Origin of the sequence: uncultured Campylobacter sp., from assembly GCF_937980635.1 — a bacterium.
In the GTDB taxonomy this organism is placed as follows: Bacteria; Campylobacterota; Campylobacteria; order Campylobacterales; family Campylobacteraceae; genus Campylobacter_B.
The window spans coordinates 1-50,585 of the sequence record NZ_CALJPG010000025.1; the positions used below are offsets into that span (position 1 = coordinate 1).

Here is a 50,585-nt window from a genome sequence, read left to right on the forward strand (position 1 = left end):
GGAGCATCCCCCAGCGAAGAAAGGCCTCTCTCTCCATATCTCCCGAGAGCTCGGGGAGAGAAGGAGACGCGATCTCCGGAAAATGCTCTGAGACATAGGGGGCGAGTCCGGTCTGAAACACAAGCTCCATCTGCTCCGGACTGTCCGAGAGGAGGAGCTTTGTGAGCTCCTCCCGGATCCGCTCCTTCGATACTCTGGAAAGTCCCCGTGCGAGGCTTCGAACCGCCTCCAGCGTCCCCGGAGCGATACGGAAGCGAAGCTGCGCCGAGAAGCGGAGCGCCCGGAGCATCCGAAGCGCGTCCTCCCGGAAGCGAAGCTCCGCCTCTCCCACTGCACGGATCTCTCCTCTCTCAAGATCCTCCATGCCCTGAAAGAGATCCACGATCCCGCTTTTCTCATTGTAGGCCATCGCATTGATCGTAAAATCGCGCCGCCTGCTAGCCTCATGTTCGTCCGTAGCCAAAGCGACACTAAAGCCCTTGTGTCCGATGCCTATCTTACTCTCGGTGCGCGGCAGCGAGATGTCAAAGCTTTTGTATTTATAGACGAAGTAGCTTTTGCCGACGCCCTGTGCACCGAAGTCTTGCATAATTTGCTCGAAGCGGCGCGGATCCACATCGTAAAGCTCCACATCCACATCAGCGCTCGCCCACCCCAAAAAATGATCGCGCACGCAGCCGCCTACCAGATATATGCGTGAGCTAAATTTTCTAAGATAATCTAAAAGCACGATGAAATCGTCATTTTGATAGATTTTCAAGTCGGTTTTCGATACTTGCAAGCAAAAATTCCATAAATTTTAAATTTAGCTCCATGCGCGCGTTCAAATCACCCTGATCAAAAGCGTTCAGCCCCTCGAAAAGCACTAAAATTCGCTCTTTTATCGCGCTCAAAAACTCTGCTTCGCTTGAAATTTTAAAATCTGTATTTGCGAGATATTTTGATTTGTCACCCGCTTGAGGTTGTCTCGCGGCCCCAAGATGTCGCGCTTCCTCTGGCTGGCGCACAGCGGAATTTAGAGCACCAGAAGAGGCAAAACTTCCAGCTTGCATATCCTGCGCGGCAGAATTGTGAAGCTGCGGCATGGCGAACTCATCGTCTCGCACCCCAGGCATAGTAAAATTCTGCGGCTGTGAAACGAAATTTTGCTGCTGCACGGCAGCATTGCGGATATTTAGCGCGACGGAATTTTGCGCTTGAAGCGACGCTAAATCCTGCTTTTTAGAATGCGCCGCACTGAAATAATCGTCAACTTCGTTTTTTTTGAAATCAGAGCCAGACCCCAAATCGTCATTGCTTAGCTCCTTAAAATGCGCACCTAAAATACGAGGCGTCAAATCTTGCTCGCTTTGGGAGTCATCATCCGTAGAATTTAGCGCTAATTCAAAATCTTTACTTTTGGCAGAGCTTTGCGCCATACTTGCGTTCCTGCTTTGCGGCGAAATAAACCCATTCATATCGCTGCCTAAACTATCGTAAATTTCGCCTGCAATGCCCGATAAATCACGAAAGCTTTCGTCAAATTTCGCAGCGGAGCTTTTTAAAATTTCATCGCTTGCAAAGGTTGAATTTGTGGAATTTTTGCCACTTGTGGAAGTGGAATTTATAAAATTTTCTCCATTTAAAGAGACGGAGGCCACGGAATTTTCACTGCTTGTAAGATCAGAGTTTTTAAAATTCTCCTCGCTGGAAAAAGTAAAATTTTCATCTTTTGCAGCAGATTTTTTTAAAGTAGCGTCCGCCGTAAATTCCGCGCTGCTAGGCGCAGAGCTCTTGCGTGCAAGGGCATTTGAACGATCTAGGGCGGAATTTAAAGCGTCCGATGAAACAAAGCGTGAAGTGGAATTTTTAGTATCTAAGGAAGTAAAATTTTGCGCATTTGATGAAGCGATATCCGGCGCAGATGCGGAATTTAAGGCATCAGGTGCAATTGGATCTGGCGCAAAAGAAGCGGGGCTTAAAGCATCCTGCGAAGCCTGCGCTCCTGTTTCAGTGCTGTTTGCATTCACAGCCCCCTCTTGCTGCGCCACCAAATCTTGTGCGCGCTTTTGCGCTTTCATCTCATTTACTGCTTCGATGATATCTTCTAGTTCATTTTCATACATCAATTAGCCACCTCTTAAATTCTGCTTGTTTGCTCGCATCGACGCTTAAAAAGCGCTCTAACATCGCCATATTAACGCCAGAGCTTACTCGATAATTTAAATTTAGCCGCGCAAAAAGCACCGCCGCATCGCCATCTTGCGGATTATCGCGTAAAATACCGCGGCAAATCCGCATCGCGCCGTAGATATCGCCTTTTTTCTCAAGCTCCATAGCGTATGCTAGCGCACCATTCAAAGCTGGCTCCTAAGCCTTAGCCGCGTAATCTGCGATGATCGAGCCGATCTCTGCAGTCGAGCAAATTTCTTTGGCGTCGTACTGCGCGATGTCCTTGGTGCGGTATCCGTCGCGAAGCACGGCGCGCACGGCAAGCTCGATAGCCGCTGCCGCTTCATTTTCGCCGAATGCGTATTTTAGCATCATCGCAGCGCTTAAAATCGTAGCGATCGGGTTTGCGATGCCTTGTCCCGCGATGTCGGGCGCACTGCCGTGGATCGGCTCATAGATGCCTACCTTACCGCCGATACTTGCACTCGGAAGCAGCCCGATCGAGCCGCAGATCATGCTCGCCTCGTCGCTTAAAATATCGCCGAATAAATTCTCCGTCAAGATCACGTCGAACTGTGCGGGCGCCCGCACGAGCTGCATCGCGGCATTATCTACGTACATAAACTCCAAATTTATCCCCGCATAATTTTTGGCTAGCTCGCTTACGACCTCGCGCCACAGCTGGCTTGTTTCAAGCACGTTGGCCTTATCCACGAGCGTTATCTTTTTATTTCGCAAAAGCGCAGCCTCAAACGCGACCTTAGCCACGCGCTCAATCTCGGCGGCGTTGTAGCACATCGTATTTAGCGCATCCTTTTCGTTTTTAACGCGCGGCTGTCCGAAATAAATCCCGCCCGTAAGCTCGCGCACCACCATTATATCGACGCCTTTGATGATCTCCGGCTTTAGCGTCGAAGCGTTTATCAGCTCATCAAAAATCATCGCAGGGCGCAGGTTTGCAAACGCTCCAAGCTCTTTGCGGATTTTTAGCAGTCCGCTTTCTGGGCGCAGTTCGCGCGGCAAGCCGTCCCATTTAGCGCCGCCGATCGCACCGAAAAGCACCGCGTCGCTTGATTTAGCGGCATTTAGCGTTTCATCTGGAAGCGGAACGCCCATAATGTCGATCGCAGAGCCGCCCATTAAGCGGTAGTCAAAATTTAGCTCGAAATTAAATTTATGGCTTACGGCATCGAGCACCTTGATCGCCTCTTCGATGATCTCGGGGCCGATTCCGTCGCCTTTTATCACGCATACGTCGTATTTTTTCATCCAAATTCCTTACAAGTTTATCTTTGTTTTTGCGTAATTTATCGCTCCGCCCGCGTCGAGTAGCTTTTGCATAAACTCCGGTATCGCGCCGAATTTATACTCAGTTTTTTGAGTCAAATTTTTAATTACGCCGCCCTTTAGATCGATGCTAAGCTCGTCGCCCTGCGCGATCTTATCCGTTTCGTCGCATTCAAGGATCAAAAAGCCGGTGTTGAAGCTGTTTCGATAAAAAATCCTAGCAAAGTTTTTTGCGATCACGCATGAAATCCCGGCGGCCTTAAGCGCCATCGGAGCGTGCTCGCGCGAGCTGCCGCAGCCGAAATTTTTCCCCGCTACGATGATGTCGCCGCGAGCGATTTTGGACGAAAAATCCTTGTCCGCATCCTCCATGATATGCGTCGCAAGCACTGCTGCGTCGGAGGTATTTAGGTAGCGCGCCGCGATAATAATGTCGGTGTCGATATCATCGCCGAATTTCCATACTTTTGCCATATTTCCGCCTTAAATTTTAAAATAGATGCGCGATTTTACCGACAAATTTATTAAAATCCGCTCAATCGCTCCGATATGAGGGCGGAATTCCTCGCTTGAAATTTAGGGCTAAATTTAAACACAAGAGCACAGAGATAGAAAGTACGTAGGCGTTAAATTTTAAATCGGCGGCGTAAAGGAAGCGGAATTTCGGCGCACCAATTTTCGTCTTGCAAGCACGGAATTTTAGAGAGTAATCTTAAATTTAGCTAAAAATATAACCTAAATTTTAAAATTTAGCCTAATTTCTAGAATTTGAAAAATCATTAAATTTAGATAGTTCGCGCCGTATATAAGCAAAAATAAAGAGCGTTTCGGTATAATCCGATTTTCCAAAACCAAATACACAACGACACAAGGAGATTTTATGGCGAGCCCAAAAGACGCCTTAAGCCCCATCGAGCAGTTCTTCGACGAAAATCAGAAAAGCTACATCACCTACGAAAGACTGATAAAATTTTTCGACAAGGCTCCCACCGCGACGGCCGTTAAGAAAGTCGAAGCGCTTACGAAAAAATTCGACGTCGAGCTGATCTCCGCCGCAGAAATCTCCAAAATCAAAAATTTAGAGGACGCGAAACTCAAAGAAGCCACGCAAAAAAAGCTGCTGGACGAGGGCTGGGACGAGGAGTTTGATCTATCCAGCGACGTCGAGCTTTTGGAGTGGAGCCGCTCGGACAGCCCCGTGCGGATGTATCTGCGCGAAATGGGACAGATCCCGCTGCTAACCAAAGAAGAGGAGATCGAGATCAGCAAAAAAATCGAGCTCGGCGAGGATATCATCATCGACGCGTTTTGCTCGGTGCCGTATCTGATCGATTTTATATTGGATTATAAGGAGCCGCTAATCAACCGCGAACGCCGCGTCAAGGAACTTTTCAAGAGCTTTGACGACAGCGACGAAGAGGGTGAAGAGGAGGACGAAGAGGAACTATCGGAGGAGGATTACGACGACGAGGAGGATGAGGAGAGCGCGGACGAGGCGAAGCAAAGGCGATCCAAAAAGAACGATAAGCGCGCTCTAAAGGTCATCGAAAGCTTCAAGGCTCTCGAAAAAGCCAAAAAGGACTGGATGAAATTTGCCGAGAAAAACGCCGAGGCGATTAAGGAGAGCAAGGGAATTTTATCGAAGCTAAACTTGGCGTTTAAAAAGAAAATTTTAAAAGAAAAGCTCATGGATCTGGGGCCTACGAGCAAGCTCATCACCGAGATCGTAAAATCGATGGAGACCGCGCTAAAAAGCGACGAGGGCTTCGAAAAGGAGCTAAAGCGCTTAGAGTACAAGCTGCCGATGTTTAGCGCCGAACTGCGCGAAAATCACAAAAAAATTCTAAAAGAGATCACGAGGCTTAGCAAGGACGACATCATCGCGCGCGTGCCGGAAGCTACGATGGTCTCGACCTACGTCGATATAAAAAAGCTCTTTTTGACAAAAGAAGCTAGCAAAAAAAGCTTCAACCTCGAGCCCGAGCGGCTGAAAGAAATTTTAGAGCAAATTAAGCGCGGCAAGCGCATCAGCGACAATGCAAAGGCGCGCATGGCGAAGTCCAACCTGCGCCTGGTCGTCTCCATCGCTAAGCGCTACACCAACCGCGGGCTGCCGTTTTTAGACCTCATCCAGGAGGGCAACATCGGGCTCATGAAGGCGGTGGATAAATTTGAATACAAGCGCGGCTATAAATTTTCGACATACGCGACGTGGTGGATCCGCCAGGCGATCAGCCGCGCCATCGCCGATCAAGCGCGCACGATCCGCATCCCGATCCATATGATCGAGACGATAAATCGAATTAATAAAATCACGCGCAAATATATGCAAGAAGGCGGCAAGGAGCCCGATATCAACGTCATCGCGCAAGAGGTAGGCCTTAGCGTCGATAAGGTAAAGCAGGTCATCAAAATCACAAAGGAGCCGATTAGTCTAGAAGCGCCGATCGGAAACGAGGACGACGGTAAATTCGGCGATTTCGTCGAGGACAAAAGCTCGGTTTCGCCGATCGAGCAAATTTTAAAATCCGACCTAAAAGAGCAGATCGACGATATCTTAGAGCAGCTCAACGACCGCGAGCGCACGGTCATTCGCATGCGATTCGGACTACTTGACGACGAGAGCGACCGCACGCTTGAAGAGATCGGCAAGGAGCTCAATATCACCCGCGAGCGCGTCCGCCAGATCGAAAGCTCGGCGATCAAAAAGCTAAAGCACCCAAAGATCGGACGCAAACTCAAAACCTATATCGAGAGTTAGGGCAAAACGCAGATATAGCGATCTAGCGACACGCCGAGGTGGCGGGGCTTTTTAAAGCGATGTTATCGCGCGTACCTGAAAAATCATAGAATTCCGTTCTAAATCCAAAGCGGAATTCTAAAAAATTTTATAAATTCTACGATTTTGCTTAGTTTGATAAGCGAACCGAACTGAGTAGTGTAGGTTATTCAAGGAGACTTTATGAAAACTTTAGTAATCGTTATTTTAGACGGCTTTGCCGACTGGGAGGCTTCGCTACTGGCTCCCGCACTACGATATTTCACGGACTATAGCATCCTTTATGCCTCAACCGATAAAAACGAGAAAGTATCGTTTGGAGCTTTACGCGCAAAACCTGATTTAACAATAGATGAAATTTCGCCAGATGCCGCGGCAATCGTGTTAATCGGCGCTAGAAATTCATGGCGCGAACTGCCTAGCGAAAACGCCTCAAAAATTGCTAATTTAATAGAGGAATTTAAACAACAAGGCAAGGTGGTAGGCGGTATTTGCGACGGGGCGTATTTCTTAGCGGCGGCAGGAGCGCTAAATGACTGCCATCACACCGCAAATAGTCTAGCAGACATCGTTAATTTGCCAAAATACAAAAATAAGCATGCCTTTATACAAACAAGTCGCGAAGCCGTAGTAGACGGTAAAATGATCACCGCAAACGGAAACGCATTTATTGATTTTACTATTGGGGTGCTGCGCGCCTTAGGAGATATAGACGAAGCAATAATTGCCCAGTGCGAACAAATGTGGCGATAAGTAGGCAGTGCGCGTTTAGCAAATAAAATTTTGCCAAAGCAACACTCGAGCATATAAGCACAAATGAGATACAAAAAATACTGAAAATGAAATTTTGCCGAAGCGGTACGACATCGATGCTCGCTAGGTCTAACACAATACCTTAGTTTGCGTGCTTCCGTGCAAATACAGCATGGAATTTTACGCTCATTTTGCCACTAAAATTATATACGGCGCGAGCCTAAGCCAACAGACGCTATGAAATTTAAAACAAAGTGTGCCGCCAAAGCGGTACTTCAGCACGCGCCCATCGTCGTAAGCAAAAACGATGTCTTTCCCGTTTCGCCTTTAAATTTAGTGGAGCTCACCATGCCTCAAATAACCCTCGCACGGCGAAATTAAATAGGTCTCAAAAAGCAAAAGCCACAAAGCTTGCTTTGTACATCTTATTTGCCACTTTATACCGAGTCCCGTTATCTCCCGCCGCCTCATTATTGCGCGCCGACATACAATGCAATACCTGTAGCTTTTATGGCCCGTTTATCACATCCCACCGCCATGATGCCTTGCCCATAATGGAACGCTTTAAAAATAATGGTAGAGCCGTCTCTCTTTACTTACACTTGTCGTACTCGTAATCGCAGTACCCAAATTTTGCCGCATTGCTGCGCTGGCAACCGCAATACTATATTAAATTTACTGCTCCGCCGTGCCGTCCCGCTCTTAAAATTTACCTTCCGTAGCCAAGGGTGTGCTGGATAACACGACGTCGGTATTTTTGTCTCGCTCTAAATTTACCTTCCGTCGCACCGCTAAATTTAACCGCGTCGCAAGCTGCGCTTTCTAAGGTAGCTATAAATCCAAGCTCCGAGCAACAAAACCGCCGCGAGGCAATACATATAAAAAGCCGCACCGTTTTCATACTCCACGTCCTGCGCGGTAAAGACCTGCTGCGACATTTCGGGGTTTCGCGCCGCCTCGTCCGCGACCTGCGCCATCACCTCATCGTCATGCACATCCAGCATGATCTTTCGCAGCTCGATGAAATTCGTCCGCTTATCCAGATGCCTGCCGCTGCGACCCGTGACGTAAACGCTATGCGAGTAGAAATTTAGATAGTAAAATCCAGCGTCGTCCCTAAAAAGCTTCTCCGAGATCTGCCGTACGGCGCCTTTAAACGGATTATCGCCCGCCCTTTTTAACGCGCTTAGCCGGCTGGCGTCTGCGCCAAATTTATAATAAACGTACCAAAATGCGTCTTTTATCCAACCCTCGGCGCCGCTGCCGCGCGGTCGATTTAAAATTTTATCCTTGCTTAGATAAAATATGCCGTTTTTGCTCGCAAACAGCATGTATTCCTGATGCCCGCTCTGAAAATTTAGCGGCGTATAGGGCTCGTTTGCGGCATCAAATCTCTCGCCGTCCATAAACACTGCGCCCGTAGCGGGATCAAAAAGAAACTCTATGCCGGCGTTTGGCTCCACGAGATACATCCGCTCGCTAGGCGTGAAATTTAGCCTCTCGCCGTCCACATAGACGCTGCGTCCGTCGCTTAGCCACCGATCGACCTGGCGAAAGTGCGCGGGCGAGTCAGGACTGTCTTCGTGTATGATTTTTAGCCTTATCTGTTTTAGATTTTTTGCATCCGCACCCGCTAAAATTTTACCCTCGTAAAATACCCGCTCGCCGTCGGTGGCGACGTAAGGGCTCTCGGTCAGCGGCGATATAGGCGCGCTAGTATCAAGTCTAGCGTATGGATAGTTGTACTCCTGCGGCCATTTTGAGAGCCCAAACGCATGGAAAAATACTTTATAAATGTAGCTTATCGCGCCGCCCGTGCGCTGCGTGACGTCCGAGCAGAAATAGCTCACGCGTCCGTCGCTGTAGTAGCGAGAGCCGATCTTTTGCGTGCGCGCGGGATCCAGTCCTGACATCTTGCGAGCGCCGCAAAATACGCTACTAGCGTCCATACCGACGTTTGTGTAGGAGTATCTGCCGGTATCAAGCGCGCGAAAACTCGCCGCGTCCGCGCCGCCCTCTAACTCGTAGGGAGCGAGATTCCAAGAGCGTAGGTAAATTTTGCCGCCGATGTTGTAGTAATCACTGTGACCGATCTTTTGCGCGTCTGCGGGCAGCTCGCGCGAGCGGTCATACACCGATAGCTCATAGATGAAAACGAGCGAGACGAAGAGCGGCACGAAAAGTACCGCAAAAAGCAACATTAGCGCCTTTTTATCAAATTTGCTTAAATTATTCGCCTTTTTCATAAGGCAATTATATATCTTGCTAGTTTAAAACGTTAGAAATTTAAAAGCGTTTGCGGAGGAAATTTTAAAATTTAGAGTTCGGAAAGCTGCGGGCAAATTTGACGCCGAAATTTTAGCTCAAATTTACCCGTAACCGCGCGAAACCACGCAAGCTCCGCGCAAATTTAACTTAGTAGCCGTCAAAATGCTTGGTCTTTGGCAGCACCAAATTTAACGTGATGCCGATGAGCGCGCCAAGTCCCACTCCGCTAAAGCTCATCGCGCCAAAATCCAGCACCATGCCGCCGATCGCGCATACGAAGATGAGCGCGACGATGATCATATTGCGCGGCTCGGCTAGATCCATATTGTTTTTGATCAGAGTCTCCATGCCCACGCTAGCGATGATACCAAAAAGCAGCAGCATGATGCCGCCGATGACGGGAGCGGGGATCGTGGAGAGCGCGGCGCCGAGCTTACCCACAAAAGCTAGCAGTATCGCCGTAAGCGCAGCAAAGGTCATGATGGCGGGATTGTAGGCCTTCGTGATGCTAACCGCGCCCGTGACCTCCGAGTAGGTGGTGTTTGGAGGCCCGCCGAAGCACCCTGCCAGCGACGTCGCGAGTCCGTCGCCAAGCAGCGTGCTTTTAAGCCCCGGATTTTTTAGGAAATTTTCCTTCGTGACGTTGCTGATCGCAAGCATGTCGCCGATGTGTTCGATCGCGGGCGCGATAGCGATAGGCACCATGTAGATCACGGCTTCGAGTTTGAAAACCGGCGCGGTGAAATGCGGCACCGCAAACCACGGCGCGTTTAGAATCGGCGTAAAATCCACGATGCCGATAAATAGCGACGCGCAGTATCCCGCCGCGATGCCGCAAAGTATCGGCACGAGGCGCAGCATACCGCGGCCAAACATCATCACGACGATAACCGCCGAGAGCGAGATGAGCGCGATGGTAAGCGACTGCCCCTGCGTATAGAGCGCCTCCTTACCCTTGCCCATTACCATATTTACGGCTGCGGGCGAGAGGATGAGACCGATCGTCATGATAACGGGCCCCACGACTACGGGCGGCAAAATTTTATGCAAAAAGCCCTCGCCTTTGAGCCTAATAAGCAGGCTCAGGACCACGTAAAAAAGCCCTGCCGCGATCACTCCGCTCATAGTCGCGGCGATACCCCACTCTTTCACGCCAAAGCTTAGCGGCGCGATAAACGCAAAACTAGACGCGAGAAAGATCGGCGGGACGTTTTTGCGCGTGATGAGCTGAAACAGCAGCGTGCCGATGCCCGCCGTAAACAGCGCTACGGACGTATCAAGCCCCGTTAATATCGGCACCAGTACGAGCGCACCAAACGCCACGAATAAAAATTGCACGCCGACGAGAGCGTCGCGTAGCCTGAGATTGTAGCCTTCGTATTTTTCCATCTTCTCCTCTTTTATCTTTGCGGCTTGCCTCGCGAGCGTCTTTAACGGAGCTAGTAAATTTAGCTTGATAGGCCGTATGCCTTATCTTCGCTAAATTTTTACGTCGCAACCCTTAAATCCATCTCGCAATCCTTCACCTTGGCTCCTGTATTAAAATTTATAATACACCGACATTCTGTAAAATTTAACTCACCGCAGTCACGGACGAACAAGTCCGCTCCTTTGCAAGCACTAAAAATTTATCGAAACTACACATCATCTGTCTTGAATATTTTCAAAATTTATGCCTTTCCGCCTCGTCTAAAGAAAAAATACTACGCCTTAATTTTTAAATCTGACACATCAAAAATTTTGACCTACCCGGTCGCAGACAAGCAATATGCTCCACTCTCCACTGCCGACCATCGGCGGCTGCAAGCAAAACGAAGCAATAGCGCTTCTAAACTACCTGCGATCCATCTTAAATGTTTTAAAATTTTACGACCTCATTTTAAAATTTCGCACTCAAGCTTAAAGCTAAATTTTAAGTCAAAGCCGCTACGCCACATCGTATACAAGCGCCATTTTGCTGCGATTTTGCGTCGTATCAGATGCGCGAAGCCGCAAGGCGAAAATCAAGCCCATAAAATTATCAGGCAAAGCCGCGTAGACATATCCAAACAAACAACGACCAAAATCCGCAAACCAGCAACTAAATTTCACAAACATAGCGGCTAAATCAAAACCTATGCAAGCCGAATCCGCCACTAAAATTTAGCGAGAGAATTCCATCGTACGGCTATTTTTTGCGCAGCAGGTCTTTTAGGCTCGCCCTTACATCCTTGCCACGCAGAATTTGCGCGACCTCGGTAGCGATCGGAGCGTAGATCTTATGCTTTGTCGCGATATTTACGACCGCTTCGGTTGTAGCCACGCCCTCGGCGACCTCGCCCAACTCGCGCAGAATTTCCTCGAGCCCTTTGCCGCGCGCAAGTCCTAATCCCACGCGGTAGTTTCGCGATAGCGCACTCGAGGCGGTCAAAAACAGATCGCCCACGCCACTTAAGCCCAAAAAGGTCTCGTCTCGCGCGCCGAAAAACTTGCCGAAGCGCGCGATCTCTACGATGCCGCGCGCGATCAAGCTCGCTCTAGCATTATTGCCGAGCTCGAGCCCATCGCAAACGCCGCTAGCTATGGCGATGACATTTTTATACGCGCCGCACACCTCTGCGCCGATGATATCGCCACTCGTGTAAGTCTTGATGTAGGCAGGGAAGGCGCTTGCGAAAAGCTCGGCTAGATTTTCATTGCACGAGCTTACGACGAGCGCGCAAGGCAGCTTCTGCATGACTTCGGTGGCAAACGACGGACCCGATAGATAAGCAAGATTGCCGCGTGCGACGTGAGATTCAAAAATTTCGTTTAAAAACCTGCCGCTAGCCGCGTCGATGCCCTTGGAAGCGACTAGAATTTTTTGATTTTTGTAGGTGAAATTTTGATCCAGCCACTGCGCGGTTTGTTGTGCCGCGAGCGCGAAAACGAGCGCTTCGCACTCCAGCGCTTCGCTCACGCTTACAAAATGCGGAATTTGCCTTGGCGTGCGCGAAGTGATGACGCATTCGTTTTTCGCGCTAAGCGCGTCAAAAAGCGCGCTACCCCATTTGCCAGCGCCGATAACCGCGATTTTCATTATGTTCCTTTTTAAAAATTTATTCGCAAATTTGCGGTTTTTCAAATTTCATTCTCTTGAAATTCCCGCTCTTTGAAAAATTAGCCCAAAAGCGCCGACATGAGCCTGCGCAAATGCTAGCCGAAGCCACGCTTTAAAATTCGCTTTTTGAAATTTCATCTCGTTAAAATTTTGCGCTTTTGAAATTTACTCAGCCAAAACTTCGCTTTTTTTAAAATTTACCTTACTAAAATTTCATACTTTTAAGGTTTTGCTCTTCCGCCAAAAAACACTTTCACAAAAGGCGCAGCAGTGAACGAATGAGAATTTTGAAACTACATTATACGTTTTAAATTTCACTCGTGCATCGCCGAAGCAAATCAAATTTTTAAAAATTTTAATCAAACGCCCGATCGCAAATCGCGCTTTTAAATCCGCTTAAATCTATCAAGGCGTGCCTTGGACCTAGATAATCTTGCGGTCGCTCGCAACGTTATCGTTTGGCGCGGTTTGGGGCACGCGTATCCGACGCGGCGATTGATTAAATTTAGCCTGCACATGGACTCGCCACTCAAATTCGCCCCTGCGTATTCGATCCTACCTGCCGCACCCCGAGCTTCCGTTTTTGCTTCCTCAAGCAGAGTAATCTTACGCATTCCCTGCGAGCTTTACCGCGCTTTGACGGTAGCCGTAAGTAAAATTTTTTAACGGGTGCCTTCTTAAACCCCTCCGTCGCAGACCGATACTTGATACAAACGGCCCGCATGAGAAAAAACGAACTCAAAAGAACAAAACGTGCGCGAGACAGAGCGGGTAGCCGCCGAGATCGCGCCGAATGAAATTATAATATAACACACAAAAACCCTCGTCATTGGCGCCTGAAAGCTTTAGCTCGAAGCAAAACGCTGCGAGCAGATTTAAAATTTTATCCCTAAGGGCTTCATCTATCGCATGCGTCGCGCCGCATTTAATTCGCCGTTTGCGCCGCAGAAGCTGCGAAATTAGCCCAGCTTCTGTTTCAGAAGCTCGTTCACCTTCGCAGGATTAAACGCGCCCTTGCCCTCTTTCATCACTTGGCCTACGAAGAAGCCGAATAGCTTGTCCTTGCCGCCGCGATAGTCCGCGACCTTCTCCTCGTTCGCGCTCATCACGCGCGCTATGATCTCCAAAATAGCGCCGTCGTCGCTTACTTGCCTCAAGCCCAGCTTATCGATGACCGAGCTTACAGCCTCGTCGTGCTCCATTAAATAATCAAGCACCTCTTTGGCGGCCTTTTGAGACACTGCGCCGCCTTCGATCGCGCTTAAAAGCTCGCTCATCTTCGCGCTACCTACGGGCGAATCCTCGATCGTAACGCCATTTTTGAGCCTGCCTGCAAGCTCGACGGTAAGCCAACTCACGCAGAGTTTTGGCTCGTGCCCCGCAGCAATCAGTTCCTCGAAAAATCGCGCATTTTCGTAGGTCGAGATTATGATCTCGGCGTCCTTCTCTTTAACGCCCAGCTCACGGACGTAGCGTGCCTTTTTCTGATCGGGTAGCTCGGGGATCTGCTGCGCAGCAGCTAGCATCTCGTCATCCACGATCACGGTTAGCAGGTCGGGATCGGGGAAGTAGCGATACTCGGCGCTGTCCTCCTTGCTGCGCATCGGCTTAGTGATGAGCTTAGCGGTATCAAAAAGGCGGGTTTCTTGCACGACCTCTTGCTCATATCTGCCGTCCTGCCACGCTTCGATCTGACGCTCAATCTCAAATTCGATCGCCTTTTGGATAAATTTAAAGGAGTTTAAATTTTTAATCTCCACGCGCGTGTAGAGCTTTTGCTCGCCTTGCGGACGGATGCTGACGTTTACATCGCAGCGAAACGAGCCTTCTTGCATATTCGCGTCGCTGATATTTAAAAAGCGCAAAATGCTGTGGAGTTTTTTTAGATACGCGACCGCCTCGTCCGCAGAGCGCATATCAGGCTCGCTTACGATTTCCAAAAGCGGCGTACCGGCGCGGTTTAGATCGACTAGGCTGCGCGAGCTTTCGTGGTTATTTTTGCCCGCGTCCTCCTCTAGGTGCGCGCGCGTGATGCCGATGCGCTTGCTCTGTCCGTCCGCGGCTATGAAAAGCTCGCCGTGCTCAACGATCGGGATCGTCCACTGCGAAATTTGATACGCCTTGGGAAGGTCGGGATAGAAGTAGTTTTTGCGGTCGAATACCGACTTGCGATTGATCGTCGCATTAACGGCGGTGCCGAAACTGATAGCCTTTTTAACCGCTTCCTCGTTTAGCACGGGAAGAGCGCCGGGAAGCGCTAGGCAGGTCGGGCAGACGTGCGAATTCGCCTCATCGCCGAAGCTCGTGGGGCAGGAGCAGAAAATTTTGGTTTTGGTATTTAGCTGGCAGTGTACCTCCAGGCCGATCACGGTTTCAAACATAAACTTAACCTTTTAGAATAAAAATTTCGCGTAATTTTACAATTTTTTGCTTTAATACTCGCTTGTAGCGGCGCACGGCGCGGCTAAATTTTAAAATTTAATCGGATAGATTCTACTCGCCGCCACTAAGGAGCTTTTCTTTAAGGTCGAAAACATCGACCATCAAGCAGGTGATGATGACGCATATCACGCCGGGAGCGGTGCAGATAAAGAGGAATTTTAACCCCAAAAAATAAAATGACGGGTAGGCGAAAAAGACGAATGCGCCGACGAATATCAATCCGAACGACGCACCCACGAGGAAGTATAAGAAATTTCGCTTAAAATTAATGCTCATCGACGATCACGGCGCCCGCTAGATAAACGTAGCTTAAAACCATGAAAATGAAAGTCTGCAAAATCGCCATAAAAGTAAGCAGCGCAAATGGTACCATCGGCACTAGCGCAGGAGCGAGAGTAAGCATGACTAGCAAAAACGTATCGTCGCCTTTGATGTTTCCAAAAAGTCGGAACGAAAGCGATACGACGCGCGAAAAATGCGAGACGATCTCTATAACGAACATAAACGGAGCTAGGATTTTCACAGGCCCCATAAAGTGCTTTAGATAGTTGATCACGCCGTGCTCGCGAACGCCCTCAAAATGGTAGTACAACCAAACGCAAAGCGTAAGCGAAAGGGTTAAATTTAAACTCGCACTTGGCGACTCAAAGCCCGGCACCAAGCCGATAACGTTACTAAAAAATATCACAAATCCCAATGTTGCGATTAGCGGAAGATATTTTTTAGCTTGTTCCTCGCTACCCATCGCGTCCTTACCGATCGTTAGCACGCCGCTTAGGTAGGCTTCGGCGATATTTTGCATGCCGTGTGGCACAAGCTGAAGCGAGCGAGTGGAGCAAAGCGCGACGGCTACGATGATAGCGACGACCAAAAAGAAGTAAAAAAGGTAGATAAAAGTGTGGTCGTAAGAAATTAAACCGCCGAAAAGGAAGATGTCTTTTAGCATAAAAACCCTTGATCGTTGAAATTTGAGGCGTATTTTACACTTCTATTCGTTAAAGTATATTTAAATTTGCGCCAGCGAGTGAAATTTTGAGCTTTGCGAGTTCTTGCACCGCTTTGCTTGCCTAGCACTTTCGTCTAGCTTGCGCGCCATTTCGGCGGGGATTTTGCGTTTTTTTGGCATTTAACTTCACATTTTCAGCATTTCAGCAAATGACAAAATTTTAGCTGGTAACTACGGAATTTGCAACTATACTGCCAATTCGCTATTTTTGCAAAATAGAATTTATCTAGCGTATACGACGAAGCCCTAAACCGACTGTGCGGTAAAATTTATGTTTACAAATACAAAAAATACGATAAAATTTACCACAACGGCGCCGCGGCGAATTCCAAGAAATACGCTCACCTCAAAAATCATAGTTAAAATTTAGCAAACTCAGGACCCGATTGCTAAAATTTTATAAAATTTATATAAAAACCTTGACATATTGCCACTCAATGTTGTATAATACTGGCAATCTTACCGAAAGAGTGCTAAAAGTGAAAACGAATAAACGTGATATGATCCTGAAATCCATCATTTCCGCCTATCTCGATAGCAACACCCCGATCGGATCTTCCGAGCTGGGTGAGCGTATGGGCGTAGCGATGTCAGCGTCTAGCATTCGAATTTATTTTAAGCGCTTAAGCGACGAGGGGGCTTTGACGCAGCTTCATGTAAGCGGTGGTAGAATTCCGACGGTTGCGACGATGCAGGATTACTGGCGCGCTAGACTTAGCTTCGACGATGAGTTAAAAATAGACGATGCTCGCGAGCTAGAAGCGGTGCTTGAGGATTTTGAAATTTACTGTATGATTTTCAACGCCGAAAACGAAGCCCTAAGCGAAGTTATCAATCACGATAATCGCTTCATAATCCTTGCATTTAGAAAAGACGAGATTATCTTAAAATACGATTTTAGAGTTTTTAAATTCCTATCAAATTTAATAGGAATTTCACTAGGAGATTTGGAGCTAGCTTCGATGCAGATCGGTCTGCGCGAGCTTAGCACCAAAATTAAAGAGCTAAAAAATTCTAAAATCGAATTTCTTTGTAACGAGGTCGTAGCGTATAAAATTTTCAAAGACGAGCGGTTTAAAATTTTACTTAACCCCTCGATCGCCGTAAATTTTACTAAAAATTTGATCTTTGCGCCCTATTTCGAGCACGGATTTATGGGGATCAAACGCCCCGTAAAATTCGAAGGCGAGGACGCTACGATGATCTGCGCAGGCAGCGTTTACGAGAATTACGAGAAATTTTTTAACTACGCTAAAGGAGTAGCATGAGCCATAAATTTAAAGAGCACGGCGATAAAAATGCAGCGTGCGATAGTGAAGAAAAAGAGGTTTGCGAGCAGTGCGCGTCAGAGGCGAGCGAGCCGCAAGAGGCGCAGACATGCGACGATACCGATGCGCAGATACAAAAGCTTCAAAACGAGCTGAGTGAGATCACTGATAAATTTTACCGCGCCAATGCGGATTTTGAAAATCTCAAAAAACGTTTGGAAAAAGAAAAAGATAGCGCTGTTGCTTACGCTAGCGAGAGCTTTGCGAAGGATTTGCTGCCGATAATCGACGCGCTTGAGGAAGCCGCCAAAATTGATGTGGAAGGCAATGAACTTGCGGATAAAATCGAGGTCGGCGTAAAACAATGTCTAAGCCTTTTTACAAAGACTTTTGAAAAATACGGTATCGTTCCGATAGCGACGGATGCGGGATTTGATCCTAGCGTGCATAACGCTATTTCGATGATTGAAGCCGAAGGCGCTAAAAAAGGCGATATCGTTCAAGTATATCAAAAAGGTTATATGTATAAGCAGCGCGTTTTGCGCGCCGCTATGGTAGTAGTGGCGAAATAATCGCTCAAATTTTAAAATTTTAAATTCAACACAAAGGATAAACAAATGGCAAAAGTCATAGGCATTGACCTAGGAACAACAAACTCGTGCGTAAGCATATTTGAGCGCGGCGAGAGCAAGATCATACCGAACAAAGAGGGCAAAAACACCACTCCGTCGGTAGTCGCTTTCACCGACAAAGGCGAGGTTTTAGTAGGCGACAGCGCCAAGCGCCAAGCAGTAACTAACCCGGAAAAGACGATCTACTCGATCAAGCGAATCATGGGTCTTATGATGAATGAGAAAAACGCGCAGGAAGCCAAAAAGCGCCTACCGTATAAGATCATCGACCGAAATGGCGCGTGCGCGGTAGAGATCGCGGGCAAGGTTTATACACCGCAAGAAATTTCAGCCAAGGTGCTAATCAAGCTAAAAGAGGATGCTGAGGCGTTTTTGGGCGAGCCCGTCGTAGATGCGGTCATAACCGTGCCTGCGTATTTCAACGACAGCCAAAGAAAGGCAACAAAAGAAGCAGGAACGATCGCAGGCCTAAACGTGCTTCGTATCATCAACGAGCCGACCGCAGCAGCGCTTGCGTATGGGCTGGATAAAAAAGAATCTGAAAAGATCGTCGTTTACGATCTAGGCGGTGGTACATTCGACGTAACCGTGCTAGAAACCGGCGATAGCGTCGTAGAAGTTTTAGCTACCGGCGGTAATGCGTTTTTGGGCGGAGACGATTTCGATAACAAACTGATCGACTTTTTAACCTCGGAATTTCAATCTGAAACAGGCATCGACTTGCGCGGCGACGTCATGGCTATGCAGCGCCTAAAAGAGGCTGCGGAAAACGCTAAAAAAGAGCTAAGCAGCGCGATGGAAACGACGGTAAATTTACCTTTCATCACCGCAGACGCTACGGGTCCTAAACACCTGATGAAAACTATCACTAGAGCTAAATTTGAAAGCATGATCGATTCTTTGGTAGATGAGACCATAAGTACGCTTAAAAAGGTCGTAAGCGATGCAGGTCTTAGCATGAACGACATCAAAGAAGTCGTCATGGTTGGCGGCTCGACGCGCGTGCCACTCGTGCAAGAGGAGGTCAAAAAGGCTTTCGGCAAGGAGCTAAATAAGAGCGTAAACCCTGATGAAGTCGTAGCAATCGGCGCAGCGATCCAAGGCGCGGTCATCAAAGGCGACGTAAAAGACGTGCTGCTACTCGACGTCACTCCGCTAAGCCTCGGCATCGAAACCCTGGGTGGCGTTATGACCAAGATAATAGAGAAGGGAACTACGATACCTACGAAAAAATCTCAAACCTTCTCGACTGCAGAGGATAATCAAAGCGCCGTTACGATCAACGTCTTGCAGGGCGAGCGCGAGTTCGCAAAGGACAACAAATCGCTAGGAAATTTCAATCTTGAAGGCATCATGCCAGCTCCTCGCGGCGTGCCGCAGATCGAGGTGGAATTTAATATCGACGCGAACGGAATTTTAACCGTTTCAGCAAAAGACAAGGCTACCGGCAAGGCAACTGACATCCGCATCACCGGCTCAAGCGGCTTAAGCGATGCCGAGATAGATAAGATGGTAAAAGATGCCGAGCTTCACAAAGAGGAAGACAACAAGCGCAAAGAAACCGTCGAGGCGCGCAACCAAGCCGATAGCATCGCACATCAAACCGAAAAGAGCCTAAGCGAGATGGGCGAGAAGGTGCCGGGCGATCTACGCGCTAAGATCGAGGGCGCGCTAAATGATCTAAAAGCCGTGCTAAAGGATGAAAACGCGAGCAAGGAAGCGATAAACTCTAAAGTAGAAGCCCTAAGCAAGGTCGCCGAGGATCTATACAAGGCTGCCAGCGCAAATCAAGGTGCGCAAGGCGGATCGCAAAGCTCCGGCTCAAACGGCGGCAAAAAAGACGACGACGTCATCGACGCCGAAGTCGAATAGTTCGCTCACACGCAAAGTGAAATTTATAGCCGCGCGCTCGGTAGTTTTGCTAGAGCTTGAAAGGCAATTTTACTAGCGCGTGACAAAGCAAGCTTTGCAAACCGCGCATAAAATTTCATAGCTTCACACGCTCGGGCATTTTTCATACGCCCGAGCTTAACCGCAACTTCAAAATTTAATTCCTAACAAACTAAAATTTGAGTCACATATAAATACTACTAAATTTTGCGCTGTATAAATATCGTTAGACATTAGAGCATATCCGAACGCGATCGAAATTTCTCCGCACCGATCTCAAATATAGCTGAAATTTTAAGCCTATTGCCTACAAACGAAACTGCGATAAATTTAAATGTATGGCGAGAAAGTAAAAAATGTATCGTAAAAAAACGCCCGCTAAATTTTAGAGGCAAAAGAGCTAAATTTAAAGGCGCGCAGATTGATTTATGAAAAAGCGAAAGCCCAAAGGCGACGCTTTGCCTTTGGGCTTTAAATTTAGCTTTATTTAGCTAGAACTAATTCTTGCGAGTATTCGCATCAGGGGTGAAAAGCGGCTTATTTAGCAGCTTGAAATCGCCTACGAACTTCTGCCCCTTCTCGCTAGTGATCCATTTTATGAAGCGCTGCGCGTTTTCGTAGTCGGCTTTTGGGCAGTGCTTCGGATTGACCGCGATTACGGAGTAAAAATTCTTCAGATCGTTATCGCCTTCGTTGATGATAACCATATCCGGATTTCCCTTTTTATTGTCCTCGTATTTGATGTAGGTGCCGCGATCGGTGAAGGTAACGCCCTTTTGCTCGGCGGCTGCGTTGATCGTAGCGATCATACCTTGACCGGTTTGGTTATACCACGCCTCGTTTTCAGGCACGGCGCCATCGACCTTTTTCCAAATACCTTTCTCTTTGTTATCGGTGCCAGATTTATCGCCGCGAGAGAAAAATTTAATCTTCTCCGCCTTGATCAGCTCAAACGAGCCCTTAAGGTCTTTGCCTTTAAATTTAGGCGCGATGGATTTATCGGCAATGAGGATAAAATCGTTATACATAACGGGCGTGCGATCAACGCCGAAGCCTTTTTCTACAAATTCTTTCTCGACCTTCGGCGAATGCACGAAAAGTATGTCCGCATCGCAGTTCTCGCCAAGCTTTAGAGCAGCGCCCGTGCCTACCGCCGTCCATTTGACATCTACGCCGGTTTCCGCCTTATACGCAGGATAGATCGCGTCTAGCAAGCCCGTATTATCGGTGCTCGTTGTGGTTGCCATTACCAAATCGTTATCGGCGGCAAAAAGGCTCGCACTAAGAGCGAGCGAAACAAAAAATATTTTTTTCATGTTATCTCCTTTAAAAAATATGCTATTATAGCATATAAATTTGCCAGAATAGAACATTTAGGACACAATCTTGGACTTTATTTTAGAAGGAATTTTAAGCGCATTCGGACTGCTTCTTAGCGGCGACGCGGAGACATTTTCAGCGATTAAGGCGACGCTTTATACTTCAAGTATCTCGATATTTTTCGCTATTGTAATCGGCTTTCCGATAGGATTTATCCTCGGATTTTACGAATTTCGCGCTCGCAGAACGCTTAGACTTTTAAGCGACGTAGCGCTTGCGATGCCCACGGTAGCGATAGGACTGATCCTTTACGCTTTCATCTCCAGAAACGGCCCTTTGGGCGAGTTGGGGCTGCTTTTTACGCTCAAAGCCGTGATGCTCGGGCAGTTTGTGCTGGCGCTCCCCATCATCGTCTCGCTAAGCGCCAGCGTCATCGAAAATATGGATAAAAAACACTATCTAAACATTATGAACTACCGCCTAAGCCCGCTAAATTTAATCCTTTGCGTGCTTTACGAGCTGCGTTATGCCCTGCTGGTCGTCATCGCCACCGCTTACGGGCGGATCGTCGCCGAGGTAGGCGTAGCGATGATGATCGGCGGCAATATCAAATATTTCACCCGCACGATCACCACGGCGATCTCGCTTGAGACCAACAAGGGCGAGTTTGCGATGGGTATAGCGCTCGCGCTCGTGCTGATTTTAATAGCGTTTGCGGTAAATTTAGCCATTCACGCGTTAAAAAGGCTAGATCGATGAATGCAGATAAGCAAACGCGCCCGAGCGAGAATTTCGCGGACAAAAACCGGGCGGAGCGAGAGCGCGAAAATTTTATGAGCGAAAATTTCAAGAGCACAAATTCTACAGGTGAGAATTCTGCGAGTAAAAATTTCACTGCGGGAAATTCTACGAGTAAAAATTCTCCGACCGAGAATTCCGTTAGCGCAAATTCTGCGGGCGAAAATTCTACGAATGAAAATTTCGTGAATGAGAAATTTACGGATAAGAATTCCGCCGCCGCGCGATCTGTACCCCATAGCGAGCTGATCTCGGTGCGGGATCTGGTGCTGCGCTACGAACGGAGCGAAATTCTAAATATCCCCAGCCTCGATCTAAATACGAGCGGCATCACGGCGCTTTTGGGTTCCAACGGCAGCGGCAAATCCACGCTACTGCGGATTTTGGCCTTTTTGCAGCGCCCGAGTAGCGGCAGCGTGGAGCTTTGGGGGCAGCAGACGCCCTCTTTGCAGACGCTGCGGCAGATCTGCCTGCTGCTGCCCGAGCCCGTGCTTTTAAAACGCAGCGTGGAGCAAAATTTTAAATTTGCGCTCAAAAGTCGCGGCGCGCTTGCGGAATTTGACGAGCGAGTGGATGAGGCGCTCGGCCTAACGGGGCTTGATAGAAGTTTTTTATCAAAGAAGCATTTTGAGCTTAGCTCGGGGCAGACGCAGCGCATCGCGTTTGCGCTCGCTCTAGCGCAACGTGCGAAGCTCTATCTGCTCGACGAGCCGACCAACAGCCTCGATCTTGCCGCCTCCAAGCTCTTTGCGCGCGCGATTTTATTTATGCGAAGCCGCTACGGCTGCGGCTTTATCATCGCCAGCCACGATGAGAAATGGCTCAGCGCGATCGCGCAAAGAAGTGTATTTCTGCATCGCGGCAAGATATGCGAGTTTGAATACAAAAACATCTTTGACGTGCAAAACGGAGCTTTAAAATTTTCGGATGAAATTTCGCTGCGCCTTGAAGAGGGGTTCGCACGCGCCCGTAAAATCGCGATAAATCCGAGTAAAATTTTATTGTCCAAAAGCCCGTTTGAGCGCTGCTTCGCGGGGATTTTACACTCGGTTTCGCTTCAGTACGGCTCCTCGCTACTCATCAAGATCAAGGCGGGCGACGTGCTGCTAAAATGCGTCACGGCGCAGGATGAGCGGAGCTGGAGCGCGGGCGAGAGGATCTATTTCGGATTTGAAGACGGTGCGTTTTTGGGGCTGGAGTAATTCTGCGCGAAGTGCGGATAAGCTTAATTTTGCTTTTAGAATTTTATTCGCGCGGTACTAATATTATTTCTGCCTCAAATTTTTACTGCGAACCATCTATCGCGGCGTACCCTGCGAAACAGAGCATAAAAATTTGCGCCTTGAAATTTTGAAATTTACAGGCAGGGCTTTACCTGGCGGCGCAGTGTGAAATTTTAAAATTCTAAATTTTAATTCCGCAGGGCGTGCCGTTTATTTTGTCTGCAGCGCAAAGGCGGAAAGATAGTAAGAATTCAGCGGCGCAAAACCAGCGTAAAATTCCAAGCAGACGGCGCGAAATTCCGATAAATTTTAAAAACGACGCAGAATTTTACAAAATTTTACAAGCTCAAAAAAGCAGCAGAGCTTTAAGCTCACGCCGCTTAAATTTTACCGCCGAACATCTCATACATCGCCTTTTCCTCGCCCCAAAGATCGCGGTGCTTTTTGATGCAGGATTTTATCGCGCCAACTAGATATAGCACGTCTTGCTCGGTGTGCGTGTAGTGCAGGCTCACGCGCACGAAGCCGGGCTTGCTCTCGGGCATGCGCCCCTCCTTGATACCCAGCAGATCGTGAGCGTACGGCCCCGCGCACATCACGCCCGCGCGCGTCTGGATACCAAAGTCATTGCTAAGGCTCGCGGCGAAATCATACGCCGAGACGCCGCGCACGTTAAAGGAAATTATCGGCAGCCGCGGCGCGCCTTTTGGAGCGTAGTTTATGACCTCGTCTATGCTTGCTAACTCGCTCTCAAAAAGCCGCGCTAGCTCATCCTCGGCGCTTTTTATTTGCTCGAAGCCCACCTCGTTTCGCAACGCGTAGGCTAAATTTGCCCGCATGAGCCCGATTATGGGCGGCGTACCGCCCTCCTCTAGCTGCTCGGGATTTTTCAAAAACACGTGCCCTTCGCGGCTAGCGTAGGCGACCGTTCCGCCCGCGGCAAAGGTCGGCACATCGCTGTTAAGTAGCTCCTTTTTGATCGCTAAAAGCCCGCAACTTGCGACTCCGCCGAGTAACTTATGCGGCGAGAGGAAAATCGCGTCGAAATGATCGCAGTCTAAATTTGCGTGCGAGCTCAGCGCCGCGCAGTCAAAGGCTACGATCCCGCTCGCCGCTCTGATTAACTCGCTGATTTTTTTGTAGTCGCTGACGACGCCCGTTACGTTTGAGGCGGCGCTAAACGAGCCGATGATGCGGCGTCCCGCATTTAGCTTCAGTATGCGCTCGAGTGCTAGCAGATCGATCTCGCCGGATTCGCTTAGAGGCACGCGCAGGTAGTCGCAAAGCCCTTCTCGAAAGCTAAGCTCGTTTGAGTGGTGTTCATAGGGCGAAACGAGCACGAGCGGAAGCTGCGCGGCGCGTAAATTTGCCTCGCCGATCGCGCTTCTGGTCGCAGGCGGCAGGTAGATGCCGAGCAGCTCTTGAAATTTCTTGATCGCAGCCGTCGCGCCCTGTCCGCAAGCGATGAGACAAAACCGCTCGTCAAGCCCCAGTAGCTTTTTTAGACTCTCTCGCGCGCCCTCGTAGCGACGCTGTGTGATGATGGCGCTTGAGCTACTGTCGGAGTGGGTGTTGGCGTAGGTTTTGAGTACCTCCGCTATCTCGCACTCTACGGGCTCATAAGCAAGCCCCGAAGCGGTGTAGTCAAAATAGCGCACGCCTTGTTTTAAGATGATATTTTTTCGAATTTCGTCTAAGCTTAGCATTCGCGGCCTTTAAAATTTAAGTGATTAATTATAGTGAAATTTGGATTAATTTAAGGCTTTGCAGCCTAGCGGGGAAAATTTTAATAAAAATTTAGAAAAGCTTTGCCTACTATATCGCTTAAGTTCTTATGCTATATAGTTTTACTCCTTCAAATTTATTGATTACTATCTAGTTTTTTAGCTGCTTCTTGTCTTAGAATTTCGGCATAATCTTTTATATCTATTTTCTCGCCGTTATGTAGAATTTTCACTTTCGCTTTCTCTAGCATTTCCTCAAAATTTAAATATTTAAAAAATGTCTCAATATCGAATGCCTCAGTACTATTTTTATCTTTGAGACTGCTTTTTTGTAAAATCTCTTCATCGCTCAGCCCATTGCCGCAAAGAGCTTTATATCTATCTATTTTCATATTATAGAAATTTAATATTTTAATATCCGGTTCTAGCTTAGTACATTTTTTATCATTTGGCATATAGCCGAAAAATTTTATAAAATCTTTTTCTTTCCAGTATCTATCGGTTCCTTTTTCCCTCTCTTCGTTATGTTTTACCGACCATCTGCCTCGAAGGGCCCAATCGTATGATTCTAAAATCTTCTCTCCATAGCAATAATCATTCATATGATTTATGTAAGATATTTTCTTTTTTATGGCCCCGAGTAAAGAATTTAAACATTGTTCCTGAACCATTATAAATTCTTCTTGCGTTGGTATACCCGCAATATTGTATTTGACTAATAAATCTAGCATCGGCTTATAATATAGCAAGTCCACTAGCTCTGTATAAACAGAATGCTGGAACGATATATCTTTAGCCATCTTATAGTTTATATAATAAGTATGTATATATTTTGGATCAGGTTTCATCCCTTGTTTAAAAGCTATTTCTGCAATCTCCGTCAAACCATTACTTATGGCATAATAAAGGATACTATCTACGTCACCCTTTGGACCGTCTCTTCTCACGATGCAATCTGCAAAATTATGAGTTTTATGTATCCCATTTTCATCTACTATTATATTTAGCTTTATAATTTTATAGATAGGGCAGTCCAGATACCATTGTATAGCCTTCACCTCCTCAAATTTAACGCCGTTATCCAAAAGTAGTCTTACTGCTTTGGTAGCATTGTTTTCTATCGCATAAGCCATAGCGGATAGCTTGTATTCGTCTTTTTTATGTATATCCGCACCTAGCTTTATAAGCTCTTGAGTGGTATTTGTATCATTCCAAAAGCTAGAATACATCACAGGTGTCACCCCTCCGTGCATAGTATGCTCGACGGACAGATTGTTATCTTTCATAAATTTTAAAATTTTATCCGTTTGCTTGCTTTTTAAAAGCCTTTTTAGCTCTACGTTGATGGCGGGTTCTTTAAATACGTTTTTTGGATTTGAATTGTAATCTATATCCCAGTAGCGAAATGCGAAGCTATCGACCTCTTCTTGAGTTACGTATTTGCTAAGACTGGGCACTTTGGAGACATTAGTATCTGAAGTAACGGTGAAATGGGTTTGTTTGCGTTCTGTAAGACCTGATCTTTCAGCTAATAGATACAGCGCACATACGACTACAGCGCAGACGGCGTAGATAAACCGAAGTTTGAAGCTTTTCAAAATTTCCCCTTAGAATTTTGCTCGCGACTATACCCAATGAGCGCTTAATAAAATATAAATACTATATAGGCACGATAAGCAAAACTGAGCAAAAAATGCCGTTGGCAGGGTTTAAATGATGAAATCTTTCGAATAAATTTGACGAACGAATGTCGTCATAGACCTTATTTGCGTAGCTATATCCTCTATTCACACACTACGCTAGGCTCTATATCCGAGGCTCGTTCGCCGTAAATTTTACCGCAACATCTTTGCGCAAGCTCTTCTTGAAAGCGCAAACCCGAAAATCATTATCGTGCTAATGAACGGCAAGCCGCTGCATATCACAAAGAGCCGCTATTTTGCGGATTCGTCTGCAAGCTGCTCGCGCGGCTATGAAGTGCGCTTTGCGGCTATTTGCCGATAAAATTTTTCTGCAGCCACTCCATCGCTTTTTCTTCGCTTTCAAATCTGCCGCTTTTGGCGACTTGAAACTGCCCCTCATAGAAGCGAATTCTAATACCGTCCTGGACGCTATCTACCTTGATGCGCGTGATCCTGTCTTTGTTTAGATAGGTTCGTTCGTTTAGCTTTACAAACATCGTTTCTCCTTTAAATTTAATGGTTTTTATCTTCCGCTTTACTAGCGTCCTTCTCGCCCTCTTTTTTCAAAAAAAGCTCCTTAAAGCGCTCGTTTGCGTAATTTTCTATATCGCTTTGCAGCTGCTTATACGCAGCGATCAGCTCATAGGCGCGCTCATTTAGCGTCGTGCCCGCGGCATTGCCGCCGCCTTGCTTGGTGCTAAAGAGTTCCTCTTGAAGATTTTTTTGTAAAATTTGCAGATGGCTCCAGCACTTTTTATAGTTCATCCCCAAAACCTCGGCGGCTTTAGAGATGGAGCCCGTCTGGGCGATCACGTCCAGCACTTCGGTTTTGCCCTTGCCGAAAATGAGCTCGCCCTGCGCATTTTCGATCCAAGTTTTTGTTTTTACCCTCATTCTTTTGCCTTTCTTCTCCTTAAAGCAGCCCAGCTGACAATATTTCACGTCTATGGCGTGCTCCTTAAGCGTAGAGCGCACGGTATCAAACCCAACTCCGCTGCTAGCTACGGCGCGGGCGTCGCGGCAAAAAATCCGCCTTTTCTCATCCAAAAGCGGATCTAGCTTTTTCAGCGCCTTTATACTGCCTCCGCTACATTGCAGCTTACCGAACTGTCCGAGTTCACAGCGATCTATCCGTATTCCTTCGCGTGCCGCGAGATCTCCTACTACGCTCGCGTCCACGCCTAATTTGGCGGCGATCTTAAACGCCGCGCCACAATCGAGCTTGCCGCTTGGATTTAGTAAATTTAAAATCAGCCTTTTGATCTCGCTTGTTTTTTTATCGTCTATCTTGATATCTATCTCCATGCCGCCCTCTTAACTCAAAATTCTCTCTTCGCCGCTATAGACGTTTAAATTTTCGCCGCGCGCGAAGCCGCAAAGGGTAAGATCAAATTTGCGCGCAATCACGACGCCGAGACTCGTAGGAGCCGTACGCGAAACAAGCGCGCTAACGCCGCTCATCACGGCTTTGGCGACCATTTCGGAACTTAGCCTGCCGCTTACCAAAAGAAGCGAGCCCTGCGTATCGTGCCCCGCCAAGACCGCCTTGCCGACCGATTTATCGATGGTATTGTGCTGGGCGATATCCTCGCCGATAAAATACTCGCCGCTCGCGGTAAAGAGCTTTGCGGTGTGCACGCAGCCCGTCATCTCGTAAAGCTCGCACTGCGTGTAAAACTCGCTCATCAAATTTAAAATTTCATTCTTATGAAATTTAGCGTCCGAGCGGACTTTGCGCGCCGCCATCGCTGCAGGATCGATATTTGCAGTGGAGCTGCGCCCGCAGCCGCTGATGATGACCTTTTCGGCATCGAAGCTATTTAGCCGCTTTTCGTTTATCTTGCCGCAGACATTCACGCTAAGTCCGTCGGGCGCGAGCTCGATGCTTTTTATGCCGCTTGCGTCCGAAATCAAATTTTCGCTCAGCAAATATCCTACCGCGAGCGCCTTTAAATCGCTCGGAGTCGCCATCAGCGCGCCGAAACGCTTGCCGTTTAGTAAAATTTCAAGCTTGATCTCGCGAACCAAGATATCGCTTACGATCCTTCTTTCATCCCCTTTAAATTTAACTATCTCCGCCCTATAAATCGGCTCCATAGACCTTCCTTATTTTAATTTCGCCCGTATCGTAGTGAAATTTTGCTTAAATAGCCTTAATTCGCCGAAGTAAAGTCGAAGCGGCGTGCGTAAATTTAAATCGCTCGTAGTTTTATATTTAAAAAATCGCGTGGAAAATCCACGAGCAGCTCGCACCGTGAGCACAAGCGACCATGAAACGCCCGCAAAGATAAAATTTCATCAAATTTTGCCGCAGCCGCGATTAAATTTCATCTTTACAAAGCGGGCGGAGTTTACCGCCCAAACTACCTATGCACCGGCGATAGATAAGGTTTCTCGGAGTGCATCGACATCTCATTTTGTCTTCTAAACTCGATAAACTCGCTCTCGCTAAGCTTTCTGATATTTGCGATCGTCATCTTTAGCGGCGGGATACCCGATAGCGGATCTAGATCGCCCGCATGCACGAGCTCGTTGCCGTCGGCCTCGCTGTAATGGAAGGTCGTAAATATCGTGCCCTCTTTCAGATCCGGATTTATGCGAAGCTTCGCGGCGATCTGACCGCGCTTATTTTTAACAAGCGCGTAGCAGCCTTCGGTAAGCTCGCGTTCGCGTGCGATGTCGGGGCTCACCTCGATGAGCGCGCCTTCTGCGCCCGCACCGTACTCTAGCGCGCGACACTCTCTCGTCATCGTGCCCGTATGGTAGTGATAAACCTTGCGCCCAGTCGTAAATAAGCACGGATAAATTTCATCCGGAATCTCGCTAAGCGCGCCACTTCCCACCGGATAATCATCAGGGATTTTCATCTTGGCTCTAAAATCCGCCTCAGCTTTAGCGCGCCCCTCTTTATCATCCACGTAAAGCACCGGCACCATTCTAAATTTACCATCAGGCAGCATCGATTTATGATCTGCGTAAAGAACCGGTGTGCCCGGATGATCTTCGTCCGGGCATGGCCAGCTTATGCCGCCTAGCTTATCTAGTCTATAGTAGCTAATACCGCCGAAAAATTTAGGCATTAATGCACGCACTTCGTTCCAAATTTCTTCCGCACTTAAAAAATCAAACCCTTCAAGTCCCATTCTTTGCGCGATATTGCAAACTACCTTCCAATCAGGCTCTACGCCAGGGGCCGGCTCGCTTGCCTTGCGCGTGCGCTGGACGCGACGGGAAGTGTTTAAAAAGGTGCCATCCTTCTCGCCCCAGCCGGCAGCAGGTAGTACGACGTCGGCCTTCTGTGCGCTCTCGGTAAAGAAAAGATCCTGCACGATAAAGCAATCCAAATGGTGCGTTGCATGCACAAAGTGTTCCGTCCAAGGATCGCTCATTACGGGATTTTCACCGTAAACGTAGAGTAGCTTCAGCTCGCCGCTATCCATCTTATCGGGTGCGACCGTAAGCTTAAAGCCGGGGGTCGGATTTAGCTCGAAGTGCCATACTCTGCGCGCCTGCTCCTGAGCGTAAGCGGAATTTACCGCACCTGCAGGGATGACGTTAGGTAGCGCGCCCATATCGCATGCGCCCTGGACGTTGTTTTGACCGCGCAAAGGATTTACGCCTGCGCCTCGTTTGCCTAAATTCCCCGTCAAAATAGCTAAATTTGAAAGCGAAAAGACGTTTGAGGTGCCGTCGCTAAACTGTGTGATACCCATCGTGTAGCAGATCGCCGCTGCGCCTGCTTTAGCATACATTCTAGCAGCTTCGATTACGAGCTCTTTTTTCACGCCCGTCTCGCGCTCAAATCGCTCAGGCGTAAAGTCCTTAACCGCCTCTTTTAAATACTCGTAGCCGTGAGCGTAGTTTTTGATAAACTCGTCATCTTGCAAATTTTCGGCAATGATAACATTCATAATGGTATTTAGCGTCTTAATGTTCGCGCCCACTGGGATTTGCAGATAGATATCGGCTTTTTTCGCCATATCTGTGCGCTTTGGATCTACGACGATCATCTTGGCGCCGCGCTGCAAGCCTCGCTGCATCTGCATAGCGATGATCGGGTGACACTCGCTCGTGTTGGTGCCGATGAGTAAAAATACGTCCGTATCGGTAGCGAATTCTACCAAATCGTTCGTCATCGTTCCGTTTCCTAGCGTGTTGGCAAGACCTGCCACTGTAGGAGCGTGTCAAAGACGGGCGCAGTGATCGACGTTATTGCTACCCTGAGCGCGGAAAAATTTCTGAAAAACGTAGTTGTCTTCGTTATTTGAGCGCGCCGAGCTAAAACCCATTATTGAGCTTGGGCCATATTTAGCGACGGTCTCTTTAAATTTAGACGCTACAAAATCGTAAGCCTCTTCAAAGCTTACCTCCTCAAGCTTGCCGCTTCTATCAAATACTCCGTTTTTCTTACGGATCATAGGTTTGGCAAGGCGTTTTGGAGAGTTTACGAACTCCCAGCCGAACATCCCTTTTAAGCATAGCTCGCCGTCATTTACGTGATGGGCCTGCGTAGGGCGCGCGTTTACGATCCTGCCGTCTTTTACGATAAGATCAATACCACAGCCGGTGCCGCAGTAAGGACAAGTCGTTTTGACAATCTTTTCTCTGGACTGCATAATATTCCTTTCAAGAATTTTGGTTTGCACGGCTATTATACTTTCTAGATTATAAAAGAATTTTTAAATTAGTGAATTTTTTTAAGCAAAATTTAAGCAATATGCAAATATCGCATATTAAATTGAATAGTTAAATTTTACGCTTTTACTTCGGTAATGGCGGCGTTTTAGCGTAAAATTTATCGCTTATCGCAAAAGACGCTTTTTAAGCTAACTTTTATAATTTTAATAGAATTTTGAAATTATATTACGCTCCGTTTTATTTCAAAGCGCGATTAAATTTTTATGAAATTTTAATGCTAATTTATCGGTATATTATATTAATTTAATTAAATGAAAATCTATATTAAAATTTATCAAAAACTCGCTGTCCTGATAAAATTTAAGCCACTAAATTTAAAATTTATAAAATTATTATCTTATATCTGAAATCTATGTAGAAAAAACCTTGATTTTAATCTAGACTAAGCTGTTTTTTTATGCTATTATTCAAAATCTTAGTAGAAATTAATTCTAAACGAAAGGTTAATCTCATGGATAGACGAGACTTTATAAAAAGCTCTGCAGCAGCGGCTGCCTGTAGCGTTGCAGGTATTAGCTTGCCTAGCAGTCTTAGTGCTGCGGACGAAGCCGAAAAAGGCTGGCGCTGGGACAAGGCGGCCTGTCGCTTCTGCGGCACCGGTTGTGGCATCATGGTAGCCACCAAAGACGGCAAGATCGTAGCGGTCAAAGGCGATCCGCTAGCGCCCGTAAATCGCGGTCTAAACTGCATCAAAGGCTATTTCAACGCCAAGATCATGTACGGCGCCGATCGCATCACCAAGCCTCTTTTGCGCGTAAATTCCAAGGGCGAATTCGACAAAAAGGGAAAATTTATCGAGATCAGCTGGCAAAGAGCGTTCGACGAAATGGAGAAGCATTTCAGGCGCGCCTATAACGAAGGCGGCCCCGAGGGCTTTGCCGTGCTGGGTAGTGGTCAATACACGATCCCTGAGGGCTATGCCGCAGCAAAGCTAGTAAAGGCGGGCTTTCGCTCCAATAATCTCGATCCCAACGCTCGCCAGTGCATGGCCAGCGCCGTCGTAGGCTTTATGCAAACCTTTGGCATTGACGAGCCTGCGGGCGTTTTCGACGATATCGAACTAACTGATACCATCATCGCCTGGGGCGCGAATATGGCTGAGATGCACCCAATCCTTTGGTCTCGCGTCTCCGACCACAAGCTTCGCAACCCGGACCGCGTAAAAGTTATAAATCTCTCGACCTACTCTAGCCGCACCTCAAACATCGCCGATATCGAAATTATATTCCGTCCGAATACTGATTTAGCGATATGGAACTACATAGCAAGAGAGATCGTCTACAACCACCCGGATATGATAGATGAGAAATTTATTAAAGAGCACTGCGTATTCGCTACCGGTCCAGTAGATATCGGCTACGGCTTGCGAGAAGATATAAATCATAAAAAATACCGCAAAACCGAGCTTGACACCGCGGCTAAGCAAAAATCCAAAATTTTAAGCAAACCCGAGGGCGTTACGTTAGCATATCTGGGTATGAAAGAGGGCGACGTACTCGAAAACAAACACTCTGACAAATCGGATGCTCACTGGCTCATAAGCTTCGAAGAATTTAAAAAAGCGCTGGAGCCTTACACGTTAGAATTTGTAGCGCCTTTGGCTAAGGGCGATGAAAGCGAGGATTTAGAAGCATTCAAAACCAAGCTAAAGCAGCTGGCAGATTATTACATCGAAAAGGACCGCAAAGTAGTAAGTTTTTGGACGATGGGCTTTAATCAGCACTCAAGAGGAACTTGGGTCAATGAGCAAAGCTACATGGTGCATTTCCTTCTCGGCAAACAAGCCAAGCCTGGCTGTGGAGCGTTTTCGCTTACCGGTCAGCCTAGCGCTTGCGGCACGGCTAGAGAGGTGGGCACGTTTTCTCACCGCCTACCTGCCGATATGGTCGTGGCAAATCCGGCACACAGAAAGGTTTCCGAAAAAATTTGGAAGCTTCCCGAGGGTACGATAAATCCAAAACCGGGTGCGCACTACGTGCAGGCTCTGCGCAATCTCGAAGACGGCAAGATAAAATGGCTATGGGTGCAGGTAAATAACCCATGGCAGCAAATCGCCAACGCAAACCACTGGATCGCAGCGGCGCGCGAGATGGATAACTTCATCGTAGTAAGCGATCCGTATCCGGGACTAAGCGCAAAGGTAGCTGATCTAATCCTACCAACCGCGATGATCTACGAAAAATGGGGCGCATACGGCAATGCCGAGCGCAGAACGCAGTGGTGGAGACAGCAGGTACTTCCTGTGGGCGACGCGATGAGCGATACGTGGCAGATGCTAGAGTTTTCCAAGCGCTTCAAACTCAAGGATTTCTGGGGCGAGGTTAAAGTAAATGATAAGCTTACGTTACCAAGTGTCTTAGATAAAATTTCAGAATTCGGCTATACGCCAGAGACTACACTATTTGAAGTGCTCTTTGCAAACAAAGACGCTCAGGCTTTCGCTGCAAAAGATCCAATTATGGCAAGCTTTGATAACTCCGAAGTAAACGGCGACTCACGCGGCGTAATCGGCAGCGACGGTAAAGAATTTAAAGGCTATGGCTTTTTCATCCAAAAATATCTTTGGGAAGAGTACCGAAAATTCGGCACCGGTCACGGACACGATCTAGCCGATTTCGACACCTATCACCGTGTACGCGGTCTTAGATGGCCGGTAGTAGACGGCAAAGAGACACTTTGGCGCTTTAACGCCCAATACGATCCTTATGCCAAAAAAGCGGCTCCTGATAGCGACTTTGCCTTTTATGGCAACGCCAAAGCGGCGCTTCCTAGCGGAGATCTGAAATCCGCTACCTCTGGCGAAGAGAAAACAAGCCTTGCCAATAAAGCTAAAATTTTCTTCCGTCCATATATGGATCCTGTGGAAGTGCCAAGCGAGGAGTATCCTTTCTGGCTATGTACGGGTCGCGTGCTAGAGCACTGGCATACGGGCACTATGACTATGCGCGTACCGGAGCTTTATCGCGCGGTGCCTGAGGCAAGATGCTATATGAACGAGCTAGACGGCGCCAAAATCGGCGTACAACAAAACGAAATCGTCTGGATCGAGTCGCGTCGCGGTAAGGTAAAAGCGCGCGTGGACTTCTACGGACGTAACATTCCGCCGAAAGGGCTTATTTTCGTGCCGTTTTTTGACGAGAAGGTTTATATCAACCGCGTCACGCTCGATCATACCTGTCCGCTTTCAAAAGAGACCGACTACAAAAAATGTGCGGTTAAAATTTACAAGGCGTAAATTATGGATAGGCGTGAGGTCTTAGGCATTCTTTCTTTAGCTGCGGGCGTGGGCGTTTTGGGGCTCGGAGTCGCGAACTCTAGCGAGCACGCCAAACTCCGCCCGCCCGCAGCCATAGGCGAGAAAGAATTTCTTAGCAAATGCCTAAGGTGCGGACTTTGTGTCGAGGCGTGCCCATTTGATACGCTTAAGCTTGCGAGCTTTTGCGATCACGCTATTGCAAACGGCACGCCGTTTTTTATCCCGCGCGAAATTCCGTGCTATATGTGCGACGACATACCTTGCGTCACAGCCTGTCCTAGCGACGCACTAGATAAAAGCTTGGTAAGCGAAGACTCCAAGCTTAACGTGCGTCTATCCAGAATGGGCGTTGCGGTCATAGATACCGAGCATTGCATCGCTTATGCCGGTATCCAATGTGACGCGTGCGTGCGAAGCTGCCCCGTGATGGATAAGGCGCTCAGGATCGATTACCGTCACAACAACCGCACCGAAAAGCACGCTCTACTCGTACCTGTAGTAGATAGTAACTACTGCACGGGTTGCGGTAAGTGCGAGCATGCCTGCGTCACGAAAAAGGCGGCTATCAGCGTCGTGGAGCGCGAGCGCGTCATAGGAATTTCCAGCGATAACTACGTCAAAGGCTGGATCAAGGGCGACGACGCGAAGCTAAAAGACGTAGATACCAAAATCAGGCTCGATCCGCAAAAGAGCAAGGACTACTTAAACGAGGACGATCTAATGGAAGGGGCTAGGCAATGAAATATACTATTTTAAGGCGTTTGAGCCAAATTTCTATTCTAGTCCTTTTTATTTTAGGAAATAATTTCGCCTTCAAAGCCGCGAGCGAAAACGGAATTTTATCCGGAATTCTAAAAGGCAATCTAAGCTCGTCGAAACTTTTCGGCACGATTAATCTAAGCGATCCGTTTGCGACGGCGCAGATGCTGCTAGCTAGCTTTTCTTTGGGCACTACGGCGGTTATCGGAGCGGTTATCGTAGGCGCATTTTATGCACTCATAGCGCCGCGATTATATTGCTCATGGGTCTGCCCGATAAACTTACTGACCGATCTTGCCGCATGGCTTCGTAAAAGACTTGGCATAACGACTAAGATCGTTAGCGTAAACCGCAAAGCTCGCTACGTCCTAGCAGTGCTAGCGCTTGTTTGCAGCGGAGCTTTCGGCTTTGCGGCATTTGAGAGCGTAAGCTTTATCTCGCTTTTCGCGCGCGCCGTCATATCGCTGAGTGCCAGTGCGTTTGCAATCGCGCTACTGATCGTAGTTTTTGAAATTTTCGCAGGCGATCGCACGATCTGTTCGCGGCTATGCCCGCTCGGCGGATTTTGGGCTGCGCTTAGCTATTTTAGCGTCATTCGCGTTCGCCACGAGGTTGATAAATGCACAATGTGCGGCAAATGCAAAATGGTCTGCCCCGAAGTTCAGGTGCTTAAGATGGTTGGGCGCGAAAACGGGCGCGTTAGCAGTGAGTGTATCAGCTGCGGGCGCTGCATCGACGTATGCGACGACGATGCGTTAAATTTTAGTATATTAGGAGTAAAAAAATGAAAAAAATGGTTTTAGGCTTGGCTCTTGCATGCTGTGCGGCGCTATTTGCCGCGGACAAGACGGCTTCTATAGACGCCGACAGCTTGGGCTTTATAAAAAGCGTGGACGAATCGGCGCAAAATAAAAATTCCCTGCCCGATTTCAAATATAGCGAGGACGCTCCGGGCGCCGCTTCGAAAATCGAGCGCAGCTTCGAAAACGCTCCGCCGCTCATACCGCACAGCCTAGAGGGGCTCGTGCCGATCACAAAGGATAACAATATGTGCGTAACCTGCCATATGCCCGATGTCGCTAAGGATGTAGGTTCTACGCCGATTCCAAAAAGCCACTTGGTAGACTTTCGCACGGGCGCGGATCTAAACGGCACGCTAGCCGAGCAGCGCTTCAACTGCACGCAATGCCACGTACCGCAAGCTCAAACCAATCCGCTAGTGAAAAATAATTTTAAGGCTGATTTTAGCAGGTTTAGCGACGCAAATTCCACTTCTAATCTCATAGATACGCTAAATCAAGGCGCCGAGGTTGAGTAGGAGCGCGCGATGAAATTTTTACCACCGCTGCTACTTTGCGCCTGCTTCATCTATGCCGGCAACGGCGTTGCAATACCTAGTGGCGCTGCAGGCATAGATGCACCTACAAAGACCAAACACGCTAGCTTCATACTAGAGCTTGACGCAAATGTCGCGGTGCTAAAAAATCTAGACGGCGAAATTTACGCAGGGCTTGACAACGGCAAGCTCTATAAAATCACCATTAACTCTGCGGAGAATTCCGCGCCAAATTCCACCGCCGTAAATTCTTTGGCAAATTCTACGAAGCAAAATTCTGCCGAAAATTCTACGACATTAAATTCCGCCTCGGGCTCAATATCCAAAACGCTAATTTTCGCCCTGCCCTCGTCCAAAAATTACCTAGACGAGCCGATGGGCGCTACCATATTCGACGTCGATAAATTAGGCGAAAAATACGCATTTTTATATAACGGCGACGCGTTTGAAAAGATGCTGGGCGTGTTTGCGGGCGGCAGGATCACGCACTACAAGCTACCGATGACGGGGATTAAAAACGTCTATTTCTACGACGAAAATACCGTGATTTTGCTAGGTCTTGGTAGCGAAATTTTATACTTCGACCTACCTAGCGGCAAGGTAAGCTTCGAGCAAAAGCTCACCATCGCGTCTTTGGGCGGCAGCGCCTACGACCGCGCTAGCGGGAAGCTGTTAATCTCGTGCGAAGGCGGCATCGTGTTTTATTTCGACGCGAAAGTGAAAAAACTTATGAGCCAAAAGTCCCTGCACAAGGACGGGATCTACTCCGTGGCGCTGCTTGGCGATCGCATGATGAGCGGCTCGAACGACAAGGAAAGATCGTGCTACTACGAAAACGGCGATTTCGCTAAATTTTATAACGCCCGTTTTGCAGTTTTTGCCGTGGCGCTAAGCCCAGAGCTAGGCGCTTTTACCGTTGGTAACGGCGTGCGCGTAATCGATAAAGCAGGCGAGATCGTCCGCAGCATCGAGCTAGATAACGACGTCATCAACTATCTGCTTTTCGAAGGAGATTATCTCGTGGGCTCGGGGTATAATAGATATATCTACTTTTGGAGGCTAAAATGAATATTTCAAGCGTCGTGATCTATCTGAGCGCGAATACCGACGTAGCGGCGTTTCGCAAGCAACTGCAAAGTATCGGCGGCTGCGAGTTCGTAGCGTGCCAGGACGGCAAGGCGGTAGCCACGATTAGCGCGGAGAGCTTTGAGAGTGAGATCGCCACATTTCGCGCGATAGAAGCCATAGAGGGCGTAAGCGAGGCGATGATGATCTACTCATACTCCGATCTGGACACAGATATCGCCGCGGCAAACTCCGACAACGGCGAGCAGATAATGCGCGAGCTGGACGAAAAAGACCCGAGCCAGATCAAATACGGCGGCAAGGTGCGGGTCTAAACCGCCGCCACTTTATTCGCGCTTTTTGTCTAAATTTTATATTTTCGGCGATCTCTGCGTCACTCGGTAAAATTTTTTGTATAAATTTTATCTGCATCCACGGAATTTGAAATTTTCCAATTCGTCTTTGCCGCTTATAGTCTGATTTTGTGCCCCGGTCCGTCGCCGCTTTTGCGCTCCTAGCCGATTTTAAGCTTTTGATACGCCGTCTTGCGTTTAGCCGTCAAATTTAAATCTACAAGTCCTATGACGATACGGAATTTTAAGAGCGGCGGACGGATAAATTTATAAAATTTATCCGCAGTACGATGCCTCGCACCGCATAAAAAACATGCCGCACCAAAATCAGACGCCGCATCAAGGTGATGCCATAGCGACTGCCGTCCGACACCGTACTTATAAACCCGCCGCCGGCGCAAAGCAATTATAAACAGCTATGCGACGAAGTCCGACACCGTACTTATAAACCCGCCGCCGCGACACCCGTCTGCTTGAGGTGCCGCTACAAAAATACGACGGCCCGATACCGGCCGCTAGACATAGATCACCTCCATGCGCATAGCTTGAGTGTGCCGCAAAGATAAAATTTTATGGGGGTTGGACGGCATGCCGATGTTTATTAAACGATCAAAATACCGTCAAGGCAAACCATGTGCTAATCGCCGTAGATGAGCTGCAAATTTTAAAGATTGTGCAAGATTGCGGTTTTGATGCCGCGGCAACCCTTCGTTAGGCGCACGGACCTTACGGCGCGGATGAGAACTTTAAATTTCAAAACAAGAGCATAAGTTTTAAAATTCCTAGGCGTAGAAATTCCGCGCCGAAGCTAAATTTTAAAATTTATACTGCGGGCACTCAAAGAGAGTTAGCGGTGCGCCGAAATTAAAATTTGCCTTTAAATTTAAAGCCTTTAGGCTCGCACAAGAGCGCAAGCAGACAAAATCGTAAGGACGAAAAAGCCGCAAGGGTATACTTGGTTTGCACTTTACGGGCGACATTTTCATAAATTTAAAAGCGCCAAGCGGCGCAAGCCCTACTCGAATTCTATCTTTTTTAGATAATCGTACAAATTTAGTACCGCGATAAATAGCGTTAAAATCGCGGGCCCCAAGATCACGCCCCAGAACCCAAACGTGCTGATGCCCGAAAGCATCGAGAAGAAGATCAGCATTTCGTTGATGTTTGCGGGGTTTTCGACTAGGCGCGAGTTGATAAATTTTATCACGAGCGGCTTTACGAAGCTGTCCGCGAGCGTCGAGATCAGTATCACGCAATACGCCATTATCACGATCGCGCCCGAGGTGCTACCCCCCGCTAGCACGTATAGCGCGGTGGGTACATAGATGAGTGCGCCGCCGACTGCGGGGATGAGCGAGCAGAAGGCGAAAAGCACCCCCATCAGCAGCGCGTCAAAGCCGAAGATCCCCGCGATGATCGAAAATAAAAAGCCCTGCAATACGGCGTTGAATATGGTCGAGTAAAACACGACGCTCATCGTATTTGCCGTCTCGGAGAAGATATAATCGATCTGCGCGGGCTCGACGGGTAGAATTTTTTTGAAAAAGCGTTTGAAGCTCTCGCCGTAGAGGTATGCAAAAAAGCAAAACACGACGATAAGCACCATATCGACGATAAATTTCGCGCTGGATTTCCCGACGACTGAGAGGTAGGAGATGATCTGCTTCGCTACGCCCGCAACGTCTAGGTTTGCTAAAAATGAGCGAAACTGCGCATTAAATTTTTCAAAAGGCCCAGGCAGCCTGATGTCTAGGCTCTGAACGTAGCTAAGCGCGTCGTTTAGGCGCGCCATATCGAAGCTCGCGGCGTTTTTTGCGATCTCGATCACGGCGTAGATGAAGGGCACGAAAAAAAGCGCGCAGAGCAAAAACAGGCTAAGCACCGAGGCCAGCGTGCGCCTGCCGCGGCACAGCTTCGTTACTTTAGCATGCAGACCCGAGGTCGCCACCGCCATCAACACGCCGATTGCGATCACCATCAAAAATGGCGAGAACAGATAGATCACGCAGCAAAACATCAGCAAGGTTGCGCCGATAAAAAATATCTTGTTTGTTTTCGCGCGCCCGCTAGCCTTGGCAAGGCCCGCTTTCATACCCGCAGCGGCCCCCGAAGCGGCAGCGGCGCCTAGCGCGGAAGCATTAGCCGAGAAGGTTTCGTTGGCTTCGGCGGCGTCGCTAAATGCAGCCGCACCGGCAGATGAGACTTTGTCGGTTTTGACCCGGTTTTTGCTTTGATTTTCGGCAGCGGTTTTAGTCCTGCCTTCCGCGGTGCCTAACGCAGCTGCGGCTACTTTATCGGCGCCCGTATTTGCTTTAGCGGCTTTAACCCCGCTTTCAACACCGACATTGGCTCCGCTTCCGCTTTGATTTTTGGCACTGATTTCGGCTCTATTTTCAGCAGCGGTTTTGTTTTTGTTTTTGACGGTCGCTTTGGCTTCGGCGGCGGCTTCGATTTTGCCCTCAGCGTTATTTACGGTCTGATTTTCGGTGAAATTTTGAGCCTCGCTTTTGGCGTTATTCTCGGCGTTGTTTTGAGCCATGTTTTCAGCCTGGTTTTCATTGCGGCTTGCGGCGTTGTCTTTTGGCGTCGGCAAATTTTATCCTTTTGAAATTTGATGAGCTATTTTATAAATTTTTTTATCAGATTTTGATTAAATTTTAAAATTTCATAGAATTTACGAGCAGTGTTCTCGCACATACGGCAAGTGGCATACTGCGGCATATTCGGTACAGCGCATGAATGATCAATAGCAAAAACAGCACGCGTTTGTGCACGAGCTGCACGGCGTATGCGATTACGTGGGAGCGGAACAGTAGACCGTATGCGCTGATAGACCGACGCCGGGTACTTACGCGATATATCGGTAACAAACCGACAATAAACAAGCGGAAAATAGAGAAATCGTAACGAGCGCGTCGGGGCAAAATGTGAAATTAAAATCGATACGGTAGTGAGAGGCGATTGGTGGGCGATAGTATGAGAATGGAGCGAGAAGTGAGCGACGGCAGAGTGTTTGCTTTTTAGAAATCGATGTTACCCTTAAACATATCAGTAAGTGAAAAATCCATAGGAGGTAGGATTTATAAATAACAAGCTCGGCAGACGCGCAGATAGACTATTAACTTCTGGTTGGAAGATTATTTTTTCGCTATGAACATACTGAGGCGGGCTTCGCTCCAGCTTGCGCTGCAGCCGCATTAGCGAGACCGTGTGAAAGCCCATCTCTAATAATACCCAATCCGTTACTCATTTTTTACTCCTTCTTCTGGATTGTTTTTAATCAAATTTCTATCTGAAAAATTTATAAAAAATATCAATAAAAGTAGAAAAACTACCCCTTTTAAAAAGAATTTAAACTGTGCGGTCATCAAATATGGTCTTAACAATCTATGATCGAAATTATATCCCTTATATATCTTTCCATCTTTATTTTCAAGCTGTAAAATTTCATTATTACCTAATATATCTGGGCTCGGCTCGCCGTAAATTTTGATTTTTTGCCCTTTTAGCTTTTCATAAATATCGCTATCGCTTTTGCTTATTTCATAAACTTTTTTCTTGCCGTTTTCTAGTTCTATATGTATTCGTCCGCCGCTTCCGCGAAAATTATAATAAACGTTTCTTAAAATTCCGGTATCTATCTCAAGCTCATTTAACTGCTTAGGCGACGTATCCGTTCTATAAATAGTAAAAAGCGTTCCGCACAGGACAAAAAGCAAACCATAACAGCCTATACTAGCCACCTGTGCCGGCGGATGCGAAACTCCCCTGATAAAAACGCGTCTGTAAAATACATCGTAAAAATAATAGAAGAACCTTTTTATATATTTTGTATGAATTTCATAAAATTTCCCTTCATATTCTTTTGGATGTTTTATTGAGCCGATAATAAATTTGCTCTAAATTTACAAAATCTCCCGCTTTAAATTTTAAATCTGAAGAAATTTTATAACCAAGCAAAATTCAAAGATTAAATATACAAAATCGCCACGGCAGGGTTCCCACCTGCGTAGCTATAGCTCAGCGCCGTGAAGTATAAAATTTCATCCGCCCTGCCTACCCCTCAAACAGATTTCTCTCCGCGGTCTTTAGCACGCGACCGAGCACCTCGCGCGCCTTATCGGTTGCGATGCGGCCTTTGGCAGTCTTTTCGATGTAGCCGTTGGCAAGCAGATAGGGCTCGATGACGTCCTCGATCGTGCCCTCGTCCTCGCTAAGCGCCGCCGCGATCGTGCTAAGCCCCAAGGCACGGCGCTTGGCGTCAAATAAAATCTCCAAATATTTTATATCCATCTCGTCAAAGCCTTGCTCGTCCACGCCCAGCGCTTCAAGCCCTTCGCGCGCGCGATCGTGCGAGATAGCGCCCTCGTCGCGCACCTCGGCAAAATCGCGTATGCGGCGCAGTAGCCGTAGCGCTATACGCGGAGTACCGCGAGAGCGACGCGCGATCTCGGCACTGGCGTCGGCTGCGCTCTCCTTGCCGAGTTTAACCGAAGCGGTCTGCACTATCCGCGCAAGCTCGGCGTGCGTGTAAAACTGCAAGCGAAACTGCATGCCGAAGCGATCCCGCAGCGGCGCCGAGATCATGCCCGCGCGCGTCGTGGCGCCGATGAGCGTAAAGTGCGGAATGTCGATCTTGATGGTCTGCGCGGCGGGACCCGAGCCGATGATGATGTCGAGGCGGAAGTCCTCCATCGCCGAATACAGCACCTCCTCGATCGCGGGGCTTAGGCGGTGTATCTCGTCGATGAAAAGCACGTCGCCGCTTTGCAGGTTCGTTAAAATCGCCGCCAGATCGCCCGCCTTTTCGATCATCGGCGCGGCGGTGACCTTGATGGCGGCGCCCATCTGAGCGGCAATGATGTGCGCCAGCGTAGTCTTGCCGAGCCCGGGCGGCCCGTAAAAAAGCACGTGATCAAGCACGTCGGCGCGCTTTTTCGCCGCGGCGATCGCGATAGCGAGGTTTGATTTGATCTTCTCCTGCCCCACGTAATCCTCGAAGCTCGACGGACGCAGCGAGCTCTCCACGCTCTCATCGAGCTGCATCTTTTCGATCTCTACAATTCTGTCCATAATCTCTCTTTAATCGTTTTTAAAATTTTAGCAAGTGTAGCGAAAAATGGCTAAATTTTGACAATTTTAAAGGAACGGATCTTTGCGGGCGGAATAAAATTTGTCGCGCGGAATTTTACGGTACGCGCTTAGGGCTGGGGCTAAAAAGCAGAACACCCGTCGCGAAAGACTGCGGAATTTTAGCGCGACGTTTTAAGGCTATGCTCATGCCGCCGCACCCGTTATGCCTTAGTGCGGAATTTATTGTGGCGGCTCCCAAACAGCGCGCCGAACGGTAACTGCGCTAAATTTTACGGCGCGGAATTTGAGCGCGTAGAATTTAAGGCTTCAGGCGTTCACGATTGGTGATTGCGGAGCGGCGGTGCGAAATTTGAGCACGTAGAATTTAGTGGCAAAATTTAGCCGTTTGAAAAATACGCGAAGTTTTACGACGTAAAATTTGGCGCCTAGAATTTTGCGATATTAAATTCGGCGTCTGGGATTTTGTAGCGAAATTTTGCGACAAAATTTTGTCTTGTAGAATCTTGATGCGGACTTCGTTTTTGCGGCGGCGGAGCTCTAAATTTTGCGCTTCAAGCTCCACGGCACGCAGCAGGTTAAAATTTTGTCTCACGTAGTCGGTTAAAATTTCGCAAGAAATTCTACGTAGAATTTTATGCAAAATTTTGCCTTGCGCGCTTGCGCAGCTAAGTAAAATTTCGCGCGGAGTTTTGTCTTTCGCGACTGCTTGGAATTCGGCGCGGATTGTAAAATTTACCGCTAAGCTTAACGCGGGCTTGTGCAATTAAATTTAGCCGTGCAATCTCGCAACGCCTTATCGATCGCTCTCTTTGATCAAGACACTTTTATTATCGTCGTCACTCTTACAAAGCACTCTATAATCTGATATTTCAATTGCATCTAAAAATACTACGCCATCGCTTTGAAATTTTTTCGAGCAGCCCTTGGCGTAAAGCTCGGCGAGTTTTGGACTCTTTAGAACATAAAACTCATAGCTATCGGCAAAGTGTTCCATATAGCTATAGGTGATGCTCGCCCAAGGTACTCGGTTGTCACCGCTTCTATTTAGCACGATGGTTCTAGCATTTATCGCCGCGAGCTTTGACTTTAGCTCTGCAAACGTCTTTTTGTCCCAGCCGATGAGCTTTAGCCCCTCGCCTATACTCGGCGCATTATCTTTGAAAATGGAATTTGAGTAAAATTTCGTCTTATTGCCATCTATATCGATCCAAATATACTCATCGCCGTAGGCACTTTCGATCATGACGCGCGAATTTCTAGGGAAGTTGCGATCGGCAAAAGCTAACAGATCCAAAAATTTCTCGCGATTTTGCTCGTAGTTTTGCATTAGCGGAGCTTTTTTCAGCTCCATCGCATCTTTATCAACGGAAAAGAACTCAAATAGCAAAAATATCGTCAAAATTATTAAAATAGGCAATACCACTATGATAAAGAAATAACCCGTAACCGTGGCTATGATGATTTTTAAAGCTTTAGCCAAATTTTCTCCTTAAATTTTATAAGCCGTTTAGGCCTGACGGCTGGTTTGCGCTTGTATTCTACGACTGCGTGCGTAAAATTTAGCGCTCGCAGCGTATTTTAGAGCTGCAGGCGCGAGAGCGTTCATGAAAAGCGTCGTGCGTTGCAGTCGGCGAAAGAAATAGCGCTCCGCATGCAGAAGCACGCAAACTCTCGCACGGCACGGCTCATATAAAATACCACGCAGAGTATCTGCCCACCAAAGCGCCTACGATCTCTCGCACTAGATAAAGCGCTCGCAATAGCTCAAGCCGAATAAATTTCAAGCTTCGCGAGCTGTTTACATAGCCTGTGGCGTGAAAACAAAGCGTTAATTTAAGACAAACGTAGTTTTATTGCCAGAATTTAGGCGCGTAAATTTTAAAATTTAGCCCAAATCCCGCTATTGCTTATATTCAAACTCCTCGCTCGGAAAGCTCCCCTCCTTGAGCTCGCGCGCGTATTCGCGCACCGCGCCTTTTACCAGCTCGGCGCCGTCTAGATAGCGCTTAACGAATTTCGGCCGAAACTCCGTGAAAAATCCACACATATCGCTCCACACAAGCACCTGTCCGTCCACGCCCGCGCCAGCGCCGATGCCGATGACGGGCATGTCGGTACCGAGCGCCACTTGATTTGCGACCGAGCAGATCGTCCCCTCGACCAGCAGCAGCACCGCACCCGCCTCGGCAAGCGCTCTGGCGTCGTTTAAAACCTCGCGCGCACCCTCCTCTCCGCGTCCGCTTACCTTGTAGCCGCCCATAAAACGCGAAAACTGCGGCTTTAGCCCGATGTGGCTCATCACGGCGATGCCGTTTCGATTAAGCAGCGCCACGGTATCTGCCATATGAGCGCCGCCTTCGATCTTAACGGCGTCGCAGCCGGTGCTCTCATAGACTTTGGCGCAATTTTGCAGCGCAAGCTCTGGCGTCGCGCACGAGCAAAACGGCATGTCCACGACCATATACGCTCGCTTTAAGCCCCGTCTTACGGCGCGCGCGTGATAGATCATCTGCTCAACGCTTACGCCTAGGGTCTCGGAATGCCCGCCGAAGCTCATATTTAGGCTGTCGCCTACGAGCACCATATCGACTTCGTCGTCGAAAATTTTAGCAAAAAGCGCGTCGTAGGCGGTGATCATCGCGATCTTTTCGCCCGATTTTTTCATCTCGTATAATTTGGAAAGCGTGATTTTTGACATTTTGACTCCTTTGCTCGGTTAAAATTTCTATGCAATTTTAACATAAGCCGAATTTGACATTTATAAAATTTTAAAGTAAAATGCGCGCGCATTCTTTCGGGGGTGACTTGGCTTCGACGGGAACGGATGGGTCAAGGCTGCATGTCGCTTTGGATACAGCGTATAAAATCCAAACTAAATTTAAACGCAAACAACGTTAAATTTGCTCCTGCTTACGCTAAAGCTGCGTAAGTCCAGTCGAGCCCTGCTCTGCGCCGATACTATCTAAGCGCGGCGGCGGGTAATCTGCGATAGCGTAGCTCTGCGGCGTGACGAGCCGTAGGGCGAAATCCTAGTCTTTGCGTCGGCGGGTCGTTTTGGAAAGTGAGCGAGCCTGCGCGAGAACTTCACTTTTGCTAAACATGTAGAGGCTTTGGTCGTTTGTTTTCGGACTGCGGTTCAATCCCGCACACCTCCACCAACTATCTATTTTTAAATTTTAATCACTTATTTTCAGTTCCATTTAGCTCCTGCACACGGGCGCTCATCCTAAATTTTAATTATTCCAGCTTCTTTCATTTTTATTTTAGATATAATCTTTTCCGAAATATTAGGAGTCTTATTAGGGGCTTTTTTGCATTAGAGGTTTTCCATATGAACAAAGCGTATATTTTGCCCAAATTCGGCAGTAGAGACGCCAAGAGCATCAAGAAGTACAAGACGCGATACGCAATATTATAGAAGAAAGGAGAAAGAAATGAATAAATTTGTTATGTTGTCATTGGCATATGTTGCTTTGCTAGCGGGGTGTAGCTTAAATAATCGCTTTTTTGCTCGGGGTACAAAATCTGAAAGCGCTTGCGGTTTTATTTTTCATGACTCTATACCTCATGATAAACTTTATGTACCGAGAAACCTTGAGGATTTTTTAGATATATATTCAAGATCTAAAAGCCCAAAAAGCGGTGAATATGAATATAAGCTAGTAGAGACCTTATCTCACTATTATAATGGCACATCAACTATGGTTCCGATAGAATCTTGTGACGATAAATGGTGTAAAATTTACTATCCATGCGGCGATACGGAGTACTATGTCAAGAAGGATAAAATACAACGGCTTTATAACCTAATGTATCCAAATAAAAGATAGGGCGTATTTTAAGTAGTAGGAGAGATGAGAAATTTTGTTATATCTTTTGTAGCGTTATGCCTATATGGGTGCAGCCCTACGATTTTAGGGCATAAAATCACTTTTGCAAAACACGAAGACGGTGCCTTTTACGGCGAGTGCGGCGAAAAAATAGATCAAAAAATTATATATAAATTTAAAGATGGCGTTATTCGTAAAATTTTCTATGAAGATAAAGATGAATTTGCTTATTATGATGAGATAGTCATCCCTATCCAATCCTGCGAAGGCGAATGGTGTAAAATTTACTATCCTTGCGGTCAAAAAGAGTATTTTGTAAAGAAGGACAATATAGAAAAATGGTATTAATTTTATACTTGAAAGGAGCGAATTATGTCATTTATAGATGAGGATTACGTAAATATCGTACCGCAGGATCTGCTAGAGCGCGGTATACGCTTAAGAGAGGAGTACGGAATTTATGCTATAGCTTGGAGATTTGACGATGTAATGGAGGTACTAAAAATCGCAAGAGATAGAGATATGCTTATCGTCGGAGGGGATGTATATCGCCTAAGCGGCGATGAGCCCATCATCACATACGACGGCTGGAGTATTAAAGCAGAAGATGACGATGCATTCGAATTGGCGATCGAATATATCACTAATTATCGCGCTAGAAACGGAGATGACTTTGCATATTGCCCAGTCATTAGCCCTGGGCAGGTGCCTAAATGAAAATTTTAATTCGATTGTGTATAGGAAATTTCATAAAGTATAGAGTATGCTTTAAGCGAGCGGATCGAATTTGAATTCGGCGTAAAAAAGAGGATCGGATAAGGCGTTAAATTTGGAAAGGAATAAGGAAAAAACGCTGTGAAATTTAAAATTTTAAAACCGAGGCTTTATGAAAAATATAAGGATATGGTTATAGATGCGTGAGGACGAAAGGGTAAATACAGCATTGATGGCCAAAATAGATATTTTATTAAATTTAATAAATTTTTCTAAAAATATAAGCGCGATAAAAAGCGACTTGGCAAAGATAGGCTTTAATAGCGAATCGGAACTTGTAACGATAACTAAAAATACCATTGCAAACATCTTAAATAGGGTCATTGATAAAGAAATTTCATATGAGCTCCTTGAGGAATGGGCAAATTTAATCGAGTGCCGCGAGGATATAGGATATGAGGATGAAATTTCGCAAGAGATCATATTTGAGCTGGCAAACCCTTGCCTTTATGGAAAGATAGACGAAGAGAAGATTTGTATGATTTTAGATGAAATTAAATACGGGCGGAGCGAGACCGAATGATATTAGAGAAAAATATTGATATTGTGGGCGAGAGGGCTGTTTTGCTAATGGCACTAGGCTCATTACAGGCATTGGAACACAAAGCGATTACCATAGATGAAAGCCAAAGAATTTTGTTTTCACCCTATATCTCAACGTATTTGGAAAAAAATAAGGTCGATGAACGCATTATAGATATAATAATCGAATGCTGCGAATTGGAGGATATTTTTGAGCTAATTCCTACAAAATATATGCAAACCCTGCAAATATTGCAGAATAGAATAATAGAAATTTTAAAGCAATACGATGAAGAATCTAGAAAAAGATGGATAATTATAGATGAAGAATAAGCATCCATAACTTCCGTCTTTGCAAGCGGGCGAGCGGGTAAATAAAATTTGACTCAAGATAAGTTAAAAACTTTCAAGGAATTTTTAACTTTTCTTGAACCTTTAAAATTTTAACGTCACGATAGAAACTCTGTGTAAATTTAAGTCCTTTCAATACTTTATAATGCTATTAACAAGATCGGCGACACAATATAAATCATAGATTTTAGATGAATCAGCAAATTTTACAGTTTAAAGAGTTTAATGTATCTTATTTGATGACTTTATGAATTTTAAGCTATTAGTTTAAAAATAAATTTAGTAGATAAAATCCTCTGATTTAGATAAAACACATTTTTCTTATACCGCAATGAATTCAAGAGTAAAATTTTGAAGTCACGATGCTATGATATAAATTTAAAGATATTTGGTTGCAGAGGGTGGATTTGAACCACCGACCTTCGGGTTATGAGGAATTCGTTCACCTAAGTAGCCATTAAGCTACAAAAATATATAATAGCTTTATGCAAGTAAAATATACTCCATACTTTGAAAAATGGTATAAGAATTTATCAGATTATAAAGCCAAAGCTTCGATTTTGCGTCGTATCGACAAAATAAAAAATGAGAACTATTTTGGCGATTATAAATCCGTAACTAATGCTACTGATATATATGAGCTTAGAATTTTTATTTCAGGCGGCATTAGAATTTATTTTACTTTCAAAGGCGATACTTTGATTATTTTGCTTTGCGGTGGTGACAAATCCACTCAAGCGCGTGATATTGAAAAAGCTAAGGAAATTTTAAAGGAGCTATAATGGAACTAAAAACTTTTGAATTGTCTAACTTTTTAGATAATGACGATGTAAGAAAAGAATATTTAAATCAAGTTTTAGCTGACGGCGATTTAGAGGAGCTTAAAAGAGCTCTTTTGTATATTTCAAAAAGCTATGGTGTTGAAAAAATAGCTAAAAAGGCTAATCTTAATAGAGAGAGCTTTTATAAAATTTTCAAACCCAACTCTAAGCCTAGATTTGAGACGATCTCTAAAATACTTCGCGCCTTTGATATGAATTTAAGTGTTTCTGCTTAAATATTGAGGCTTTTGTCTTGAAGCTTAAAGGGATTTAGTGCATTTCGATTTGGATCACTTCGTCGGGATCAGTGTGTAAATTCCCTAAAATCTTGCATAGTTTTAAATTTCTTTCTACCATAAAGCAGTTGTCGTTTTCTTTAGATAGGATTTGAAATTCTATTGTTTCTACTCCTTTGAATATCTCTTTTACCATTTTGCCTTGTATGGATTTAGCAGCATCGTTTAACCCTATTTTTTCATAATAGCTATCGTCTTTTTCTACTTTTACTACTCCGTTATTATTTATACTCCATATCATATCGGTTGGAATTTCTTTGTTTTTCTCTACTTTGTAAATTTTACCGCTTTTATCGAATCTCATTCTTATTTTATCGTATCTGCCAAAAATGAAATTTACGCAGCATTGAGTTTCTATCGCTTCCCACGTGCCAATTAAATTTATATTTTTGCCAAATTGGTATTGTTTATTGCTCGGCGATACGTTTATTTCCATGCTTTCTTTGGCTTGTAGGCTAGCGAAAATTAAGATTGCTGTTATGATTAGTTTATTCATTTTTTGCTTTCCTAAGTAGTTTTAATCAAACATAGGTATCGTTATATACTCTACTTCTGCCTGATTTTCTTTAACGTATAACTCGACGGCTTTTTTAGTTTCCTCATTGGAAGTTATAAAAATTTTCCTTATTTTTCTATTTCTTAAGAATGCAGCGTTTTTATTTACATATACGTGGCAGTCTCCTATAAAGGCTCTTATGTCTTTTTGCTCTATCGGGTATTTCCAGTTTTTACATTGTATTAGTATCGTTTCTTTATCTTTGTGGCATATTACGTCGATCCCATCATCTTTTTTACCGTTGTTTAATCCGTTCATATAAATTTTATAACCCTCATTTCTAAAATATTTTGCTATATAAAGTTCATATTCTGTGCCTTTTTTACGTTTTGATATCATTTTTTGTTTTGTTATATTTTCAATTTTTATTTGTTTATAAATTTCATAAAGATCGGTTTGCTTATCTTGCTTTACTAAATTTTTATTTTCTTGTATGTATTTATTGCATTGTTCTTGCTTTTTTGTTCTTTTATAATTTGTAATTGTATAATTCCCTATTTTTGTGTTTTTTTCTGTGTTCAATGTTGAAAATAATATTAAAATAATAAAAGCACATATTATCGCTAAAACTA

The 50,585-nt window shown here is 46.6% G+C and carries 46 protein-coding genes, 1 other RNA gene and 1 pseudogene; 22 read left to right on the forward strand and 26 right to left on the reverse strand.

Annotated elements, in window-relative coordinates; genetic code table 11:
• From Q0460_RS07855 to Q0460_RS07875, 5 genes and pseudogenes are all read right to left on the reverse strand, one after another.
• Positions 1–760 (reverse strand): annotated as a pseudogene (locus Q0460_RS07855) (hypothetical protein); the annotation flags it as partial.
• Positions 741–2,105 carry a hypothetical protein gene (locus tag Q0460_RS07860; RefSeq protein WP_299086238.1) on the reverse strand — a complete coding sequence of 455 codons (1,365 nt, stop codon included), beginning with the start codon at positions 2,103–2,105 and terminating at the stop codon, positions 741–743. The gene Q0460_RS07860 and the pseudogene Q0460_RS07855, both read right to left, overlap by 20 nt.
• A complete protein-coding gene (locus Q0460_RS07865) occupies positions 2,098–2,340 on the reverse strand; it encodes a hypothetical protein (RefSeq protein WP_299086239.1) in 243 nt (80 codons plus the stop codon). The genes Q0460_RS07860 and Q0460_RS07865 overlap by 8 nt, the downstream gene beginning before the upstream one ends.
• 9 nt (positions 2,341–2,349) lie before the next feature.
• Entirely contained in the window at positions 2,350–3,420 is a 1,071-nt protein-coding gene (gene leuB / locus Q0460_RS07870) for a 3-isopropylmalate dehydrogenase (RefSeq protein WP_299086240.1), read from the reverse strand.
• Between the two features lie 9 nt (positions 3,421–3,429).
• Positions 3,430–3,912: a 3-isopropylmalate dehydratase small subunit gene (locus Q0460_RS07875; protein ID WP_295152543.1), complete on the reverse strand. Its 483-nt coding sequence runs from the start codon at positions 3,910–3,912 to the stop codon at positions 3,430–3,432.
• Positions 3,913–4,318: 406 nt separating this feature from the next.
• Between Q0460_RS07875 and rpoD the strand changes: the two genes are divergently transcribed.
• The 3 genes from rpoD to Q0460_RS07890 all read left to right on the forward strand — a co-directional run bounded on the left by rpoD (position 4,319) and on the right by Q0460_RS07890 (position 7,351).
• On the forward strand, positions 4,319–6,199 hold the full coding sequence (gene rpoD, locus Q0460_RS07880; protein WP_299086241.1) for an RNA polymerase sigma factor RpoD: 1,881 nt from the start codon (positions 4,319–4,321) through the stop codon (positions 6,197–6,199).
• A 201-nt stretch (positions 6,200–6,400) separates the two neighbouring features.
• Entirely contained in the window at positions 6,401–6,970 is a 570-nt protein-coding gene (locus Q0460_RS07885) for a DJ-1/PfpI family protein (protein ID WP_298705913.1), read from the forward strand.
• Positions 6,971–7,207: 237 nt separating this feature from the next.
• Positions 7,208–7,351 (forward strand): hypothetical protein, encoded by a 144-nt coding sequence (locus Q0460_RS07890; protein WP_297990027.1) that lies wholly within the window; start codon positions 7,208–7,210, stop codon positions 7,349–7,351.
• A 416-nt stretch (positions 7,352–7,767) separates the two neighbouring features.
• Here Q0460_RS07890 and Q0460_RS07895 read toward each other — a convergent pair whose 3' ends face one another.
• From Q0460_RS07895 to Q0460_RS07920, 6 genes are all read right to left on the reverse strand, one after another.
• Positions 7,768–9,168, reverse strand: coding sequence for a DKNYY domain-containing protein (locus Q0460_RS07895; RefSeq protein ID WP_299086242.1), 1,401 nt, complete (start codon positions 9,166–9,168; stop codon positions 7,768–7,770).
• Positions 9,169–9,385: 217 nt separating this feature from the next.
• Complete coding sequence (locus Q0460_RS07900) at positions 9,386–10,627, reverse strand: uracil-xanthine permease family protein (RefSeq protein WP_299086243.1); 1,242 nt, start codon at positions 10,625–10,627, stop codon at positions 9,386–9,388.
• Between the two features lie 778 nt (positions 10,628–11,405).
• The gene (locus Q0460_RS07905) at positions 11,406–12,299 is read right to left on the reverse strand and encodes an NAD(P)H-dependent glycerol-3-phosphate dehydrogenase (protein WP_299086273.1); all 894 of its coding nucleotides are present in this window, start codon (positions 12,297–12,299) and stop codon (positions 11,406–11,408) included.
• Positions 12,300–13,276: 977 nt separating this feature from the next.
• Positions 13,277–14,698 carry an Asp-tRNA(Asn)/Glu-tRNA(Gln) amidotransferase subunit GatB gene (gene gatB / locus Q0460_RS07910; RefSeq protein WP_299086244.1) on the reverse strand — a complete coding sequence of 474 codons (1,422 nt, stop codon included), beginning with the start codon at positions 14,696–14,698 and terminating at the stop codon, positions 13,277–13,279.
• Between the two features lie 112 nt (positions 14,699–14,810).
• Positions 14,811–15,035, reverse strand: a complete 225-nt coding sequence (locus tag Q0460_RS07915) for a hypothetical protein (protein ID WP_297896069.1) — start codon at positions 15,033–15,035, stop codon at positions 14,811–14,813.
• Positions 15,025–15,705 (reverse strand): F0F1 ATP synthase subunit A, encoded by a 681-nt coding sequence (locus Q0460_RS07920; RefSeq protein WP_177387592.1) that lies wholly within the window; start codon positions 15,703–15,705, stop codon positions 15,025–15,027. The genes Q0460_RS07915 and Q0460_RS07920 overlap by 11 nt, the downstream gene beginning before the upstream one ends.
• Before the next feature lie 539 nt (positions 15,706–16,244).
• Here Q0460_RS07920 and Q0460_RS07925 point away from each other — a divergent pair.
• Genes Q0460_RS07925 through dnaK form a run of 3 tightly spaced genes read left to right on the forward strand, consistent with a single transcriptional unit; the run spans position 16,245 to position 19,537 of the window.
• The gene (locus tag Q0460_RS07925; RefSeq protein WP_299086245.1) at positions 16,245–17,033 is read left to right on the forward strand and encodes an HrcA family transcriptional regulator; all 789 of its coding nucleotides are present in this window, start codon (positions 16,245–16,247) and stop codon (positions 17,031–17,033) included.
• Entirely contained in the window at positions 17,030–17,605 is a 576-nt protein-coding gene (locus Q0460_RS07930) for a nucleotide exchange factor GrpE (RefSeq protein WP_297881939.1), read from the forward strand. Before Q0460_RS07925 ends, Q0460_RS07930 begins: the two co-directional genes overlap by 4 nt.
• A 45-nt stretch (positions 17,606–17,650) precedes the next feature.
• The gene (gene dnaK, locus Q0460_RS07935; protein ID WP_291937735.1) at positions 17,651–19,537 is read left to right on the forward strand and encodes a molecular chaperone DnaK; all 1,887 of its coding nucleotides are present in this window, start codon (positions 17,651–17,653) and stop codon (positions 19,535–19,537) included.
• Between the two features lie 515 nt (positions 19,538–20,052).
• Here dnaK and tupA read toward each other — a convergent pair.
• Positions 20,053–20,871 (reverse strand): tungstate ABC transporter substrate-binding protein TupA, encoded by an 819-nt coding sequence (tupA, locus tag Q0460_RS07940; protein ID WP_298962224.1) that lies wholly within the window; start codon positions 20,869–20,871, stop codon positions 20,053–20,055.
• A 70-nt stretch (positions 20,872–20,941) separates the two neighbouring features.
• Here tupA and tupB point away from each other — a divergent pair, with 70 nt between their 5' ends.
• On the forward strand, positions 20,942–21,634 hold the full coding sequence (gene tupB / locus Q0460_RS07945) for a tungstate ABC transporter permease TupB (RefSeq protein ID WP_299086246.1): 693 nt from the start codon (positions 20,942–20,944) through the stop codon (positions 21,632–21,634).
• The gene (tupC, locus tag Q0460_RS07950) at positions 21,631–22,875 is read left to right on the forward strand and encodes a tungstate ABC transporter ATP-binding protein TupC (RefSeq protein ID WP_299086247.1); all 1,245 of its coding nucleotides are present in this window, start codon (positions 21,631–21,633) and stop codon (positions 22,873–22,875) included. Before tupB ends, tupC begins: the two co-directional genes overlap by 4 nt.
• 401 nt (positions 22,876–23,276) lie before the next feature.
• On the opposite strand, the gene Q0460_RS07955 is transcribed toward tupC, so the two are convergent.
• The 6 genes from Q0460_RS07955 to Q0460_RS07980 form a co-directional block, all read right to left on the reverse strand.
• Entirely contained in the window at positions 23,277–24,602 is a 1,326-nt protein-coding gene (locus Q0460_RS07955; protein ID WP_299086248.1) for an aminotransferase class V-fold PLP-dependent enzyme, read from the reverse strand.
• Positions 24,603–24,757: 155 nt separating this feature from the next.
• Positions 24,758–26,218, reverse strand: a complete 1,461-nt coding sequence (locus tag Q0460_RS07960) for an ankyrin repeat domain-containing protein (protein ID WP_299086249.1) — start codon at positions 26,216–26,218, stop codon at positions 24,758–24,760.
• Positions 26,219–26,610: 392 nt separating this feature from the next.
• Complete coding sequence (locus Q0460_RS07965; protein WP_177388229.1) at positions 26,611–26,799, reverse strand: sodium-dependent tyrosine transporter; 189 nt, start codon at positions 26,797–26,799, stop codon at positions 26,611–26,613.
• Between the two features lie 16 nt (positions 26,800–26,815).
• Positions 26,816–27,607 (reverse strand): LysR family transcriptional regulator, encoded by a 792-nt coding sequence (locus Q0460_RS07970; protein WP_299086250.1) that lies wholly within the window; start codon positions 27,605–27,607, stop codon positions 26,816–26,818.
• Positions 27,608–27,616: 9 nt separating this feature from the next.
• Complete coding sequence (gene fdhD / locus Q0460_RS07975; RefSeq protein WP_299086251.1) at positions 27,617–28,399, reverse strand: formate dehydrogenase accessory sulfurtransferase FdhD; 783 nt, start codon at positions 28,397–28,399, stop codon at positions 27,617–27,619.
• A gap of 266 nt (positions 28,400–28,665) precedes the next feature.
• Positions 28,666–30,918, reverse strand: a complete 2,253-nt coding sequence (locus Q0460_RS07980) for a molybdopterin-dependent oxidoreductase (RefSeq protein ID WP_299086252.1) — start codon at positions 30,916–30,918, stop codon at positions 28,666–28,668.
• 533 nt (positions 30,919–31,451) lie between these two features.
• Between Q0460_RS07980 and napA the strand changes: the two genes are divergently transcribed.
• Genes napA through Q0460_RS08010 form a run of 6 tightly spaced genes read left to right on the forward strand, consistent with a single transcriptional unit; the run spans position 31,452 to position 37,751 of the window.
• Positions 31,452–34,235, forward strand: coding sequence for a nitrate reductase catalytic subunit NapA (gene napA, locus Q0460_RS07985; RefSeq protein ID WP_299086253.1), 2,784 nt, complete (start codon positions 31,452–31,454; stop codon positions 34,233–34,235).
• Positions 34,236–34,238: 3 nt separating this feature from the next.
• Positions 34,239–34,997 carry a ferredoxin-type protein NapG gene (gene napG / locus Q0460_RS07990; protein ID WP_299086254.1) on the forward strand — a complete coding sequence of 253 codons (759 nt, stop codon included), beginning with the start codon at positions 34,239–34,241 and terminating at the stop codon, positions 34,995–34,997.
• Entirely contained in the window at positions 34,994–35,803 is an 810-nt protein-coding gene (napH, locus tag Q0460_RS07995; RefSeq protein ID WP_299086255.1) for a quinol dehydrogenase ferredoxin subunit NapH, read from the forward strand. Before napG ends, napH begins: the two co-directional genes overlap by 4 nt.
• Entirely contained in the window at positions 35,800–36,333 is a 534-nt protein-coding gene (locus tag Q0460_RS08000) for a nitrate reductase cytochrome c-type subunit (protein WP_297942089.1), read from the forward strand. Before napH ends, Q0460_RS08000 begins: the two co-directional genes overlap by 4 nt.
• 9 nt (positions 36,334–36,342) lie before the next feature.
• Positions 36,343–37,419: a hypothetical protein gene (locus Q0460_RS08005; RefSeq protein ID WP_299086256.1), complete on the forward strand. Its 1,077-nt coding sequence runs from the start codon at positions 36,343–36,345 to the stop codon at positions 37,417–37,419.
• Positions 37,416–37,751 carry a chaperone NapD gene (locus tag Q0460_RS08010; protein WP_299086257.1) on the forward strand — a complete coding sequence of 112 codons (336 nt, stop codon included), beginning with the start codon at positions 37,416–37,418 and terminating at the stop codon, positions 37,749–37,751. Before Q0460_RS08005 ends, Q0460_RS08010 begins: the two co-directional genes overlap by 4 nt.
• A 1,033-nt stretch (positions 37,752–38,784) precedes the next feature.
• Here Q0460_RS08010 and Q0460_RS08015 read toward each other — a convergent pair.
• From Q0460_RS08015 to panB, 6 genes are all read right to left on the reverse strand, one after another.
• Entirely contained in the window at positions 38,785–40,362 is a 1,578-nt protein-coding gene (locus Q0460_RS08015) for an AI-2E family transporter (protein WP_299086258.1), read from the reverse strand.
• 649 nt (positions 40,363–41,011) lie between these two features.
• The gene (locus Q0460_RS08020) at positions 41,012–41,488 is read right to left on the reverse strand and encodes a hypothetical protein (protein ID WP_299086259.1); all 477 of its coding nucleotides are present in this window, start codon (positions 41,486–41,488) and stop codon (positions 41,012–41,014) included.
• 337 nt (positions 41,489–41,825) lie between these two features.
• A complete protein-coding gene (gene ruvB / locus Q0460_RS08025; RefSeq protein ID WP_299086260.1) occupies positions 41,826–42,842 on the reverse strand; it encodes a Holliday junction branch migration DNA helicase RuvB in 1,017 nt (338 codons plus the stop codon).
• A 385-nt stretch (positions 42,843–43,227) separates the two neighbouring features.
• Positions 43,228–43,626: a hypothetical protein gene (locus tag Q0460_RS08030; RefSeq protein WP_299086261.1), complete on the reverse strand. Its 399-nt coding sequence runs from the start codon at positions 43,624–43,626 to the stop codon at positions 43,228–43,230.
• Between the two features lie 30 nt (positions 43,627–43,656).
• The gene (locus Q0460_RS08035) at positions 43,657–44,343 is read right to left on the reverse strand and encodes a hypothetical protein (protein WP_299086262.1); all 687 of its coding nucleotides are present in this window, start codon (positions 44,341–44,343) and stop codon (positions 43,657–43,659) included.
• Positions 44,344–44,763: 420 nt separating this feature from the next.
• Positions 44,764–45,561, reverse strand: coding sequence for a 3-methyl-2-oxobutanoate hydroxymethyltransferase (panB, locus tag Q0460_RS08040; protein WP_299086263.1), 798 nt, complete (start codon positions 45,559–45,561; stop codon positions 44,764–44,766).
• Positions 45,562–45,659: 98 nt separating this feature from the next.
• Between panB and ssrA the strand changes: the two genes are divergently transcribed.
• From ssrA to Q0460_RS08080, 8 genes are all read left to right on the forward strand, one after another.
• Positions 45,660–46,021: a transfer-messenger RNA gene (gene ssrA, locus Q0460_RS08045) on the forward strand.
• 276 nt (positions 46,022–46,297) lie between these two features.
• The gene (locus Q0460_RS08050) at positions 46,298–46,693 is read left to right on the forward strand and encodes a hypothetical protein (RefSeq protein ID WP_299086264.1); all 396 of its coding nucleotides are present in this window, start codon (positions 46,298–46,300) and stop codon (positions 46,691–46,693) included.
• Between the two features lie 24 nt (positions 46,694–46,717).
• Positions 46,718–47,041, forward strand: coding sequence for a hypothetical protein (locus Q0460_RS08055; RefSeq protein ID WP_299086265.1), 324 nt, complete (start codon positions 46,718–46,720; stop codon positions 47,039–47,041).
• 24 nt (positions 47,042–47,065) lie between these two features.
• The gene (imm40, locus tag Q0460_RS08060) at positions 47,066–47,410 is read left to right on the forward strand and encodes an Imm40 family immunity protein (RefSeq protein WP_299086266.1); all 345 of its coding nucleotides are present in this window, start codon (positions 47,066–47,068) and stop codon (positions 47,408–47,410) included.
• A gap of 196 nt (positions 47,411–47,606) precedes the next feature.
• The gene (locus Q0460_RS08065) at positions 47,607–47,990 is read left to right on the forward strand and encodes a hypothetical protein (protein ID WP_299086267.1); all 384 of its coding nucleotides are present in this window, start codon (positions 47,607–47,609) and stop codon (positions 47,988–47,990) included.
• On the forward strand, positions 47,987–48,322 hold the full coding sequence (locus tag Q0460_RS08070; RefSeq protein ID WP_299086268.1) for a DUF3969 family protein: 336 nt from the start codon (positions 47,987–47,989) through the stop codon (positions 48,320–48,322). Before Q0460_RS08065 ends, Q0460_RS08070 begins: the two co-directional genes overlap by 4 nt.
• A 503-nt stretch (positions 48,323–48,825) precedes the next feature.
• Complete coding sequence (locus Q0460_RS08075) at positions 48,826–49,122, forward strand: type II toxin-antitoxin system RelE/ParE family toxin (RefSeq protein WP_299086269.1); 297 nt, start codon at positions 48,826–48,828, stop codon at positions 49,120–49,122.
• Positions 49,122–49,397: an addiction module antidote protein gene (locus Q0460_RS08080; RefSeq protein WP_299086270.1), complete on the forward strand. Its 276-nt coding sequence runs from the start codon at positions 49,122–49,124 to the stop codon at positions 49,395–49,397. The genes Q0460_RS08075 and Q0460_RS08080 overlap by 1 nt, the downstream gene beginning before the upstream one ends.
• A gap of 34 nt (positions 49,398–49,431) precedes the next feature.
• Here the strand turns inward: Q0460_RS08080 and Q0460_RS08085 are convergent, their stop codons facing one another.
• Both Q0460_RS08085 and Q0460_RS08090 read right to left on the reverse strand, forming a co-directional pair.
• Complete coding sequence (locus Q0460_RS08085; RefSeq protein ID WP_299086271.1) at positions 49,432–49,953, reverse strand: hypothetical protein; 522 nt, start codon at positions 49,951–49,953, stop codon at positions 49,432–49,434.
• Between the two features lie 21 nt (positions 49,954–49,974).
• Positions 49,975–50,585, reverse strand: a 611-nt coding sequence (locus Q0460_RS08090) for a restriction endonuclease (RefSeq protein ID WP_299086272.1), incomplete at its 5' end; no start/stop codon positions are given.

Bases quoted from the DNA above. Each gene is read 5' to 3' on its own strand.
- Q0460_RS08050 (WP_299086264.1), top strand. From the start codon at position 46,298: ATGAATAAATTTGTTATGTTGTCATTGGCATATGTTGCTTTGCTAGCG.
- tupC (WP_299086247.1), top strand. From the start codon at position 21,631: ATGAATGCAGATAAGCAAACGCGCCCGAGCGAGAATTTCGCGGACAAA.
- Q0460_RS08085 (WP_299086271.1), bottom strand. From the start codon at position 49,953: ATGAATAAACTAATCATAACAGCAATCTTAATTTTCGCTAGCCTACAA.
- Q0460_RS07915 (WP_297896069.1), bottom strand. From the start codon at position 15,035: ATGAGCATTAATTTTAAGCGAAATTTCTTATACTTCCTCGTGGGTGCG.
- Q0460_RS07885 (WP_298705913.1), top strand. From the start codon at position 6,401: ATGAAAACTTTAGTAATCGTTATTTTAGACGGCTTTGCCGACTGGGAG.
- Q0460_RS07970 (WP_299086250.1), bottom strand. From the start codon at position 27,607: ATGGAGATAGATATCAAGATAGACGATAAAAAAACAAGCGAGATCAAA.
- Q0460_RS08000 (WP_297942089.1), top strand. From the start codon at position 35,800: ATGAAAAAAATGGTTTTAGGCTTGGCTCTTGCATGCTGTGCGGCGCTA.
- Q0460_RS08075 (WP_299086269.1), top strand. From the start codon at position 48,826: ATGCAAGTAAAATATACTCCATACTTTGAAAAATGGTATAAGAATTTA.
- ruvB (WP_299086260.1), bottom strand. From the start codon at position 42,842: ATGGACAGAATTGTAGAGATCGAAAAGATGCAGCTCGATGAGAGCGTG.
- napH (WP_299086255.1), top strand. From the start codon at position 34,994: ATGAAATATACTATTTTAAGGCGTTTGAGCCAAATTTCTATTCTAGTC.
- panB (WP_299086263.1), bottom strand. From the start codon at position 45,561: ATGTCAAAAATCACGCTTTCCAAATTATACGAGATGAAAAAATCGGGC.
- rpoD (WP_299086241.1), top strand. From the start codon at position 4,319: ATGGCGAGCCCAAAAGACGCCTTAAGCCCCATCGAGCAGTTCTTCGAC.
- imm40 (WP_299086266.1), top strand. From the start codon at position 47,066: ATGTCATTTATAGATGAGGATTACGTAAATATCGTACCGCAGGATCTG.
- Q0460_RS07860 (WP_299086238.1), bottom strand. From the start codon at position 2,105: ATGTATGAAAATGAACTAGAAGATATCATCGAAGCAGTAAATGAGATG.
- Q0460_RS08005 (WP_299086256.1), top strand. From the start codon at position 36,343: ATGAAATTTTTACCACCGCTGCTACTTTGCGCCTGCTTCATCTATGCC.
- leuB (WP_299086240.1), bottom strand. From the start codon at position 3,420: ATGAAAAAATACGACGTATGCGTGATAAAAGGCGACGGAATCGGCCCC.
- Q0460_RS07965 (WP_177388229.1), bottom strand. From the start codon at position 26,799: ATGTTTGTAAAGCTAAACGAACGAACCTATCTAAACAAAGACAGGATC.
- fdhD (WP_299086251.1), bottom strand. From the start codon at position 28,399: ATGGAGCCGATTTATAGGGCGGAGATAGTTAAATTTAAAGGGGATGAA.
- Q0460_RS07930 (WP_297881939.1), top strand. From the start codon at position 17,030: ATGAGCCATAAATTTAAAGAGCACGGCGATAAAAATGCAGCGTGCGAT.
- Q0460_RS07890 (WP_297990027.1), top strand. From the start codon at position 7,208: ATGAAATTTAAAACAAAGTGTGCCGCCAAAGCGGTACTTCAGCACGCG.
- napG (WP_299086254.1), top strand. From the start codon at position 34,239: ATGGATAGGCGTGAGGTCTTAGGCATTCTTTCTTTAGCTGCGGGCGTG.
- Q0460_RS08070 (WP_299086268.1), top strand. From the start codon at position 47,987: ATGATATTAGAGAAAAATATTGATATTGTGGGCGAGAGGGCTGTTTTG.
- Q0460_RS08055 (WP_299086265.1), top strand. From the start codon at position 46,718: ATGAGAAATTTTGTTATATCTTTTGTAGCGTTATGCCTATATGGGTGC.
- Q0460_RS07920 (WP_177387592.1), bottom strand. From the start codon at position 15,705: ATGCTAAAAGACATCTTCCTTTTCGGCGGTTTAATTTCTTACGACCAC.
- Q0460_RS08080 (WP_299086270.1), top strand. From the start codon at position 49,122: ATGGAACTAAAAACTTTTGAATTGTCTAACTTTTTAGATAATGACGAT.
- napA (WP_299086253.1), top strand. From the start codon at position 31,452: ATGGATAGACGAGACTTTATAAAAAGCTCTGCAGCAGCGGCTGCCTGT.
- Q0460_RS08010 (WP_299086257.1), top strand. From the start codon at position 37,416: ATGAATATTTCAAGCGTCGTGATCTATCTGAGCGCGAATACCGACGTA.
- Q0460_RS07900 (WP_299086243.1), bottom strand. From the start codon at position 10,627: ATGGAAAAATACGAAGGCTACAATCTCAGGCTACGCGACGCTCTCGTC.
- Q0460_RS07955 (WP_299086248.1), bottom strand. From the start codon at position 24,602: ATGCTAAGCTTAGACGAAATTCGAAAAAATATCATCTTAAAACAAGGC.
- tupA (WP_298962224.1), bottom strand. From the start codon at position 20,871: ATGAAAAAAATATTTTTTGTTTCGCTCGCTCTTAGTGCGAGCCTTTTT.
- Q0460_RS08065 (WP_299086267.1), top strand. From the start codon at position 47,607: ATGCGTGAGGACGAAAGGGTAAATACAGCATTGATGGCCAAAATAGAT.
- dnaK (WP_291937735.1), top strand. From the start codon at position 17,651: ATGGCAAAAGTCATAGGCATTGACCTAGGAACAACAAACTCGTGCGTA.
- gatB (WP_299086244.1), bottom strand. From the start codon at position 14,698: ATGTTTGAAACCGTGATCGGCCTGGAGGTACACTGCCAGCTAAATACC.
- Q0460_RS07875 (WP_295152543.1), bottom strand. From the start codon at position 3,912: ATGGCAAAAGTATGGAAATTCGGCGATGATATCGACACCGACATTATT.